The following is a 57,671-nucleotide window of genomic DNA, read 5'->3' as shown; positions in this document are numbered from 1 at the left end:
ATTAGAGCCTAGTAGGTATTTAAAAATGATATTTGCCCAACAACTAGTAGTTCAAATTGACGCAAGCTAGAGGCCAGTGGATTAGTCCCCAATTAATTGGTTATCTATTTTAAACAAGTGCATAAATGACAGAGCCAAGCAGCAAAATTGCAAAGTTTAACCATATGATTTTTACTTTAAGTAAGTGAATGAGTGAATATTGGCCTTAAAAAACTACCAAAGCACAATCTTAAATATATCCACCACTGTTGCGACTAAAAGCCACTTTATATCACTCGCAATATAGCCAGTTGCAACATTAGAAAAGGGTAAAAAATTGAGAAAATATTGCAAGGAACGCGGCTTAGGGTTTAGGGTTTAAAATTAAAAGTTTCAATTTTGTAATATTCTCCTCAGACAAAAATCATGAGCCGCCCTAACGAATGACTCCCCCACTGCGACTCAATCTTGATAGTTATTTTGCGTTATTTTTTGAATACTCATTATTAGCCCTTGAAATATATAACTTTAAACAGCCGCGAATAATGCCTGACTAATAGGTAATGCGAACAGGAATAAACCAACATTAATGATGTCAATTCACACTCCCCATCCAACAGAAAATAAGAACTTAAAGCAGCCGTTTTCAAATCATTAAGAATTCTAAATCATGTCGATGTTTTATAAAAAAGAGGTACCAATAGCTCAAATTTTAATTTGCACAGGCTAATTTTTACTTTGGTAGTTTCATTCTTTTTCTCACTTGCTGGGCGTGCCACGCAGCAGGAACAATAACCAGAATTGCAATCATGGCGAGTATCCATTGATAGTTAAAATTTAATAGGGCTAGGTTAACTATCTCGGCAGCTTGTTGATTGTTGATATTATCGGCATAGGCAATAGGTCCTATGGCCCCATCTACTGCAACGGAGAAACCACCACTGACGGCACTTTGCCAACCAAAGGCAGAGAGCGAGGCATAAGCTTTGTAGGCAATAGCAGACGCGCCAAAACCTATGATGCCTATGGCCACAGTGCCAAGACTAAACAAACCAAAGCTAACGGCACCAACACTGATAATACCAACAGACACAATACCCACGCTGATAGGGGCAATGGCGACTCCGCCCCAAGCAAACAATAAACCATGAGCTTGACTTCCGCCTGCGATCCAAGCATGAGCGGGTTTATCCCCTACTTCGGCCATACCAAACTGAAAGTGGCACAATGGCAGCCCAAACAAACTCAAGGCACTTTTGTATTCACCTTGTTTTGAGCCTGGTTTATCAACTTGAGCTAAAAAAGCCTGTGGATTAAATATTCGTTCTTGGGCTCTAAGTCTACGCATTGCTCCAAACATCTTAGTGACAAGTAGTAAATAACTGAGCACAAAAACTGATGCTAGTAGTAATGCGGCCAGCGCACAATACCCAGCGTAGTGATGGTGACTTAAGGCAAGCTGTTTTAATGCCACTGTGCCTACAACATAAATCAGCGCAAACGACATAAATAACAACACGCTTTTGATGGCTAATTTACGCTCATTTTGCGTACGTGATTGATCGAGACTGGCCCTAAACCCCCAAAATGCACTAATAAGACCAGAACAAGCCGCCACTAGGGTCAGTACACTAGTTAATTTGAACAATGAACTGGTTTTAGCCGCGCCCAATCCCATTGCGGCCGCTTTTGCTGGAGCGGGAATACCACTAATGGCGGCAAGCACCGCAACAGTAAAAGAAACACCAGGTTTGCTTTTGCTTAGGGCGCTTTCCACCACGCCGGACATGGCTCTTTTGAGTAATTTGCGGCCTCGAGACAAACGCTGTTTTACCGTATCTTCAGATAAGTCTAAAGCAGCAGCGACTCGCTCCACAGACTGTTCTTCACGGTAAAATAATATAAGAGGTTCGCGGTAAGTATCTTCCATGCCATCCAATGCTTTCCATAACAGCGTCTGTTCTTGTTGCTGGATTGCTTGTTCGTCCAAAGCGGCGTTTTCAGCGTCAGCCACCTGAAGCTCTTCTACTTCTTCAGCACCTTTAATAGCTTGGTTGGCTTCTTTACGACGATGATGACTAGCCTTAAAGCGGAGTATGCCACAAAGCCATGACTTGAGTTTCTCCGGGTCGCGCAGTGTATCGAGTTTTTTCCATGCCTCGACAAAAGCCTCTTGGGCAATATCCTCGCTATATTTGATGTCACCAACAAATGAGTAAGCCAAGGAGCACAATAAACTCTGGTAGCGCGTAACGATGGCACAAAATGCTTCACGGTCGCCCCCCAGTGAATACATCACTAAGGTTTCGTCGTTGGTATTGGCTATCACGTTTCGCTTTTTAAAAATTCCCATGTCTCTCACTCTCTGGCTTTTTCTGTATGTGCCTTGGTAGCGATAAAAGGTGACAAACTTTTTTCAATTATTTGAATTTTTGACTGCTTAAAAAAACTTCAACTTTTTTGTCATCTTTTTGTCACCTTCTCAACACTGCAAGGTACTTAAGTCACAACACTGCCATGTGGCAGTTAAATCTCAGTACCTAGAATGCAACTTAAACCTAATTAATGTAGAGACTCAATGATGAAAACCTTAAACAAAACCGCTTTAAAATTCGCAAAAACAATCGCTTTAAGCTCGCTACTGGCGCTTTCAAGCAGTGTTTTTAGTGCGCCCTTACCAGCCTTAGTCGACGACTTTTGCAATGCAACAGACAACAACCTAAGCATAGCAAGACAATTTATGAGTGACGCTATTGCAGGCGGTAATACTAAAATGGAACCCCATGTCAGCGCGGGCATAATGCAAGTAAAAGGTGACATTGTGCCACCCCGCGGACAACCAGGCTGGGCTAGCTCCATACTACCTCTTAGCGCTGAAGGCATGCCAGAAGACGCGAGCCAATTCGACGGCATTAAGCTCGTCATAAAAATCCGTAGCGGTAACATGACTATTTCAGCCAACAGTACTGAGATTGATAACTTTGATTATCATGCAGCCCCTCTAACCGTGCCCACAGACGGTAAATTTCACGAAGTGAAAATCCCCTTTGAGTCGATGAAACGTGCTTGGTCACAACCAACGCCACTCAATGCTGCAACACTTAACAGCCTAAGTATTGTGGCTTTTAGTCTACAACCCGCGAGTTTTGATTTTGAAGTAGATGAAGTCAGTTTTTACTAATCGCAAGCGCCAATGTTAAAGGGCTATTTAAACAAAGCCCTTTCACTGAACTATTAAAAAATGAGATGAGGGGATGAACATGTCATCACAAACAAATAACAGGCTCGATTATCTTGATGCTGTGCGCGGCTACGCATTGATATTGGGGATTGTTTTCCACGCCAGCTTATCTTTTATGCCCATATTTATTGGTTGGGCCGTGATGGATATCTCCACCAGCGCAACCATTCCGGTGTTTGCCTTAATCAGCCACTCATTTCGCATGGAATTGTTTTTTCTCATTGCAGGCTTTTTTAGCCACATGACCTTTCACCAACAGGGTTTAAGCAGTTTTATTAAATCTCGCGTGGTAAAACTCGCCATTCCCTTTGTTTTAGGCTGGCTGATCCTTCGTCCTTTGTTGGTATCCGGCTGGATCATGGGAGCTGAAAGTATGCGTGGTGATGCCAATATTGGCGGCGCGCTGCTGCAAGGTTTTACCAGTTTAAGTGAATTTCCAGCTGGTTTTTTGGTTGGAACACATTTGTGGTTTTTGTATTACCTCATATTGATATCGGTAGGCATGTTATTACTGCGTAAGCTCATTGTTTTGTCTAAGCCAATAAAAAATGCCTTGGCACAAGTAGCCGATCACACTGTTGCTTACTTATGTAAATATCAGCTCGCTATTTTGCTGCTTGCCATCCCTAGCGCCGTTTGTTTGTGGTTTATGGACGGATGGGGGGTTGATACACCAGATAAATCATTACTGCCTAATCTTCCTGTTGCCTTGATATACGGCGGTTTTTTCCTATTTGGCTGGTTATTACATCGTCAGACTGATCTCATCGAGCACTTTGCGCGTTTAAGCTGGGGCAAGTTTGTACTGTGCATTATTGCCAGTATTTTTGCAGTCAAACTGTCCGCCTTCCAGATCCAACTTAGCCACCCTCACTACACACTCATCAAAGCGGGTTTTATGTTCAGTTATGCCGTCTTGATGTGGTCTCTTATTGCCCTCACCATCGGCATGTGCAAACGGATATTTATGCGCCCTAGCACTTTTATTCGCTATATAGCCGATTCAGCCTATTGGCTATACCTCATCCACCTACCCATAGTCATTTACTTGCAAATTGCCTTTGCTGAGTTACCGCTCCATTGGTCGATTAAACTAGTGAGTATTTGTGCACTTACTCTTATGTTATCAATAGCGTTTTACGATGCCTTTGTCCGTTCAACTTTTGTCGGGGCAATACTCAATGGCAAACGTAAACCCCGTTATTTGTTTAGGGCCCGCATTTTTAGAAAAAGTACTGCGGTTCAATCCGAAACTAAAGCAGCAGGGCAGTGATAAGATCTTATTGTATGAAAATTTCATTTGTTCCAGGCGATAACTGGATCGGCTCTAATGCTGCTATTTTTTTACCATTCAGGGTAATAACCTGGGTATCCAACTTATCGAAAATAAATTCTGCCGTGGTATTGGCCGGAATGTCTATTACAAAACGTTTTCCACCCGATTTTTGCACTAGATAGCTTGCGCTTATTTTTCCTGCCAAGGTAGGCACTTCAATCTCGCTGTGCTTTAAGTCAGCCATCTGCGGACGAATGGTAATATTAGTAAAGCCTGGGGTTTTCGGTTGTATGCCCCATAAGTAACGCCCAACGATATTGGCTGGTGCCGCTCCCCAGGCATGATTCCAATCGGAATTGGGTTTATATTTCATATCCCAGGCTTCCATGGTGATGGTGGAGCCGACTTTAATCATGTTGTACCAACTGCGATCATGAGTCGCCCGCATCAGGTCTAAGCCATACTGGCCTTCTCCTGCTTTATATAAACCTTCTAATAGATACTGCGCGCCATAGACGCTGCAAGCCATCCCCCGTGATTTGATAAATGCCACCACACTAGGAATATATTCCTCAGGTACCATGTCAAATGCCAAAGGCAGCATATTGGCGTGCAACGAAGCATGAGTCGAACCTTCGCCATCCAAATAAATGCCGCGAGTTTTATCGAATAGTTTTTGGTTAACGGTTTGTTTGACTTTATTGGCGAGCTGACGGAAGGTCTCAACATCCTCAGCTTTATCCAGAACCCTTGCAAGCTCTGCCATAATCACCATATTCTGGTAAAAAAAGCTGTTAACCACGGTATTGACTGGCACCATGTCATAGCCATCTCGTTCACCGGCTTCGGTGGCCAGTTGCCAACCCGTGTCTTTTTGGGCGGGCGGCCAGTCGACAATATCTTTTATCCGATTGGTTGGATCGTTAAATCCAAGCTTTTGCATAAAGGTGTCGGTTACCAAAGGAGATTGGGAGGTAATTAAGCCGTCCGCGCGGCTAAGTTCAAATAAGGTTTTATGTTTCAATTTATCATAGTAAGCAGCGATGAGCTCGGTATCACCAGTGTGATAATAATCCTGATAGATGATCATCGCGGTATGCAATAACCACTCTGTCGGCCAAGTTGGGTTTTGCATAAAGTGTTCAATGGTTTGTTTGGCCATGGCGTATTCAGCGTCAACCGCATAGTGGCTAAGTTGATTAATATAGGCATCTGCTTCGTAAGGAATACGTTCCCTGTCGCCGTCCACATAAACGCCAAAGGCCGATGTGGCTTTGATACTGTATTTACTGATATCCCAGACTGCGTTTAACACGGCATCGGAACTGCTAAATAGACTTTGCTCGTCGTCAAAGTAGTGGAACAACGCCCGTTGCGTCACGTCGTCTTCGTTAATGTTTTGTTGGGCATTTTCAATTTCCGCATAACGAAAAGGCATAATTGCTCCCGTTCGATCAGGTACAGGTATTGCCTGTGCTTTAAGGTGGCGCTTGTCGGTGGGTAATTGTATAAAATAGCGAGTTTGCATCGGGTTAACCGCTAGCTCTACTTGTTGATAACGTATGGTACCGCCGGGAGCATTGTCTATTCGTCCTTGATTCAGTTTTTCACCCAAATGGATGATGAGTGTTTCTGGTGACGTGGCACGATAGCTTAGCTCCAACGTACCAAATGCATCTTTACCAAAATCAATAAAATAGTAGCCTGCAGATAGTTGCTTAAATTGTTGAGGACGAATTTGCTCAATGTTGATGCTATTAGCGGTAGACAGGTAACCATCAAAGCTACCTGTTTTAAATGATTGCATCGCGGAATAATTGCTTGCTTGATTAAACTTATCCCAGATCCGTACTTTCCAAAAGTAGTTTGAGTCTTGGTTTAACGCACGCCCCCCATGTTCAATATTGATACTCGCTGAAGAAGTGACTTTTTGGCTATCCCAAACATCTCCAAAATTGTTGACTAGGTTCTGTTCACTTGTCGCAACTAATAGCTGATAGGCGCTTTGGCTAACAGCCTGCTGCGGCACTTGCCAACTGTACTCAGGAAGTGGATCAGCGATATTTACATTTTGGGTATCACGAATGTATTCAATGCTTAGCGCTGAGGGCCTGGATGACGCTTGACTGGCCTGGATGCCACAAAAAAACAACATTGCGACAAAGAGTAATGTACAGCGGTTTTTCATTATTAACTCTTCTTATTAGCTTGTGACTTATTTACCAGCTTGGTAACTGAATCTACCAACTTGCCATTTTGAGCAGTAGCCAAGTAAGGCTTGGTTGTAAAGAAGGTAACAACAAAGCAATATCAGTAAAAGTTAAAAATAACGCCTCGGTTATTTTAGAGACCGAGTAGTTAGTAAATGAGGGTTTACGCACAAAAAAACGATACAAGGAGGCTATTGTTTGCTTGTAACGTAAACTATCTCACTATATTGAGCGGCAACTTTTCACCTTACAACTAGCCCATTGCGATAACTGAGCGCTTTTTGCCATTCAGCTCTGAGAATAGTTAGATAACAACATATTCATGCCATATACGATCAATAATTTCTGCAACTGTTGGTATATCATCAATATATTCAACCCCTTTACCTGCGTACATGGGAGCATCGCTAACTTGGCCAGTCATGCCTTTGATTGGTAGACTATAGCTATATCTAGCTGCTTCTCTGCCATTGGCAAAGTGTCCAATAATGTCATTTACTCCTGGACTATTTTCTAATCTGGGGCAGCCTGCAGACTCCCAATTTTCAAAAGTATTGTTTCTTAACACCCGGTGTGGGGCATTTGACCACCCTCGATTAAAACACACAGTAAAAACGGTATCTTCACTTTTCGCCTTAACAAGTGATGCCTTATAGTCTGCATGGGCAGCGCTTTCTTGTGAGGCGACAAACCGAGTTCCCATCACGACTGCCGCAGCACCCATTTCAATATAATTAAACATATCTTCACCTGTTGCTATGCCGCCAGATGCAACGACAGGTAAATCACCTGCTACGCTAAGCACACGTTTAAGTGATTCTGCTAATGGACGTGAGGCTTGGACATGTCCACCAGCTTCAACGCCTTGGCACACTAGATAATCCGCTCCTGCATCGATGGCCGCGCGAGCACTGGCTTCGTTAGTAACTTGAATACCCATAATAACGGCAGCTGCACGCACTTTAGCGATCATCTCAGGGCTTGGTAGCCCCCAAGAAAACTGCACAATTTTGATACCTGCTTGTAATGCACTATCTAATGATTTAGGAGTAAATTGCAGCACAAAATTAGCGAAAAACGCACCGTCAGTCGCCTTATTAATCGAGGTTACTTGGCTAACAGCGTCTTCTGGACTAGTCCATGTTAAGGGCAATGCGGCTAAAGCCCCTTTTTCAGCGACAGCGATCGTTAGTTCAGGAGTTACGGTACTACCTGTTGGAGCTTGAATAATAGGATATTTGATGTTCATCATTTTCATGAATTTAATACTTCTCATTGGTAATGGCATGAGGTTTTTACCTACCCTATTTGGTCTAGATATTTGACTAAATGCTGATGGGGCATGCATGGTGATAGCCGCACCGGCCGTTACTAATAGGCCATTACATAGAAATCGTCGTCTAGTTTGTAGCTCGTTATCAATCATTTAAAAATCTCCTTAAATCTAAGATAAATTATTTAACTATTTGGTGTTTTGTGCTCCAAGGCAGTGTATTTTTCGACCTCGAATTTTTCATAAAGCTTAATAAATTGCTTCTATCCGAACTTGAAGAAAGTCTGATGATTTGCTGAATTTTGCTTTTAATATTCGGGCCGCATGACATGCATAAATTGGTGAGGTGCATAGATCTTTAAAGGATGTAAAGGAAAACAAAAGCCATCAGCGTTAGGTTGACTATTTAAGCTGATTGATGGATTGAGCCAACTTAATCAATTGACCCAATCCTAGTTGTCAAATAAATGGAATGACCTTACCCACTTAGAGTTTGTACTTATGATATGTAGTTTCGAATTCGTGGATTAAGACTTTTTCTTCAAAATACAAGCCAATAAAAATACACACTGTCATGCCGCCCGCTACACATTAAATGACTGATAGTTGATGTGGGTTTAATCATCATAATCGATATTATAACAACTTAACGGCTACCTCTTTCCCTGCAGTGTGTTCCACAACTGACTGACTAATTGGCCAGCCAAATGTGAGCGCGGTTATAAACTCTTGATCACGCTTTTTGAAACTTGAGTCGGGAGAATAACAAGCCTGCAATTCCAAACGACAACAAAATAAACATACCAGGTTCGGGGACGCTCCTTTGAACAACACTGAATCCAGTTTGCCTGAAATCTGCTAAACCTACTCGATTATCAAAATTTGCAAGCCCCGCAATACCCAAAATATTATCTGAATTAAATGTTAACTTTAGCGTGCTATCTGTAACAGCTGGAGGCAGGTTATTGATGCCAAAGCTAACAAAGTCAAAACTAATAAGTTCACCGGCAAAAACCGTAAACACGTTCAAACCAGGACTTCCTATGTACTCACCGATACCAAAACCTGAGGAGTTGCTAAGGACCCGAACACTGGTTGCAGATCCGGTAGCGTTGTCAAGTAGCCCTAATATTTCGCCAGTTACTATTCCGCCACCATTATTAACTGAGTTAGTAAATGAGAAGTCAAAAATAAGCGACGCTTGTGCCGTTCCGCCCCACAGGGTCAACATTAAAGCAGCAATTATATTTTTCATTTTTTTGTTCATTTTTTTCCAAACCTTATATAGATAATCCATCACTAATATTGATAAAACGCTGTATGTTTACGTGTAAAAGTTTGCCGACATCACCTCCAACAACAAGCCTAGGTTATGATGAATCTCGCACCGGAACTTGACCAAAGCATGAGCATTTCATGAATTTTGAGGATTACGGCACTAAAGAGCAGTTATCGAATTTAAAAAGGGTAATAAGAATTCTGCTGAAGCGTTAGCAACAGTATCTAAAGATTAAGCTTCATTTCAGTTTAACTAGCCCTTTCGCTTTTTGTATGCTCTACAGATAACTGACTGATTGGCCGGCCAATTGTGAGCGCGCTGATTAACTCACTATCAAGCTGATTGAAACTTGAGTCGGGAAGGGAGCCAAGTCCATCGAGTATCTTAGTAAAAAAACTACGCCCTGCGGCAATCGATACAATGTCAAAAATATCCTCATCACAGAGCTGGTATTCGTTTTTCAGCAAGGTGACATCGGCCTGTGTGATAGCAGAGGCATCTTTTGCAACTGCAGCTGAAAATTTGAAAATTGCCATTTCTGCGGCGGTAAGGTCACCTGATATCTCACCACGGGTAAGCGCTAAAAGGGCTTGTTTACCTATGATTTTCGCTAAGAGATTGCCATGTGCCATAGAGCATGATGAATGCTTAAGTGCATAGGCTGCCGCAAACGTCACCAATTCATAGCGACGACCATCTACGGGGCGTTTAAGTTCAGCCACCAGTCTTCCCCACCGTTCCATCAATGCTGGTCTATAACAAAATAACTTTGCATAATTGGGGACATAACCCCAATGATTTTCTTCTCGTTGGTACATGGCCAAGACATCTTCTTTTGCATCAGAAGCCTTTACGGTATCGATAAATGACATTGTATAACCTCCTATTAAACAGTCATTGAGCGCGGTTGCAGCCACTTTGGTAAGAATTCATAAGGATTAACACCATCAGCATTTTTAGGAGCGATACCTGCTTCACGAAGTAACTTTTCAGCGCTACCGTCAACCACCGCATCAAAGAGATCTGTGCAACCGCCTATATGTTTACCGCCAATATAGATTTGTGGGATGGTGACAGCACCAGTGTGATGGGCGAGTACTTCTCGAATTTTTCTACCTTGATCGTTTTTCTGAAATGCGACTGAATCTATATCAATGCTCTTAAATGGAATATCTAAGCGATTGAAGAGTTTGCGTGCAGACCAACAAAATTCACACCATTCAAGAGCAAACAGCACCACAGAATGGTTCGCAACGGTTGCTTCAACAAATTTACGTGCCTCTTCATCAATAGCAACAGGCGCTGCTTTGACGGCTGGTTTACTTGGTGTGCTTGAAACATCAAAGCGACAAGAAGCGGTCGAACGAGATAGCGCCAATTCCTCTTCATTCATATCTGTACTAATGTCATCGAACAGCGGGGTAGATAAGTAGCGTTCGCCTGTATCAGGAAGCATACAAACAATGTTTGTTCCAGGAGCCGAACGTTTAGCGATGATGAGCGCGCCAGCCAGAGTTGCACCGGCACTGGTGCCAACAAAGATCCCTTCTTTTTGAGCCAGTTGCCTTGCTAAATTCATCGCTTCGCTGCCAGAGACGGCGGCTATTTCATCGATCAATTGCTCAGACTGAGCTCGCTCTATTAAGCTTGATATAAAATCAGGTGCCCAACCTTGCATCAGATGCGGACGAAAGTTTGGATGACTCGCTGAAATATTACCGCTAGGATCTCGAGCTTGAGCAATTCCGCTAGCCAACATCTGCGAATTATCAGGTTCTACAGCAACGATCTTGGTTGTCTTATCCGCTTGTTTTAACCTTCGAGAAATCCCTAATAACGTGCCACCGGTGCCGAAGCCGGATACAAAGTAGTCTATTTTCTCTCCTGCAAAATCAGCCAAAATTTCAGCGGCTGTGGTGCGTGTATGGACATCAGGATTAGCGTCGTTGTCAAACTGTCGGCAAAGGAAGTAGCCATGTAATTCTGCAAGTTCAATGGCTTTTTTGAGCATACCGGAGCCTTTTTCAGAGGCTGGCGTTAATACCACCCTGGCGCCTAAAAAACGCATAAGCTTGCGTCGTTCAACACTACTACTTTCGCTCATTGTAATGACCAAGGGGTAGCCTTTTTGCGCACAAACCATGGCCAAACCAATACCAGTATTACCGCTCGTGGATTCAATTACGGTTTGTCCTGGACGCAATGTACCTGTTTGTTCTGCCTTCTCTATGATAGCAAGCGCCATTCTGTCTTTAACCGAGCCCATCGGATTAAATGATTCGACTTTGCAATATACATTGACGCCTTCAGGTGCCAGTTTCTGAAGTTTTATAATTGGTGTATTGCCAATGGTATCTAACACCGTTTCGTAACGAGCCATCTTGCTCTCCTTGATTAGTTGGCCAGATAACTGGCTAAGTGATTAGTAATATCACGAGCGTCGTCTTCGACCCCCATGATGTAACTGGACTTACGACGCCGCATTAGCGGCAGGCCCATAAAGTAAAGTCCGGGTTCTGGCGCAACACCTCCGTCGTGTTTCACTTGGCCCTTATGATCAAACACTGGCAACTCTAGCCAAGGGAGATCCGGTCGGTAACCGGTTGCCCAGATCACAGTATTAATTGCATTGCGCGCAAAACAAAGTGTTGTTGCTGGTGAATCACTGATTCGAGTATCAGCGAATGTCTCGGCTGGCGGTGCCTTACCTTGTAGCTTGGCATCGATATAGTCATCAATGCTGCCCAACAAACGCCGCATCTTGAGGTCAGCCAACATGCAGACATTTTTCAAAGAACCCGAAAACTGCGCAACCCCATTATTAATACCCATCAGTCGCCCGGTTAGCTGCACGTCAATATCGGTTAAGCTATTAAGGTCGAGTATTGCTTTGTGTGCATTACCCACTAGTTGTGGTGAAGGGATGTTACGACCACGGGCGATATCGTCAATCTCATTGTAGCGTTGATCATAAATACCCGTGAGCGAGAGCCATTCAGTGATATCTCGACCACGGTAATTTCGTGGCATGCGCACATGCTCACCCACGGCAAGGGTGACGTCTCGTCCAGCTCGTTTGAGTTCGTCAGCAAATTGTAACCCAGTGGCGGATGCTCCAACCACTAGTACTCTACCCTCTTGAATCTGCGCTGGAGAACGATATTCCAAAGGAGTAAGTTGTGTAACGGATGCAGGAAACTCTCTTGAAATAGCAGGTACTTTGGGTCGAGCACAAGCGCCAGATGCCACTATTACTGCTCGCGCTTGCCAATCTCCTTTAGTGGAAGAGATAGAATACAACTCGCCATCCTTACGTACCTTAGTGACTTTAGTATTAGTCAACAAAGGTGTCTGTGAATGCTGTGCAAAACCTTCAAGAAACGCGACCAATTCTGCGGCCTTCATGAAGCCATGGGGGTCGCTTCCCTTATAAGCAAACTCCGGTAAGCGCGTCTGCTGATTTGTGGTCAATAGCCGAAGAGAGTCCCATTTTCGGTCCCGCCAAGCTTGCGCTACGTCACCCCGTTCCATCACGAGGTGACGCAAACCTTGCTTACTCAGTAGGTGGCTCACCGCTAACCCAGAATGACCAGCACCTATAACACAAACGTCTAGTATGCTGGAATGTTGAGCTGCGATGTTTTCGACTTGGTTCACGAGTTAACTAGAACGTGTACGTTAGTTGGGTTGGTGATTGTATCGAACACGGCTGAACGCTTTTGTGATTGAGCGACTAACGCTGCAATCTCATCTTCTGAGGCATCAGCATCAATGGTGTATTTCACCGTGATACTGCTGAATCCGTTGCGAATATCAGAATCGACTCCCAGAATACCTTGTAAATTTATCGGCGCTTCGATAGCGGCGGTTACTGAGTGAAGTTGGATTTTTCTGTGTTCAGCGACGGTAGCAATACCCGCGGTTAGACAACCGGCAAGACCAACCAATACCATTTCTGTAGGTGTTGAACCGATGTCTTCAGACGCGAAGATTTCAGGATGATCGGTGTCATATGAAAAGACTTGACGGTGACTTTGCTCTTGGCCAAGACCAAAAAATTTTTGCACACTAGTCTGAGTATGTGTCCCTTTTTTCCAGGTGCTCTGTGCACGCCAAACAAACTGTGCTGCTTCTGGTGCCGCCGTAAAAGCTTCGCGTGCTCCAAGTAATGCTTCTACATTTACGCCGTTGGTAAAATCGACCGTTACGTTATTCATGATGTTTTCCTATTCATATTGAGGATGACGACAGAATTGTCGCTGTTCGATGTACATCATTGCGGAATGACTGATAAATGTCGTGACGAATGGTTGACGATTTCATGACGATTATTTGACTATTTATAAATATCAATTAAATCAATACATTAAGCTGCTTTTTATTTTTAATAAGGAGGTTTATTGATAAAAAGGTAACTAATGCCAGCAGCATTTTTTAGTTGATTTGGCTTAATCATCGCTGCAAATCAACAACTAACATAGTCTGATTGCATTAACTCTCGCCAATGAGAGAACCACTAATATTCATGAAATAATCAAGCTTTTATCAAGTCTCAATGCTCATTTCCGCTTAATCTGCCCTCTGGTTTGACCTTGTCCAGACTTCAAACTAGAGCCACAAACGGCGCCATTACAAAAGATTGAGATGTAAGCCGTTATGATTAACGAGCAAAGAGTGAGAGCTATCAAAATGAATCCAGACCAAATTAAATTAGTACAAGAGAGTTTTAAAAAAGTTGTTCCTATTGCCTCAGAAGCCGCGGAATTGTTTTATGGAAGATTATTTACCATAAGCCCTGACCTAAAGCCTCTTTTCACGGGAGACATCAAAGTGCAAGGCACTAAATTAATGAAGATGTTGAGTGTTGTTGTGAGTGGTCTGTCTAACCTTGATACACTCTTACCAACGGTAAAAGCATTAGGCAAACGCCATGTTGACTATGGCGTGACTGCAGATATGTACGGCGCAGTTGGCGAGTCACTTTTATGGACGCTAGAACAAGGATTAAGTGAGGCATTTACACCTGATGTTAAAGAAGCGTGGACAGCTGCATACCTCACCCTGCAAACAGTGATGTGTGATGCGGCCTATTCAGAATCCATTTAACGAGATTGTTTTTAACTAGAACGAGCCCAATTTCGTTCAAAGATAGAGCATAATTTTTAAAGTCTGTATGAAATGATCGCGTTTTCTTCAAGTTTCAATATTTATTTAGTCCTAAGCTTAGCTTCTGAAACGTTCACAGCCCGTATCTTTTTTGGATATCTTGCTGAAGCAAGTCGAAATTTACACAATAGAGAACACTAATTATGTACACCACTGAAGAGTTTGCCGAACAGGTAATAACTGATGTAAGCGCCACCCTTTCTGGCGTAATGACCAGCATAGGTAATAAGTTGGGGCTCTATAAGGCAATGGCGTTTGCCGGGCCGTTAACGTCCACTGAACTGTCACAAAAACTAGGATTAGCAGAGCGTTATGTTCGAGAATGGTTAAACAATCAGGTCGCTGGAAAATACCTGACATACGATAAAAACAATCAATCTTATGAGTTGCCTGATGCTCATGTACCCGTATTAGTTGACCAGGAGAGTCCTGTATTTCTTCTGCCCGCACTCGAGGTTGCGGCTTCACTTTGGCACGATGAGGAAATGCTGATAAAAGTGTTCCAGACTGGAAAAGGTATCACATGGGGAGCGCATAACCACAAATTATTTTGTGGCAGTGAAGCGCTTTTTAGACCCGGATATAAATCGTTTTTAGTTAATGACTGGATAGCCGCTATGGACGGAGTAAGCAAACAGTTAGAGCAAGGAGCATTGGTCGCAGATATTGGTTGTGGTCATGGTGCGTCAACCATAGTGATGGCAAACGCGTTTCCTAAGTCAAAATTTTATGGCTTTGATAACCACGCTGAATCGATAAAGACGGCTTTAGTTAGAATCGCTAGTGAGCCCGCAAAATCCAATACTGTATTTGAAATTATTGATGCGAAATCTTACCCAACAATAGGGTTTGACTTGATTTGTTTCATGGACTGCTTACACGATATGGGGGATCCTGTGGGTGCGGCCAAACATGCACTTAAAGCGCTGAAACCCGGCGCCAGTTTATTGCTGGTTGAGCCCGCAGCCGGCAATAATGTGGAAGATAATATAAATCCTATCAGCAGGTTATATTATGCAGCGTCCACAGCTGTTTGCACGCCATGTTCGCTCTCACAAGATGTTGGTATTGCCCTTGGAGCTCAAGCCGGTCAATGGCAATTGTCAAAAGTTTTAGAAGAAGCCGGTTTCGTTGATATAACCAAAATCGCAGAAACGCCTTTCAATATCGTCATTCAAGCTAAACGCCCATGAGCCGAATAAAAGGAAGCAGCAAAATAAGTGCACGTTATAAACCGATATTTGCGTTGTATGGGACTGCCAGATGTGGACAACCTGCTCAAAATGTTGCTCATTCCAATTTCGTCAAAGGTGCTATCAGTTCTGCTGAAAATGTTGAGCTTAAGTGTTGATTTACTTAGATTTGTTATAGATTATGAGCTTTCAGAGCTAAGGTGATTTTGTCTCGCATTGCCCCTGGATTAAAAGGCAAGGCTCTGAAAAAGTAATCTGAGGTCAAATTCGGGTTTCTTTTTTTCGCTCTTGCGGCCCAACTTGCAGCCTCTTCTTTATATCCAGCGAGTGAGCTACCAATACATGCCATAACGTCCATCATCATCAGTGCACCGGGTTGTCGCGCGGCTTTATTGGTCCAAATACGGGCTGACTCGTAATCGCCAGCAGCAATGTATGACCAAGCTCGCACCCCATAAAAACCATATAAAAGCGGGTCGAGTGGACTGAGTTCAATTGCCGAAGAGGCATCTTGGTGGCCTGTACTAGCACTATCATCGTTCGACATAAGCGATGCTAATCCATGGGCATAATATGCTTGTGCAAAATTTGGATTAACGGCTAACGAACGCTCTAACCAAGACAAACTATCTTCAGGCGAGCCTATTAACCAATAACATCGTCCCATAGCAAAATTCGCAAATGCATCTAGGGGATCCAGTTCAATACTTCGCTCGGCACTTCTTTTGGCAGCAATTGCTGCCACAGCAATATCAATACCTGGATAGCGATTAAATGCATTCTGAAAATGGCAAAATGACAAACCAGCGTGTGCTCTGGCAAACGAAGGTTCTTTAACGATAGCGCTGCTAAACAAAGCCTCTGCTTTTTTGTTATCTAAAGCAGTAAATCGATATAGATGGGCCATGGCGAGATGATATGCAGACCAAGCATCAAGGTTTTCAGGGTCTTTTAGTTGTGCCCTTAAAGCTTCAGTAGATGAGATTTGCACTTCCAACATAGCGACTACTTGATTGACAATACTGGTTCTTAATTCGTGTATTTCATCTAGTTTACCTTGTAAACGTTCCATCCAAATCACATCGTTAGTTGCAATATTACTTAGCTCAACATTTAAAACTAATGTGTTGTTTGAACATTCCAAATAACCCATTAAACAGTATTTTGCACCAGTTTGAGAGACGATGTTTTCGTTCTTTGAGTCCGAACCAAATTGAAACGAGGTGGCTTGCGAAATGACTCTCATCCAGCGTAACCTTGATAACCCAAGAATAATGTCAATGACAAATCCACTTGGCAGTATTGCGTGTGATTCTAAAAATTGATTGCTGGTAAAAGGCAATACAATGATTGATGGCTTTGTATCTTGATTTTCGAGGGGGGGTATCTCTTGCTGATGCGGCAGCGGAGAATTAGATAGGGTTTCTAAAGCATTATCTGTGGAGACTTTAGCTATAAATCGAAATCCTCTTCCATGGATAGTTTTAATATATTTCTGATCATTACCATTATCTCCTAAGGCCTTACGTGCAACCTTTATTCTGCTGGAGACAACAGTGTCTGACATCGGCCGACCATTCCAAATTAAATCAATCAGTTGATCTTTACTTAGCACCACATCACGATTTTCAATCAAGGTCTTGAGCAATCTAAATACTTGCGGTTCAGTTGCAACGAGTTCCTGATTTTTGCGCAACTCTAAGGTGTTGGTATCAAGTAAATAGTCGTCAAATATATATTTCATTCATCAAACTCGGTTCAAAATCCACATCAATGTTTTAAATCAGATAAATTTAAACGTCGGTTTTATAGTACATAACCTGCTTAGACTATCTGCAATGAACGATAAATCCAACCACTAATGGAGGGCGTTCTTTTTTCACAATCGAGAGGTTGTTCAGGCTTAAAGCTCGTTTATAGAACGTTTGTAACGCCACCATTTTTTATAGCACTTTGCAAAAAGCCACTTCTTCAGTGTTATCGATATGCTGCATAAACTCATGATTGACCATAGCTGGCTGCTGCATTGGGCCCATGTGACCCAAACCGCTAAGCGAACGTAACTGACAATCCGGGTATTGTTTAGCCAATAGCTGACATATTCGCTTTGCAATGCTGACCGTATGACTACCGTAAAAGAGATTCAACGGTCCTGCGTATGGCACAGATGTGTTGGGGTTTTCCAACTCAAACAGCGCGTCATTAAAATCCTGACTAGCAACTTTGGCAAAACCCGCCAAGTGTTGTTGCGTTTTAGTTTCCATGTTCCGCCATTGCTGTGGTCCCATCCAAAAGCTAATAAAATGCGCCATCGCGTCAAGGGGGCTGGAATGACTAACCCGTTTGGCCAACAATTTAACTGCCTCAATATGCTCAATATCTGCATCTTGTCCGCTGTTGGCTAATACCGTTATCACCGTCGGTTCATAAATACTGACGCTGATAAATTTATCAGGTAGATTTTCAGCCAATCTTAGCGCCATCGCACCGCCAAAAGAATGGGCCACTAAGTGCATGGGCTCGGCGATGCTGTGCACCAGCTCAATGAGCGGAGCAATACGCTGGTTTAAACCCACCCCCACTGTTATTGGCGTTTGACCATAACCCGGCAAATTGGGGCAATACACCTTACGCTTGTCAGCGTTGCTTTGCGCTAAGGCCTGCCATTGAGCGCCACTGCTGGCGGTACCGTGTAAGGCCAGTATTGGCGCAAGTGTGTGTTGGTCATCAATTACGGGGGATTTCATGGCTTTCTATTCCTGTTAAAAAGGCTGCTGAATTAAGCGGCGCTGAGCTTGGTAGTAATGACTTGGTTGGAGCAACAGCTGTTCCAGACTCATTACTACGCGGAGCGCGATTAGCGAAAAAGTAGTAAAACAAAGGCGTTAATAACAAACCAAACAAGGTTACACCTATCATCCCGGAAAATACCGCAACCCCCATGGCCTGACGCATTTCCGCGCCAGCACCGCTGGAAAATACCATGGGTACTACACCCATAATAAAAGCGATAGAGGTCATTAATATCGGACGCAGTCTGAGCCGTGTGGCTGCTTGAATGGCTTGCAAACAAGAGTAACCCTGATCTTGCTGTTCTTTGGCAAATTCGATCATCAGTATGGCGTTTTTGGTCGCCAGCCCCACCAGCACAATTAAACCAATTTGAGTAAAAATATTGTTAGTGCCACCATGCAGCCACACCCCACTTAAAGCTGACAACAGGGTCATGGGAATAATTAAGATTATTGCTAATGGCAAACTCAGGCTTTCGTACTGAGCTGCTAACACTAAAAACACCAAAATGATAACGATGGGGTACAACAGCATTCCTGCGTTCCCTACCAATTTTTGTTGATAACTTAGCTCCGTCCACTCGTATGTCATGCCATTGGGTAAGGTCTCAGCCAAGATCCGTTCCAACGCAGCTTCGGCTTCACCGCTGCTATAACCCTCGGCTGGAGCGCCGTTTAATTCAGCAGTAGTAAATCCGTTATAGCGCATGACACGATCAGGTCCTGAGCTATGTGAGACCTGAATAAAGGCACCCAAAGGGATCATCTGTTGTTGCTGATTACGTACTTTCAATTGTTTGATGTGTTCTGGCGTTTGGCGAAACTGTTCATCTGCTTGCAAATTGACTTGATAGGTACGCCCAAAAAGATTGAAGTCATTGACATACACTGTGCCCATGTAAGCTTGCAAAGTTTGAAACAGTTCATCTAAAGAAATTCCCAGTTGCTTGGCTTTAACACGGTCAATGTCCACATCGATTTGCGGTACATTGACTTCATAGCCTGAAAACAAGCCTGCGAGCTCCGGCGCCTCTGCGGCTTTTTGCATGACCTCGCTGGTTACGCGAAATAATGCATCATATCCATAATTGGCGCGGTCTTGCAGTTGTAAACGGAACCCGCCAATGGAGCCCAAACCCTGTACTGGTGGCGGCGAAAATATCGCGATAAAGCCTTCATCAATAGCAGCAAATTTTTCGTTTAAAGCGGCAGCAATGGCACTGGCTGACAAGTTGGGATCTTGTCGTAAGTCAAAGTCATCTAGGGTGGTAAAAACAATGCCACTATTTGCGCTGGAAACAAAGCCATTAATGCTGACGCCCGGAAAGGCCACAGCATGTTTTACACCCGGTTGTTCCATCGCGATACGCGACATTTCGCGGCACACTTCTTCGGTACGTTCCAGTGAACTGCCATTGGGTAACTGGGTAAAACCAACCAAATATTGTTTGTCTTGAGCAGGTACATAATCGGTCGGCGTTACACTAAATTGCCAGCCTGTCAGGACTAACAGCGCCAAATAGACCACAGCAACAATACCGCCAAAACGAATGATTTTTTTAACTAATTGGCTATAACCTTCAGTCAGGCGCATAAAAAACTGATTAAAAGGCGCAAATATCCAGCGGCCAAATAGCGTGTCCATGCCGCGGGTTAAAGCATCTTTAGGGGCGTGATGATCTTTTAATAACAGTGCTGCCAGCGCCGGACTTAAGGTCAACGAATTCAGGGCTGAAATAAAGGTTGAAATGGTAATGGTTAAGGCAAATTGTTTGTAAAATTGCCCGGTCAGGCCACTCATAAATGCGGTGGGAATAAACACTGCCGCCAATACCAGCGTTGTCGCGACAATCGGCCCGGTAACTTCTTGCATGGCTTTGCGCGTCGCGGCAACCGGGCTTAAGCCAGTGGCGATATTACGTTCAACGTTTTCTACCACCACGATGGCATCATCTACTACTATACCAATCGCCAACACTAAGCCAAAAAGCGACAAGGCATTGAGTGAAAAACCCATCAGGTGCATAAAGACAAAAGTACCAATCAATGAAATTGGCACGGCTACCAGCGGGATAATAGAGGCGCGCCAAGTTTGTAAAAATAGTACAACCACAATGACGACTAACAGCAGGGCTTCGGCCAATGTTTTTAACACTGCATTGATAGACCCTTTAACAAAAATGGTGGTGTCGTAAACGATGTCGTAACTGAGGCCCTCTGGAAAATTCTTGGCGAGTTCAGCCATTTTAGCCCTGACGTCAGCTGAAATTTGCATGGCATTGGAGCCTGATGCCTGAAATAAAGGCATCGCTACGGCCGATTTATTATCCAGCATTGCGCGCTGAGCATAACTCGAAGCACCTAGCTCTACTCGAGCAATATCTTTCAAACGGACGAGCTGCCCCTGCTCACCTACGTGTACGATAATGTTTTCAAATTCAGTGATCGAACTCAGGCGACCTTGCAAATTGATCAACAATTGAAAGTCAGCCTGTCCACTGGGCTGCACACCTAAACTGCCTGCTGCCGCTTGTTGATTCTGTTCACGAATGGCGGCTATCACCTGACCTGGTGACAAACCTAATGCGGCTACTTTGTTGGGGTCAAGCCATACCCGCATGCTGAATTCGCCCGCGCCAGATAAGATGACCGAGCCAACACCTTCAATCCGTGTTAGTTCGTCTTTTACATTGAGAGCAGCATAGTTAGATAAATACAGCATGTCGTACTGATCATTTGGCGAAGTTAGATGCACCACCATCATTAGGGTAGGCGCTGATTTTTCAGTGACCACACCTAAACGTTGCACATCTAGAGGTAAACGTGGTTTAGCGCGATCGACCCGACTTTGAACTTCAGTTTGCGCTTGATTAACGTCGGTGCCCACCGCAAAGGTGATAGTAAGTGACATTTGCCCATCGGAAGTGGCCTGTGAATACATGTACAACATGTTATCCACACCGTTAATAGCCTGCTCAAGTGGTGCAGCTACCGTTTCCGCAATAATTTTAGGGTTGGCACCTGGATAGTAGGCACTCACCACCACAGTAGGCGGCACCACTTCGGGATACTCAGTTATTGGTAGTTGCCACAGCGCTAAACTGCCAGCCACCACAAAGAACAGTGAAATAACCGCTGAAAAAATCGGGCGATGAATAAAGTATTGCGAAAACATAACAGACTCCTAGCCCCGATTGGGCTGGCGGTTGATTTGCGCTGTGAGCGCAACACTACTTTGCTCAACACGTTTTTGCTCATGGCGGATTAAGCTGAGCGTTTCAATGCTTGCCATATCGACTATTTTTGGAGAAATGTGCATGTTGGCGCGCACGCGTTGCAAACCATTAACGACAATTTGCTCATTGGCGTTTAAACCTTGTTTGACAATACGTAATCCATTGATTTGTTCACCCAACTTTACGGCGCGATATTCAAGCACATCGTTGTTGGCAACCAGCACAAACTTGTTATTCAAATCGGTGCCTATCGCTTTTTCGTCAATTAATATGCCCTGATAAGCGTCACTGCCGTGCAATTTAATATGAGCGTATAGACCAGGAATTAGAATATGTTCGCTATTATCAAAACTGGCGCGCAAGCGAATGGTACCAGTCGTTTTATTTACCCGATTATCGACAAAATCTATGTGCCCTAAAAAGGTAGGTTGTTCAGCGTTAGCTAGAGAGAGGTAAACCGGATGAGTCTGTCCATAAGAATCACTCGCCCATTGGTTGGCGCCGACTTGCTGGCTATATTTGAGGTAACTTTGCTCATCGACCTCAAAATACGCATACATTTTATCTAAGGACACCAAATGGGTCAGTTGACTTTCTCCGGCTATGACATAGTTGCCTGCAGTAATTAAGGCATAGGACACCCGTCCGCTAATGGGTGCGGTGATGCTGGTATATGACAGGTCTAATTGAGCTTTATGTAAGGCCGCAGTGGCTGACCTAACCATTGCTCCGGCTTGTTCCTGAGCAGCCTTACGATTATCGAGCAACTCCGCCGAAATGGCTTGTTTGCTAGACAACTGTTCCGCTCTTTGAAAGTTGTTGCGTGCTAAACGTGCAGCGGTTTGTGCACTGCGCAACTCAGCACGTAAACGAGCGACTTCGGCATTAAAGGGCGCAGGATCAAGCTGGATCAACAACTCACCCTGTTCAACAAAAGTCCCTTCTTTAAAATGCACTTGCTGAATATAACCAGACACTCTTGGCATCAGCACCACGGTATCGGCCGCTTGTAATCGCCCAGTAAATTCATCCCATTCACTAATGCGCTCACTGACTACTGCAGCGACTTCAACCGTCGGCGCCTCTGATGCTTTAGCGCCTTGTGCTGAGGAGATACTATCATTACTGCTTTCTTGCTTCGTACAAGCCAAGAGCGCAAAAGCAGCACAACTGACTATAACGAAATCTCTAATATTGATAGACATGTGACTGCCCCTTAATTGACGATAAGGCGTTTAAGGAGCATGCGACTTTTTTACCAGCCTTGTTGCGCAATCTTCTGCTCACCAGTCCCAGTAATCCCAGACCAAAGATAATTGAAGATGAAGGCTCTGGCACATCGACAGCGCGAAATGCAATTTCGCCAATAGAACAAATATCGTAACTTCCCTTTAATGCTCGGCAACCTGAAATATCTAGGCGCACGTATTGTACATTTGCGGTTTCAAAGCCGAACACTTCAGGCAAGTAGCGGTAGTCTGCGTAAGGTAAGTTTTCGTCAAAATAATTATCTGTTGGTAACAAACCATCAGCCAAGCTGAAAAAGTTATCACCATCAATCGACCCCAAAAGATTAAAGGTCGCAATGCCAGCAGACTCCTCATTCCACAATGCTAAAGCATTCATCCCTACTATTCGCCCTAGGTCATATGTAACGCTGGTAGCAGTGTGAGCACTAAACCATTCATTGTTGTTGTAATCGCTGGTGTGAAAAGGGTTAGAGGCGATATAACTATCAAAATCCGTAATATTATCTTGATAGTTACTGTATAAACCCGCTTGGTTATAAGTGTTGGTGATATCATTGTCTACATCCACATAGCCTGGTCCGGCGTTGATAGTGGCACCAATTGCGCTGATAATTGGGCCTGCATAAACTGGAGTTGCAGTAACCACCGTTAAAAATATCGTTATACAAGTTGGTATAAATTTGTTGCTGTACATAGTGTTTTTACCTTATTCCATAGTATCGGGTTGCTGTGTTATCAGTCCGCCATAAGCTCTATTAGTTTTTCTTGCTGTTTGATGTTTAAGGTTTGTTGCACAATCTTGTTCAACTTATCTAGCCTTTTGTTCAACACTGCAATTTGTATCCGAAATTCCATGATTGACATTTCTGTCGACATTGTTTCGGTCAACTCCTCTGCCGGCCATTTATAGGTATTAGGATGTTGTAAATTAAAAGCATGATGAGAATTCATGTAAAACTCCTTAAAAGTAATATTTTTACCAATAATATGGTTATTAATAAGTAGTGATAGCTAGGGTTTATCGTTAATTTATCTAGCACAAAGCAACTTTTCTCTTGTGTTAAATTGCAAACAAAGCGTAATCAAATGACCCTGCACAAGCTTGAAGGAAGCGTGATCATTTGCTGATTTTTTTTATAATTTGAGCCTACTAAAGTGCTGTCTTTATTATCTCGAACACATTGCTCGGCTTTGCTCATTTCGCTACATCCTCGCTAAGCAACTTGCTGCCTAGTATCACTGGGGCGTTGCCAGGTATAAGGCTTAAAAGCGTCGTCAAGTTCAACGCTAAGTGAATTACTGACATAGTTAGTAAACGTTTTAACGCAAATGCCCATCACCAACTCCAAGAACTGCGCTTTACTAAAGCCTGCATTAAAGAAGTGCTTGATCAACTCGCTAGACACCCTTCCCTTGCCTTGAATCAGTTGGCGCACGGTATTGGCCAACACGTTAAAGCTTTCAATTTCGGTGGGTTGTTGGTCACGCATGTCTTTAATGATTTTGTTAGAGATATCCAGATTTTGAGAAAATGCCGTGTGGCCAGCGACACAATAAACACACTCGTTTGTGGTGCTGGTGGCAAGTAAAATAATCTGCTGCTCTTGGGCACTAAAAGACGAGGCGTTAAACGCACTATTTAAGGCAACTAAGCCTTGAAGCGCGCATTCTGACTCCGCTACAAGGGCAAAAATATTCGGAATAAATCCAACATTATCTTGAATATTGGACAATATAGAGGCAGCGACATCTGATGCTGTTTCTGGCGTGTGATAATCAAAGTTAGTCATTTTCATCTCTTCTAAACAGTTTTTAGATTGAGTAATGATTATGAATGGCAAGACTGCTCGACTATGCTTCATTAAATGAAGCATCTAACTTCATTTTATGAAGAATCAAACTTTATAAAATGAAGTTAAGATAGAATTAGGCTTTCAGTTAAGGAAAAAACAATGGAATTTGGACAATTTTGCCCTATAGCCAAAAGTGCCGAAATTATTGGTGAAAAATGGACAATGCTGATTATTCGCGAATTGTTAATGGGCAGTACGCGCTTTAGTGAATTGCAACGAGGACTCAGTTTAATTTCACCTGCACTACTGACTAAACGTCTACAAATGCTGGCTGACTATGGGTTACTGGTGAAAAAGAAAATTGTGGGGCAAAAAGGTTATGAGTATTTTCCAACAAACTCAGCCAAAGAATTGCTGCCAATATTTATCGACATAGGTAATTGGGGTATGCGCTGGACCCGCCAATATCTGACCAGTAATGATTTTGATCCAGACTTTTTAATGCTTTATTTAAAACGTAGTATCCAGACCGAAAACCTACCGGGTAATGAGACCATCGTTAAATTTAACTTTACCGACATTGAGCAGCAGCCTAACTGGTGGATCATTGTTAATGGTCAAGTGGTTGATTTGTGTACTATTGATCCAGGGCGCGAAGTTGATGTGTATTTTACTTGCACCGTAAAATGCTTGTCAGATGTGTGGATGGGAGAAAGCACTTACCCAAAAGAGATCAATAATGGTTCGCTAAAAATTGTTGGTCGCAGTGAACTGACTAAAAACATTTCAAGTTGGTTACATAATTGTATGTTTGCAAAGCAAAAATCAACACTTTAATCGGCAAACTCATACGTGCTATTAACTCCTAAATCTAAACACTCACATTCACATTCATTTTCCCATAAGCACAAAAAAAACGACAGAAATCGGTTTATAGTTTTCTTATAAAGATTGGTACCACAAGATTGCAGGTGCATATCTTGAACAACACGCAGGGTTGATCCGAAGGACGAAAAACAAGGACGTTTTGAGTAATGGGGAAAACTAAAATCTTTAGATGCTCCGCATCTTATTGTTTTTTAGCTCAGCATGAATGGTGGGATTGGGTGCTGATCATCAGGTGTGAGGTCCGTTTCTTTAGGAACGGAGTTCCGTCGGATTGAGCAAGCAGACAGGGATGTCTGGTTTGGGTGCCGATCATCATGGATGATGAGATGGACACCTCAAGTTGAATCGGCGTCACAATGCGCCATTATTGAAGTGTTAACTCTCAATAAGCTTACAAGAGGTGCCCAAGATGAACGTTACCCTAATCGGAATTGATTTAGCAAAAAGTATTTTTCAGGTCTGCGGTGTGAACCAAGCTGGAAAATCGGTCTTTAATCGCACAGTTAAACGCAAAGACTTACTGGCTTTTTTGATGAATTACCCAGATGCGACCATTGCTATGGAAGCCTGCTCCGGTTCAAATTACTGGGGCCGAGCCTTAGAGCACAGAGGCTTCAAGGTTTTACTTATCCCGCCAATTCATGTGAAGCCTTTTGTCAAAGGCAACAAGAATGATCGCAACGATGCCTTTGCCATTACTGAGGCCGCCAGACGTCCTAATATGCACTTTGTTAGACCTCGCACCGTTGAGCAAACCGACATGATGATGGTGCACAAACTCCGAAAACGCAGGGTGGATGCTCGAACCGCGTTGATGAATCAACTTCGCGGTCTGTTAAACGAATATGGCATTGTATTACGGGCCGGTAAAAGTCCCTTAAAAAATGCGTTAGATGACTTACAAGAAGATGCAGAAAATGGCCTTACCTGGTCAGCTAGGGAGCTTATTCGGGATATTCAGCAAGAGTGGAAATTACTGGATGACGTCATCGACAGTTTAGATAAACAGATTAAAACTCAGGCTCAAGCGAACCCCAATGCTAAACGGTTGATGACCATTCGTGGCGTGGCAGAAAAAACTGCCACAACAGTCATTGCCTTTGCAGGTGATGGTAAGGCTTACAAAAATGGCCGACACTTCTCAGCTAACTTAAGGTTGGTGCCAAAAGAGCATTCCAGTGGCGGTAAGCAGCAGCTCGGCGGTATCACTAAACGCGGTAATCCCTATTTACGCAATATGCTTATTCAAGGTGCTTGGAGTGTATTACGTAATGCGGATAAAAATAATGACAGACTCTCTTGCTGGGCTAGAAAAATAGTTGAACGTCGAGGTAAACATAAAGCAGTAGTCGCCATTGCCAACAAACTAGCCCGTATTATCTGGTCTGTGCTGTACCACCAGCGGGATTATCAAGCGGTTTAAAAACAAAAGAGTTCACACCACCAAGCAAGTAATTGAAATGAATTAACAGGTTAAACCGGCCTCTGCAAACGCTGATGAGCACACAGGAGTATGACTCCGTAGGGACGATAAGCAGCAGAGGTGCGGTTCTCATTTGGGCCAGAGGGATAGAATATCCCTCAAAATTAAAGGCCGGATATACGTAGGCAGCTTAATCCGTTAATACATGACAAATAAAATGCAAAAGAGGGTGGATATTTTTGAGGTGTACATATAAGTGTTAACTTCGAATTCTAAACATCCACATTCACTTTTTCACAGACACAAAAAAACCGACACAAGTCGGTTTAATGTTTGCTATAAAGATTGGTACCAGAGGCCGGACTCGAACCGGCACACTATCACTAGCGGCGGATTTTGAATCCGCTGCGTCTACCAATTTCGCCACTCTGGCATTGTTTATTAACTTTTCAGTTATAACGATGCAATCTTTACAAGCGTGCTCTTTTGGAAGAGTCGTTTACATCCCTGATTATCATTACAGATTACTCTGTTACGGGCTACCACTTCCTGTTGATAAGCCATTTGCCTGAGAGCTACAAAATAGCCAAAGATCACAAGCCAATCTACCAATTTATTCGTCACGTCCTGTGACTCACCTGCTTCGCAGGCCAGCTTGCAGCTGTTCAAATTTGTTCCCGACAAATTTGTCGCCAATGGCATTGTTTATTAACTTTTCAGTTGTTAACTATGCAATCTTTACAGGCATTGGTTTCTTAAATTGGCTAAGCGCTTTTTCAAGAGGAGCGCATTATAGCGAGGCGTACTGAGCTTGCAAGTATTTTGTTGCAAACTCAGTACGATACGCTTGTTTTTTGAGCGTCTTAAATACCTTTATTAGCCGCGATGCAGGCTTGGGTGATCTCATCCCATTGACCTGCCGCTACCCACTCAGGTTTCGATACCCAAGTACCACCGACTGCAAAGACATTAGGCAAAGCTAAATACGCGTCTTTGTTAGCAGGACTAATGCCACCAGTGGGGCAAAAGTTAATGTGTTTGAACAAAGACGAAATCGCTTTTAAAAATGCGATTCCACCGGATAGTTCAGCCGGGAAAAGCTTCATTTCAGTCACGCCATGTTCCATCACTTCGGCAATATCACGCATGTTTTGCACGCCTGGAATAAAAGGTACGCCAGATGATTTAAGGGCAAGCAACAATGAATCCGTTACTGTTGGAGTAACGATATAATCGGCACCCGCTTTGATGGCACTATCCAAAATAGTGGTGTTGTAAATCGTACCCGCACCGACCAACATTTTTGGAAAAGCACGTTTAATTTCAGTCACGGCTTGCAAAGAAGCATCGCTACGCAATACCACTTCGACGCTGTGCAAACCGGCTTTTTCCATCGCAGCTGCGATGTTAACACCATCTTCAACTGAATTGGTTTGGATAATAGGTAGTAGGGTTTGAGTACCCATTAATGATGATATTGACTGCATGTCATTCCTCTTAAAATATGCTGTCGGCATTACTTGTCAAACTGACGAATAATGTTGTTTAAGGTTTCTTTGGCGTCACCAAAAACCATGCGGCAGTTTGGTTTGAAAAACAGTGGGTTATCTACACCAGCAAAACCTGATGCCATGCCACGTTTTAATACAAAGACGTTTTTAGCTAAATCGGCGTTAATCACCGGCATACCGTAAATGGGGCTGCCTTTCATTTCACGCGCTGCAGGGTTAACCACATCGTTGGCTCCGATCACTATGGCCACGTCAAAGTTTTCGATGCGTTTATTGATCTCATCCATTTCAAATAACTGCTCGTAAGATACATCCGCTTCGGCCAACAATACGTTCATGTGACCGGGCATGCGTCCAGCAACGGGGTGAATGGCATAGGCCACTTCGGCGCCGTTGTTTTCAAGTAATAGTTGTAACTCTTTCATGGCGTGTTGGGCTTGTGCCACGGCCATACCATAACCGGGGATCACCACCACCGACTGAGCCGCTTCGAGTACGTAATAAGCATCATCAGCTGACAGGGCTTTAACTTCCCCTTCAATCACCATTTTTTCGTTACTGACTGACTGGAAGCCACTAAACAATACGTTGACCAATGAGCGGTTCATGGCTTTACACATGATTTGGGTAAGGATAATACCGCTGGCCCCTACTAACGAACCGGCCACTATCAACAAGTTGTTATGCAGTGCAAAACCGGCAGCACACGCAGCTAAGCCTGAATAGCTGTTTAGAAGCGAAATAACCACTGGCATGTCGGCACCACCGATGGGGATGACCAACATCACGCCAAACAATAGCGACAATGCGATAGCCAGATAGAGGTATTGGTTTTGCTCGGGAAACAGCACGAACATCACTCCGCTGGCGATAACAGCCAACACGACCAACAAGTTAACAATTGCTTGGCCCTTAAACATGATCGGGCGGCCGACTATGCGTTCGCTCAGTTTACCCCAGGCGACTAAACTACCTGAAAAAGTCACACCTCCAATCAACAAGGCTAGGTAGGTTACCACTAGGATAAACAGCGACATATTGGCTGGAGATGCCACAGTAGACCAAGCTACAAACAAGCTGGCTAAACCACCGATACCGTTCAGCAATGATACCATTTCTGGCATGGCGGTCATGGCGATCATTCTGGCGGCATAGATGCCCACCAGCGAACCGGCTATCATGGCAATAATGATCCACTGATAACTGACGATGTTTAAATCTAACAAGGTCACCACGATGGCCAATAACATTGCCAAAGACGATAAGGCATTACCCTTACGAGCAGTAGATGGATGGCCTAGCAACTTTAATCCAAAGATAAAAAGTGCTGCCGCGATAACATAAACAAAATTAATTAATAAGGCGTTATTCGCCGATAACTCTAACATACGGCCCCCTTATTGTTTTTTCTTGAACATGGCAAGCATGCGATCGGTAACCAGATAGCCGCCAACCACGTTGATCGTGGCTAAAAACACCGCAAAAGCACCTAAGTACATAGCGTAGTCACCTAGGGTTTCATCACCAGCCAGCACTAAAGCACCGACCACGGTAATGCCCGAAATCGCGTTAGCCCCCGACATTAAAGGAGTATGCAAAGTTGCCGGTACTTTTTGAATCAGCTCAAAGCCAACAAAAATCGACAACATTAAAATAAAGAGTAAATAAATCGCGTCCATCTTAGGCCTCCTGTGATGCAGTGTTGGTTTGCGCGTTGATTTGCAAAGTAGGTTCAGGCTTAATCAGCACGCCATTTTGTTGATAAAAATCGCTGATCATTTTATTCACCACACTACCTTGATGGCTGATTACACAGCCCGATAACACTTCATCCGACACATCTAAAACAAACTCATTGTTGTCTTTGTGCCAAAATTCGCTGATTAAACTGAAGAGGTTGCTGGCATACATTTGGCTGGCATGTAAGGCTACACCGTTGGCCCAAAAGCCTGTGCCAATCACGCTCACTCCATTTATCTCAACGGTTTGGCCAACCACTGAACCTTCAACATTACCGCCATTTTCGGCAGCCATATCCACGATCACACTACCGGCACGCATGCTGGCAATAGTGGCTTGGTCTATTAACTTTGGTGGTTTACGGCCAAAGAGTTGCGCGGTGGTGATTACAATATCTGAGTCCGCGATGCATTTAGCTTGTTCACGTTGCTGAATTTGCATTTGCTCCGGCGTTAGAGCTTGGGCGTAACCTTGCCCCGTTTCGCCAGTTTGACCCAAATCAATATCTAAAAACTTAGCGCCTAAGGAGCGAACTTGCTCTGCCACTACAGTACGAGTATCAAACGCCGTGACACTGGCACCTAAACGTTTAGCGGTAGCAATAGCCTGTAAACCTGCCACGCCTGCACCAATAATAAAGACCTTGGCAGGTTTAAGTGTACCGGCTGGTGTCATCATCATAGGGAATACCGCATCTAGGGTATTCGCTGCCTGCAATACCATCACGTAACCCGCTAAACTGGCTTGTGAGCTTAATGCATCCATTTTTTGACAACGACTGATACGCGGGATCATTTCCATACTAATACTAGAAATATTCCCACTGACTAGTTGTTGTATATAGGCCGATTCATTAAAGGGATCGAGGTAACTGACCAACAAAGAACCACTACTTAAATGCCTTAGATCTTTGGTTGGCAACTTATGCAAAGCTAAAATGATATTGGCTTGTTTGAGTAAACTTTGACGATCTACTGCCACTTCTGCGCCAGCTTCCACGTACTCAGCATCACTAATATGTAGATGTAGACCAAGGCCTTTTTCAATAACTACCTTTGCACCTAACAAGGTGTAAGCTTTTACATTAACTGGCAATAACGCACAGCGTTTTTCACCCGGTTTTATTTCCACCGGAAATCCAATAATAGGCATAATTTCCCCTAAACAATGATCCAAAGCGTCTTAACGACTATGCACTCATAGGCTGCAAACGGAAAATTCACAGTATTTATACAGGCTATAGAAGCCCGTAAAAAATATGAACTCGTCGTTTACTACCTAAATTAACTACTGCTTTGAAACTGAATATTGGTGCAAGGTGGGATCCACTGCTTATAGTTACCTTTACCAACTGAAGACTTAAAACTCAGTGAATAGGGTATAATTTTTAAACCACTACCCCAGCGCTCAGCTTCGATATTTTTGCCGGGGTGATGGCTTTTCTGCGTATTTATTGATGTATACCCCCTTCATCTTTGAAACTGCACGTTTGTTGGCTGCACTGATTCGCCTCAATCACTTAGAGAACTAAGCTCATGGGTCTCATTCTTTTGCCGCCGCCGTGCAACTCCAATGATAAGGGGTTAATTGGCGATTTATTAAAATCACTTTTGAACTTATAAAAATTTGTTTTAGCTTTGTAAATACTTACTTAGCCAGATGTTCAAATGCCAATATTTGTTGATCAATAAGCGCTTTAAAATTCTCATTTGGAATAATTGCTCCAGGGAACTGGATGACTAAACCTGCTGCACTGGCTGCCAGTTCAATGGCTTGCCCAATGTCGTAACCCGCTAATCGTGCCCCCAAATATACGCCATTAAATGAGTCACCAGCCGAGGTGGTATCTACTACCTTAGCGACTGGTTTAACAGCTTGGGTTAACTCAAAGTCACCAGCGCGACAAAACACGCTGTTTCCGCCATTTTTAATCACTAACTCTTTGATATTAAAAGGCTCGCAAAAAGCGACAATATCTTTTAACTCGTTTAATCCGTACAACACGGAAAAGTCTTCGATACCTGGCAATACCATAGAACTGGCGGTAAAGGCCAAGGCAAACTGTTGTCTGGCATCTTCCGCACTTTCCCATAAACGAGCACGATAATTAGGGTCAAAAGCGATAGTGACGCCAGCTTTTTGTACTTCGTTTAAAAACTGCCAAAACAAGGCACGATCTTCCCGTGCAAGTATAGCCAGTGAAATCCCTGAAAAGAAAAACACATCCGCTTTACACACTTGATTACGCACCTCTTCGTCAAGCAACTTCATGGCTTGACGAGCGGCTGAGTTTTCACGCCAGTATAAAAATGAGCGTTCACCCTGTGCATCGGTTTGTACTAGGTAAATTCCAGGATTATGCGACGTTGAATAACGCACTAAATCGCAGTTCAGACCTTCAGCTTTACAATTATCAACCAGCTGTTGGCTAAGAACATCCTGGCCTAAGGCCGTCATAAAACTCACTTGTTGCTGGGCAAACGCACGCTTTTGATAAACCGCAGTATTAAATACATCCCCCGCAAAAGAGCGATGCATAGTATTTGCTTCTGACTGGCGTAATTCGAGCATACACTCACCAAATAACACAACTTTTTGCATGATAAACCCTGGATAAAATGAACTTAAAAAGTCCGATAAATTTTTAATTAATTTTGTTCAGCTAAACGCTTATTTGTTGCTTTTTAAAGGCTCTATTTTAGGGATAAGCACCCACACGGCGAGCATTGCTATAACGGCTAATGAGGCGCCGATCACAAACGCCGGAGTATAGTTACCATCCGCGGTTAAAATAGGTACTAAAGCGGTTAAACCTAAAGCGCCTAATTTAGCGGCCATGCCAGAGAAACCAGACAGGGTACCTACGGCTTTTTTACCAAATAAGTCACTGGGCAGAGTTTGCACATTACCGATGGCGGTTTGGAAACCAAATAAAATAACTGCCATGATCATTACCGCAGTAGTCGGCCCACCAGGGTTTGCCATAGCTAACAACGCGGGTAACATAATCAAACAACCAAGAGTAATAGTTAACTTACGTGTTTTGTCTACATTCCAACCCGCTTTGATGCGGTTTTGCGCCAACAAACCACCAAACCACGCACCAAACATGGCTCCCACGTAAGGCACCCAGCCGTAGATACCAATGGCTTTAACATCCATGGCATAAACTTCGTTAAGATAAATTGGGATCCAGAAAACAAACAACCACCAGATGGGATCTATCGCCGCTGAAGCTAAAATCACCCCCCAACTTTGTTTACGCGACAGCAACTCAGCCGTTGAAGGGTTATATTCCTCTTCATCAGCGTTATTATTTGTATCAATAGCATCAGCACTTCTTTGGCCACTTAATATGTATTCACGCTCTTCTTCCGTGATCCAAGGATGAGACTTAGGCGGCGCTTTAACCAAGATAAGCCAAGGAATAAGCCACAATAAACCCACTAAACCAATTACTACAAACACCATTTTCCAGCTAAAAAATACCGTCAAATAAGCAATCAACGGAATCGCAATGATACCGCCAATCGCGGCACCCGAATTAAAGATACCTTGAGCTAAAGCGCGCTCTTTGCTGGGAAACCAATCTGCGTTGCTTTTAGCAGCACCAGGCCAGTTACCTGCTTCAGCAACACCTAAAACTGCTCGAAAAATACTAAAACTCAACATGCCTTGGGCAAACGCATGAGCTGCGGTAGCTAAAGACCAAACACCAATGGATAGAACAAAACCTAAACGTGTACCAATCCAGTCGAATATCTTGCCAAAAATAGCCTGACCAAAGGCATAGGATAAAATGAACACAATAGAGATATTGGCGTAGATTTGTTTACGTTCTAAGTCCGATTCGTTTGGAAATAATTCTTCGACAATATCAGGCCAAAGCACACTCAAAGCTGAACGATCGATGTAGTTAATAACGGTTGCGAGGGCAACCAAGGCCACTATCCACCAACGAAGATTTTTCATTTTCATTTTTATTACTCTTGTTTGCTTAACATCATTGTTAAGCCAAAAACGTTTTACTCACGTAATGGCAACAAACCTTATTGGGTCTTGTTGCCACTCATCGTCACGGTTGCACCACTTAAAGGAAAAAGTTGCTTGATAACAGGCTCAGGGCTGTTTTCAAATACGTTATTGGTGATAGTGGTAGTCGGCTCACCAACGGTATGCTCAAGAACCACCACTGCAGAATTAACAAACTGGTTTGCCTCAACTTTATTCACCTGAGTACCATGTAATAGCAAGCTAGCCTTGGCTTTGTTACGCTTGCCCATACTGCTGTCTGTGACTGTATTATGGCTAAAATCGACATGAGGGCCAAAAGTACTTTCATCGGTACCACCTCGGTAAACGTTGGCAATCGCCCCTTCGACCTTGCTAAATTCATTATTTCTGATGATCACGTATTCGGCGTTATAAATCCCCAGATCATCTTGCTCTTTATTCAAACGTAAGATATCACCAGTAATATTGGCAAAACGGCTATTAGTAATACTGATCAAATCAGCAAAACTGCGATAGCCTGCATCAAATACATGAAAAGAATGATTAATATTTTGATTAACAACCTGTAGTTGATCCAATTCCAAGGTGAAGTTTTGCAGCGTAGGTAGTTTGGTATTACGGATCAGTACATTGCCGGCAGAGTCAGGTGCGTCTTTACCATCAATAATCAAACCCTGCAGTTTTAAACTGCCACCGTCCTGTAACTCAAACATCAACGAACGGGTATTGTATAACGTGACTTGTCCTGGGTTGGTGGCTTGTAAACTTAATACCGTACTAACACTAAGCACCTTATCAAGAATATAAGTGCCATCAGCCAAGATAAGCTGATCACCACGCTGCGCCTTAGCAATAGCTTCAACCAATTGCTCGGAACTACTAACCGCTACTTTGCGACCCGCACTAAAATCCACGGTTAAACTGTTTTTAACATACCAAGTTGGGCCTACTTGAGCTTTGGTAATAGGTTGTAACGAGCGAGATGCACCTAATGCGGCGAGAGCTTTATCAGCGGGATACCATAAACCATTGTCAGCTTGTTCAAGCTTGGTATCGGTCAGTGTAAAACCAGAGCTAATCTCTTTAGCAGTGGCTTGTGAACTCACATTGTTACTAAAGGCGATACCACTGACATCATCTAATAGCTGAATGGGAGCATGATTATCTCGATTAATAACCAAATTAGCTTTGAACTGGCTATCTACCGGTGTCGCAGTACGCTCTTTATCACTACCCGCAGCTAAATTGATGTAGCTAAGGTCAAGCAAGGTATTGTTTTCGATCAGCGCATTTTTAACTTGATGATAACGATTAATAGTAGAGTTGGGCACACCATTCATTACCACAAAACCAGCACCAAAACGTGTACCAGTCAAACCTGACAGATAGTTATTGCGGATGGTTTGCTCACCATTAATCACTCGGATACCACCAGTGTGATCCACACCATTACCAAAAAATACGTTATTTTCTACTAAATTGCCGTTGCCATGGCGTAAGGTAAGCGTGCCACGAGATTCAAAAAATACGTTGTTACGAAAGGTATTACTGCCTGATTTATTCGAGATAATTTCTACTTCACCATTACAGCGATCAAAGTAGTTGTTTTCAACCACAGTAAAAGAATCACTAAGTGAATAATGGCTAGTACCAATGCGTAGGGTTTCACCACCATTTGAGCCAAGAATAGGACGAGGACCAAAATAGTTGTGATCAATTTGATGATGATTCTGTTGACTAGCTTCGCTGTTTAGACGCACCGCCATAGTCACACCGGAAGTACTTTTTCCCTCAATATGATTGTGGTCAAAACGATTATGGCGACCATACATTGCTACCCAATATTCGGACAAAAACTTATCAGGATTATTAAAATGATCGATAACAACTTCCGTCACTCGGCTATGATTGGCCACGTTTGTTGAATTTTGCTGAAAGGAAACCACTTCGCCAGTAGGGCTATATCCATTTTTAAATACTAAACCTGATACAACAAGATATTCACCGGCTAAACGCAAATTGGATTTGCCAGACAGGATAACTTGACCCTTATTTTTCGCAGTTAATTCTATAGGTTTATCGGCTGTGCCTTTTGCGGCAAACAATATTTCAAAATCCTGCCACACACCGTTGGCCAATACGATTTTATCACCGGGCTGCAAACGTTTAGCCGCTCGATTATATTCATCTGGTGTTTTTACTAAGTACTGTTTAGCTAAGGCCAGATTGCTTATAAGCAACGACACTACTAGCAAAAAAACCCAAACTACCTTTTTATACATTTGATTTAAAAACATTTTTTAAAACCTGCTGAAGACAGACAAAGGGATTAGTGACTGAGCTCTTAATAATCCCCATAATGACTGCTACTTACATTTACTGTGATTAAAATTTCGCTTAGCTGATCCCCATTAACTTTATAGTTAATAACATTGAGATTCTCGCTTGGCATTTGTGAAGACATGAATATGTAACCAATTTAATGCAATTATGTCAACCATTTATTAACATAAGCTATTACCAATAACAAATATTTTGGTATTACCAATAACTCCGTGTATTATAAATGTAAATAAAATGTTTATTGGCGGAATTTATATTAATTGGTTTTGCCAATTTGCACCAAGATTAGATATGATTAGCACTAATATTGGCACTCAAAAACTATGTATAAAGGTAATAAATAAAAATGAAAAACAAACGTATGTTTTGGAACATAGTGGAAAAAATTGAGACCCTCATTGACTCTGGCGCTTATCCACCAGGCAGCCGTTTACCTCCCGAGCGGGAGTTAGCCGAAACTTACTTGGTCAGCCGCCCTACTATTCGTGAAGCCATTATCGCTTTAGAAGTACGCCAACGGGTTGAAGTCAAAACCAGTTCAGGTGTTTATGTGCTGGAAATGAAGGGAGCTAAACAAGACAGCAGACCTTGTAGTGCATTTGAATTGACGCAAGCACGTGCCTTGGTTGAAGGCGAAGCTGCAGCCCTTGCCGCGGTTACTATTACCGAAGCTGAACTGGCAAAACTAAAACTAACCCTTGAAGCTATGCAAAAAGGTATCAATGCTGATCAAGCAGATCGCGAATTTCATATCATCATCTCCAATGCCACTCGTAATAACGCTGTGGTATTGGCCGTTGAGAATTTATGGAAATTACGGGATACCCGCGACGAAATTAAAAATGCTTATAAAAATGTATGCAGTCAAAGTGACAGTGACAGGTTAGATGAGCATACGCGTATTTATAATGCCCTAAAAAACAAAGACTCACAGGCAGCACGCAGTGCCATGCATCACCACTTCAACCGTTTAATTAATGCCTTGTTTGCCGTCAGTGAAGCTAAAGCCTTAGAAGAAGTGAAGCGTAAATCCAATGAAACTCGCGGCCTGTATTCACTTAACCATTTGGTAAACTAGACTGCGCTTTTATCGCTAGAAAATAAAAAGGGGCACTTTTCAGTGCCCCTACCGCAGGGTACGCGGGTTTTGGAAAACCTTAGGTTGAATTATCCGTTAACCTTAAAAGACGGCCTTACGAAAACAGCAAGCCACCGTTAATATCAATATTGTTACCCGTCATATAAGACGACTCATCCGAAGCCAAAAAGCCAACCAATTTAGCCACTTCTGCCGATTGACCTTCGCGTTTTAATGCTGTGGCACCAGCCACGTTTGCGCGGACCGTATCGTTGGTAAAGGTATCGTGAAAACCAGTGCTAATCATGCCAGGACATACACCGTTAACCCGAATGTTGGGGCCAAGCTCTTTAGCCAAACCACGAGTAAAAGTCATAATCGCCCCTTTAGATGTTGCATAAGCCACTGCGCCGCCACCGCCGCCATCACGACCTGCTTGTGAGGCCAAGGTCACAATGGTACTGCCCGCGGCCATATGTGGAATACAGGCCTTACTCATCATGAATAAAGACGTTAAATTCAAATCCATCACTTTATGCCAGTGTTCTAACGACATATCAGTAATTTTTATGCGCTCAATTAAGCCACCAGAAACATGTACTAAAGTATCTATTTGACCAAAGGTGTCTAAGGTCGCTTTTACACAAGCTTCAACACCTTCTTGCTTGGTTAAATCAGCTTGTAAGGCCATGGCCTTTACACCCATGGCTTCCATTTCTGCTACGGCACTTAAGGCGCTAGTAGAACTTGAGTGGTAAGTGATAACCACATTGGCGCCTCTACGGGCTAATTCCAAAGCACAAGCACGCCCGATATCACGTCCACCACCGGCGACAATCGCCACTTTTTTTGCCATTGACATTTATTCTCTCCGTAAAAGATAACTAAGGTTCTTAAATGACAAACTAATCTTTTAACAGCAAAGCCAAAAAGTGGAATGTCATGGTCAAAATAATGATTGGTGCTTGCCAATCAGGTAAAACTAACCAATAACCACTACACTTGTCAACCAATAATTCACATTTGGCCTTACCAAGATAGTGCTTATTACAATTAATTTACAACCAAACCAGCTAACCAATATCAAAGGTGTACTAAAATACATGGCAACTGGGTGGCCCGGGGACATGCAATAATTCATACAAACAAGGGCTTACTAGTCATAAGCTCATGAACGATCTCTACGCGCAGCAAACTGCTTAAATTCACTCATTATATTTTGCTTAAATGCTGATAAACTTGGCAAAAATATTCAAGAACAATGTCATGCAAACAACAATACAAAATTTTCAAAGAGCAGGTTTTTTCCGCCGTCTCGCGGCAATGGTCTATGATCTTCTGGTGGCCGTCGCTGTCGCTATGGTTGCGGCAATAGTCATGACAGTGGTTTTCACTCTACTGTATGAAAATGGTGTTTTAGATAAAGGTGGTTTAGAACATGTCAGTGATGTGATGCAACAATCTTTGTTATACCAAGTATCTATGCAGTTGTGGGTAGGCTTATGGGTGGCAGGCTTTTTTTTGTGGTTTTGGCGTAACGGCGGACAAACAATCGGTATGCGTGCTTGGCGATTGCGGATCTTTAGCACCACAACACAACCTTTTGGTTATGGCCGTGCTTTGTTACGTTTAATCTGCTCTTTGGGTGGCTTAGGTACACTACTAGTACTATTTGATATTAAACATAAACAGTCATTGCAAGACCGTTTAGCTGGTACTGAAGTGGTATATCTCACTAAAGAAGCCAATCATCATGTTGCCTGGAAGGATATTCAAGACTAATGCCGCTCAGTAGTGCTGAGCATCGGTACTGAGCTCAGCAACTAACTTCGCCGCTGTAATAGAAATATGGCAAAAAATGCAAACACCAGACTAGGCAACACAGCACCCAGAAAAGGCGGCAACTGATACACGCCACTTAAAGCGCCAAACACTTCGTTGCTAACAAAAAAACCAAAACCGGTTAATACCCCCAAGATTACCCTGGCGCCCATGGTTACACTGCGTAAGGGGCCAAAAATAAACGACAATGCCATTAACAACATAATGCCTACGGTCAGAGGTTGTAAAAGCTTACGCCACAAAGCCAGTTCGTACCGATCAGCGTCCTGACTGTTGTTTTCTAAATATTGAATATACTGATACAAACCTGTAATGGATAAGGCTTCAGGTTTAACTTTCACCACACTCAGCTTATCGGGTGTCAAAGTGGAGCTCCAACTATCTTTAGCCTTATGGACAACCGTGATTTGTTCGGGGCTATATTGGGTTTCTTCAACCTGATTTAACATCCAGGCCTCACCATCAAAAACACCTTGTTTGGCGTTGACTATTTGTTGCAGAGTCAACTTATCGTTAAAACGATAAACGGTGATATCTCGCAACGTATTTTTATCGATAACCTCACCAATGCTAACAAAATTTTCACCATCTTTGGCCCACACCAATCGTTCGGATGAAAACAAGCTACCGCCCGAAATGGCTTGTGTACGGATTTCTTTGGCCTTGGTTTCGGTAACAGGAGCAACCCATTCCCCTATCATCATCACAAAAACCACCATCAACAAGGCAGATTTCATTGCAGATACAATAATGTTCCAACGGCTTTGTCCTGAGGCTTGCATGACCACCAGTTCACTGTTGCTGGCCAGCATGCCCATGCCAACTAAACCACCTATTAAGGTTGCCATGGGGAAAAACTGCTCTAATTCACGAGGTAAACTGAGAAAAATATATACACCGGCAGCCGTCATGTCGTAACTGCCACGACCTACATATTTCATTTGTTCGATAAATTTAATCAATGCACTTAAGCCGACGAGTACCCCTAAGCTCATTGCGGTAGTAGAAAATAAAGTGCGTGCTATATACCAGTCAATTATCTTAAACACGGGCTCGCCCTCTCGCATTTGCTTTCAAGCTTGCCCGCAAACGCGCACCTAAGGGGCGCCCCTTAAGTAACAAGGCTGTGCCTATACTCAACAAAATACCATGTACCCACCACAAACCCACTTGTGGTGGAATATGCCCGTCTTCCAAAGCTTTACGCCCCGCCATCAACATTAAAAAATAACCAAGATACAATAACAATGCGGGAAACATTTTACCAAAACGCCCCTGCCGCGGATTAGCCGCACTTAAGGGCACGGCAATCAACACTAAAAAAGGTAAAGACAACGGTAAAGCAATGCGCCAGTGCAACTCAGCCAATGCATCAATGCCTTCTTCTTGCAGCAAACTAAGAGTGGGAATAGCCGTTAATTTACGTCTTTGTTGCTCAACTTCTTGTTCAGCAATCTGAATTTGATATTCAGCAAACTCAATGACCCGATAGTCCTGCTGACCTAGGGTGCCTTCGTATTGCAAACCGTCTTTAAGCACGAGTTTTTCGGCGCCATTGGCTTCTGCTTTTACCCCGCCGTTTTGCGCATAGACCACCCTGATATCTTGAGAATCCGAGTCTTTAGTGCGTTGAGCTAAAAAAATCTTACGAAGAGGGCTTTCACCGATATCAATGTCATGAACAAAGATCACAGCTTGTTGATTGGCGGTTTGTTGAAAACGACCAGGAATTAAAGACGTTAAGCCACTTTGCGCACCGGCTTTTTCTTCCAATTGGTATTCACTTTCGACGGCTAAGGGCGCCAACCACAGGGTTAAAACTCCCGTTAACAAGGCCATGACTAAGGCCACCACTAACATTACCCGCGTGATATACCACTCGCTGATCCCACAGGCACGCATCACACTCATTTCGCTGTCGACGTATAATCGCCCATGCGCCAGCATAATGCCCAAAAACAAACTCAAAGGTAAAATAAGCGATGCCAGAACCGGCATGCTTAACGCAAGAAAGCCCAAAACCAAACCGGCCGGAATCTCACCGTTAGAGGCTTCAGCCAATACACGAATAAACTTTTGCGTGATAAAAATAGCCATCAACAGCAAAAAAACGGCAACTTGAGATTTGACAGTTTCTGTCACTAAATATCGAAATATCAGCACGTCTGTTCCAAAGGAAAAGTGGTATTTTAGTGGCGCTACGGGAAATTTTAAGTAAACTTAGCGTTTTCTCAAGTTTAATTTGTGTAGCGTGCGTTTTTAATGCACTTAGCCGCTCGAATCTTTAAAGATTATGTCTGGCCAAAATTGATCTTGCAATCTTATCACAGCAATACCCTATTCTGCTCGTAAGCAAAACAATTTCTTGGGCTTAATCTGGTGTCATTGTTTATAAAAAGCCTTTAGGTAGTGGAGAAAGCGTGTGGAATTTAGCGTAAAAAGCGGTAGTCCGGAAAAACAGCGTAGTGCATGCATTGTTGTCGGGGTATTTGAGCCACGACGCCTTACTTCAGTGGCTGAACAACTCGATATTATCAGCGAAGGTTATATCAGCAACTTGCTTAGGCGTGGTGATTTAGAAGGCCAAGCGGGCCAAATGTTATTACTGCACCACGTACCCAACGTACTAAGCGAGCGGGTATTGTTAGTCGGTTGTGGCAAAGAGCGAGAATTAGACGAGCGCCAATACAAACAAATTATTGCTAAAACCATTAAAACCTTAAATGAAACCGGCGCCATGGAAGCTGTTAGCTTTTTAACCGAGTTACATGTTAAAGGTCGTGATACTTACTGGAAAATTCGTCAGGCCGTTGAAGCTACTCAAGACGCGCTTTATACTTTTTTACAGCTAAAGACCAAAAAAGGCGAATTACGTCGTCCAATTCGTAAAATCGTGTTTAACGTGCCTACTCGTCGTGAATTGCCGATTGGTGAACGTGCATTGGCCCATGGTTTAGCGGTAGCTGTTGGCATGAAAACCACCAAAGATGTGGCGAATATGCCTCCTAACATTTGTAATCCTGCTTATTTACTCGAACAAGCCCAGGGCTTGGCGGCAACGTATACTAATTTGCATGTCAGTTCAGTTAATGAAAAACAAATGCAGGAGCTAGGTATGAATTCATATCTGGCCGTAGGTCGTGGTTCAGCCAACGAATCCATTATGACCATTATGGAACATAAAGGTGGCCCTGCTGACCAAGCACCAATAGTGCTGGTTGGTAAAGGTTTGACCTTCGACTCAGGTGGTATTTCAATTAAGCCAGGCGAAGCCATGGACGAGATGAAATACGACATGGGAGGAGCTGCAGGTGTATTAGGGACTATGCACACCATCAGCGAGCTCAACTTGCCCATTAATATCGTGGGTATATTGGCGGGTTGTGAAAACATGCCTGATGCCAATGCTTATCGCCCAGGTGATATTCTGACCACTATGTCAGGCCAGACCGTTGAGGTATTAAATACTGACGCAGAAGGTCGCTTGGTATTATGCGATGCGCTTACCTATGTCGAACGTTTTGATCCTGAGTTAGTCGTTGATGTAGCAACCTTAACCGGTGCTTGCGTTATCGCCTTAGGTAAACACGCTTCCGCAGTAATGAGTAGTCACAACCCTCTTGCTCACGAGTTAATAAATGCCTCTGAGCAAAGCGGTGACAAAGCGTGGCGCCTACCTTTATGGGATGAGTATCAAGAGCAAATCGAGAGTCCTTTTGCTGATATGAGTAACCTTGGTGGTCGCCCAGCAGGTGCCATCACTGCAGCATGTTTTTTATCGCGCTTTACACGTAAGTACAATTGGGCGCATATGGATATTGCTGGAACAGCCTGGGTTAGTGGCAAAAACAAAGGGGCTACTGGCCGCCCAGTACCTTTGTTATCACAGTTTTTGATGACTCGTGCCGGCTTAGTCACAGAAGATTAAGTCGCCATATCAGTAACCCAGGAATGTAATCAACATCATGGCTCAAGTGTCGTTTTACTTGTTGGACGAAACATCAGCAAATACCCCTGAACCCGCCCAGCTTAGTCTGGCGTGTTTAGTGGCAGCGCGCTGTTTTAGGCAAAAACAAAAGTGCATTGTATTGTGCCAAGACAAACAGCAAGCAGAGCAGTTTGACGAATTGCTGTGGCAATTACCGGTTAATAGTTTTGTGCCACATAATCTGGCAGGTGAAGGCCCAGTGGGTGGCGCTCCGGTAGAAATTCACTGGCAAACGCCTGCGCAAATGTCCCGTGCTGTATTGATTAATCTGGCCGAGTTAATGCCTGAATGTCATTTAGGCTTCAAACAAATTTTTGACTTTGTGCCAGCCGAGGAAAACCTCAAGCTTCAGGCACGAGAAAGATACAAACATTACCGTGCAGCAGGTCATCAACTTGATACCTTGGCTGCCTCAAGCATCGAAGAGAATTAAACCCATGGAAAAAACCTATAGCCCACAAAACATTGAGCAACAGTGTTACCAGCAGTGGGAAGCAAGCGGCTATTTCAAAGCCAGCGGTCAAGGCGAGCCTTATTGTATTTTGTTACCTCCCCCCAATGTGACAGGTAGTCTGCACATGGGCCATGGTTTTCAACAAACCATCATGGATGCGCTCACCCGTTACCACCGCATGAAAGGTGACAATACTCTATGGCAATGTGGTACCGATCACGCGGGTATCGCCACGCAAATGGTGGTCGAACGTCAGCTTAATGCTAAAGGTTTAACTCGCCATGATTTAGGCCGCGAGACCTTTGTGGAAAAAATCTGGGACTGGAAAGCCGAATCAGGTGGCACCATTACCCAACAGATGCGCCGTTTGGGTACATCACCCGATTGGGATCGTGAGGTTTTCACGATGGACGATGACCTATCTGAAGCGGTAAATGAAGTTTTTGTGCGTTTGCACGAAGAAGGACTTATTTACCGTGGCAAACGTTTAGTCAATTGGGATCCGGTATTGCTCACCGCCGTATCTGACCTCGAAGTACTCAACGAGGAAGAAGATGGCTTTATGTGGCACATCCGTTACCCCTTAGCAGATGGTTCGGGATCTTTGGTGGTTGCCACTACTCGCCCCGAGACCATGTTAGGGGATACTGCCGTTGCCGTGCATCCCGATGACCCGCGTTATCAAACCTTGATCGGTAAATCAATCAAACTGCCTCTGACTGGCCGTTTAATTCCAATCATCAGCGACGACTATGTGGATCCCAAATTTGGTACCGGCTGTGTAAAAATCACCCCGGCCCACGATTTTAACGATTATGAAATGGGTAAACGTCATAGTTTAGAAGTGATCAACATCTTAACTGACGATGCCAAGATCAATAATCTGGCGCCAGAGCAGTATCAAGGTTTAGATCGTTTTGTGGCACGTAAACAAATCGTTGCTGATTTAGAGACTGCTGGGGTATTAGTCAAAATTGAACCTCACAAACTTAAAGTACCGCGGGGCGACCGTTCTGCTGCCGTGATCGAACCTTATCTAACTGACCAATGGTATGTAGCGGTTGAAGAATTAGCTAAACCCGCTATCGACGCAGTGAAAAGCGGCGAAATAAAGTTTGTGCCAGAAAACTGGGATAAAACCTATTACCAATGGATGAACAACATTCAAGATTGGTGTATCTCGCGCCAATTGTGGTGGGGACATCGCATTCCAGCTTGGTACGACTCCAATGGTCAAGTATTTGTCGGACGCACAGAAGCCGAAGTACGTGCCAAACATAATATTGCTGCCGATGTGGCTTTACGTCAGGACGAAGATGTATTGGATACCTGGTTTTCATCGGCTTTGTGGCCTTTTGCAACCATGGGTTGGCCAAAACAAACGCCAGAGTTAAACACCTTTGTACCCAGCGCCGTATTAGTTACTGGTTTTGATATCATTTTCTTCTGGGTAGCTAGAATGATCATGATGACCAAAAAATTCACTGGCAAAATCCCTTTCAAAGAAATTTATATTACCGGCCTTATCCGTGATGAAAATGGCGATAAAATGTCTAAATCAAAAGGTAATGTTATCGATCCTATTGATTTGATAGACGGTATTAGCCTAGAAGCTTTAGTCGCTAAACGCACCTCGGGCATGATGCAGCCTAAGCTTGCAGAAAAAATCACAAAACTAACACAAGCAAGTTATCCTGAAGGCTTTGCTGCCTATGGCACAGATGCCTTGCGTTTTACCTTCGCTGCTATGGCATCCACCAGCCGTGATATCAATTTCGACGTAAAACGAGTTGAGGGTTATCGCAACTTCTGTAACAAGTTATGGAATGCTTCACGTTTTGTATTGATGAATGCCGAAGATCAAGACAACGGGCTACATGCAGCACAAAGTGGCGATGAACTCGAACTCAGCTTAGCTGACCGCTGGATCTGGGCGCGTTTACAACTGACCCTAAAAGAATTCGAAACAGCCTTAGTTGATTATCGTTTTGATATCGCTGCGCAAGTCGTTTACGAGTTCACTTGGAATCAGTTCTGTGACTGGTATTTAGAATTGACTAAACCGATTTTAAATTCTGAACACAGCACTACAGCGCAAAAGCGTGGTACACGTCATACCTTGGTTAATGTACTGGAAAACCTACTACGAATTTTGCATCCCTTTATGCCGTTTATCACCGAAGAGATTTGGCAACGAGTGGCACCTTTGTGCAAGGTACTAAGCACGGAACAACAGCACAGCATCATGATGCAGACTTTCCCTCAGCAAGATGCCAACTTGTTAGACAGACAAGTACTTGATGACATCGAATGGATGAAGAGTTTTGTACTGGGCATCCGTAATATCCGTGGCGAAATGGACATCGCACCGAGTAAACCGCTGAGTGTCTTGTTGCGCAACGCCAGTCCCAAAGATTGGCAAAGACTGCAAACAACTAAAGCTTTCCTTGGCTCCATTGCTAGGCTCGACGGTATCACGTTACTGGAACCGGACGAAAGTGCGCCAGCCTCAGCCACCGCTTTAGTGGGTGAAATGGAGATCCTGATCCCCATGGCTGGTTTGATTAATAAAGAAGCTGAGTTGGCACGTATTGCTAGGGCTTTAGATAAGTTGCAAAAAGACTTTGATCGCACTCAAGGCAAACTGGCTAACGAAAAGTTTGTGAGTAATGCGCCAGCCGATGTCATTGAAAAAGAACAAGCCAAGTTAGCCGATTTTTCGATGCAAATAGGTAAACTGCAAGAACAAAAGGTCACTATTGAGGCCCTGTAGTAGGGGCGATATATAACGCCTTTTTATTGGTAAATAACTAGAATCGTGCATTAACTATGTGTTGAGCACGATTTTTTTAGTACACTTATTCAACACTTTTTATACTCTGGGCCCTAATGCTGCAACTAATGCCACTTACGCCGCGTTGGATCTTTTTCACATTATTCCTGCTTTTGCCAACAGTGCTTAGCGCACAAACGGCAAAACAAAAACACCTCACTCTTGTTTTTGCTTCTAACATGCCAGAAATTGGTCCGGCGAATAAGGGCAGCTATCCCAAACTTGCTAGTTTATTGGAAAAATCCAGACAAGAAGATGAACAAAATCTATTTGTCTTTGGTGGCTCAAGTTTAGGCCCAAGTTCATTGTCGAGCTTAGATCGCGGTTCTCATATTATCGATATTCTTAATACCCTTGAACCCGATTTGATGTCCGTCGGTAAAAGTGAATTCAGTTATTTTGAAGATGAACTCAGTTTACGATCATACGAAGCCGCCTTTCCTTTTGTGAGCTCTAACATTTATGACCCGCTGACAAAAAGTAATATGGAAGGCATTAATACCAATATCATTATTGATAAAGGTGGTTTAAGTGTGGGTTTTATTTCCATCTTGGACGAGAGTGTTGTTCAGGAATATTTATTAGAGCGGATCTCGATATTGGAGCCCCAAGCTCTACTCAACCAACAGATTAAACAATTAGAGCAGCAAGGGGCAGACTTAATTGTCATGCTCTACTCTCAAGAAAAAGATTATTATCAGGCTCTACTTGATACCAAGAAAATTGATTTTGCTCTGCGAATATTGCCAACAGCCCATGATGAGCATAGTGAAAAACCTGCGGTATTAGCCAAACGTTATATCTTGTCAGATATAAAAACCACCTTAGTCTTAAAACTGTCGTGGCCACAAAATTCTCCAAAAGAGCTTAGTATTGACGAGCTAAATTTAGATCTGAATACTTACCCAGACCATACGGCCACGGCAATATTGATTGATGAATACACAAGACGACTCAACCGTTTGTTAAGCCAGCCCATCGGCACCTTAAGTCAGCCAATGAACAGCCAAAAAACCTTGATCAGAACGGCAGAAAACGCCTTTGGTAATTTTATTGCTGATGCCTTAAAAGAAGCGGCTCACGCTGAAATCGCCATGGTTAATAGCGGATCTGTGCGTGGTGACAAAAACTATCAGGCCAATAGTATCCTGACTCGGGGCGATATCATTCGTGAACTACCTTATAGAACACATTTGTCAGTGGTATCAATCAGAGGTGCACAGCTGTGGGCGGCACTTGAACACGGGGTTAGCCAAGTCGAAGACATCAAAGGAAGGTTTTTACAAGTATCAGGGATGAGCTTCAGCTACTCACTTGAACAGCCCGTGGGCAAACGAGTGCAGAATGTACAAATTAATGGCAAAGCCCTTAAACTCAACCAACAATATAAACTTGCAACCTCCGACTATATCGTGAAAGGTGGAGATGGTTTTACTGCGTTTAATGATGTACAAAATCTAGAAGTGTTAAGCCAAAATACGCCTTTGGTTTCAGATATTGTGATACGTGCCATCCAAAAACAACAAACTATTACCCCTAAGTTAACGTCAAGAATTGTGAGAATGGAACAATGACGGCGACTAGCCAAAAAGGTATGCAGGCGAGAAGAGTCTCTTTAATCAGGGTTTTTAGTCTGACAGGTAGCACTATTCTGGCCTTATTTCTGCTGCTGTGCTGGTTAACCTATAGCAGTTTGCTTGATTTTAAAGCCATGTTTAATGATGTGGCCGAACATTCATTACCCGATATAGTGATCTCTAGCCAACTTTACGGTCAATCATCACGTTTATTAGAAGCCACCGAGCAATTATCTAAATCCACCTCTGAAGCCGCTAAACGTGTTGCTGAACAAAATATTGCAGAATATTTAGACTATCTGAAAAATATCTCGAAAAAGCGTTTTCACAATGAGTTTCTTGATTTACAACTGGATATCATCAGCTTAGAAATCAGTGAATTTACGACTTTAATAAAACAGAAATTGCTGATAAACCAGCAACTTAAAGATAAAGAAAATGCCATTCATAAGTTACATGCCGTCGCATTGGCATTAGAGCCTCAACTCCAAGAAAACGCCCAGCTGGGTGCTGATTATCAATGGTCTTTGCAATTATCCAGAACCATTACCAGTGTTAATCGAAGCTTAAATATGAACCGACTACAGGAAGTCAGGCAGTTGTTCAGGCAATTTAATAACGACATAGAAGTGCTCAAAAAATACGCTGAACGAGGAGAGCATCAAGATCAAAAACTCAGATTAACCAATAATCTAGCCCAACTTATTTTGCAGGATGAAGGTTTGCTGCCTTTAAAAATAATGCAATTACGTATAGATGGACGAGTGATTGGTCGAGAGAATTTTGTACATAATCTAATCCAAGATTTTGCTCGTTTACTGGAATACTCGGCGAAAGAAACCGAGCAAAAAGTCACCGATCAGTTGAGCAAAACCGTACAACGCACTAACAAAGAAATTACCTTGATTGGTTTAGTGTTAACAGTCGGTATTGTATCGCTGGTTCTGATGATATTGTTTATCCAAAAACACGTCATTATCCGCCTACAGTCTTTGAATAACTTGGTCAAAAGTAAAATCAAAGGTGATGACATCACTGCAAGGATCAAAGGCAATGATGAGATAACCGATCTCGCCAATACGTTTAATTTATTCACTCAAACCATAGAAGAACAACAAATCAAATTAGAGCACATGTCGCTTTCCGACGGCTTAACCGGCATCGCTAATCGCCGCGCACTCGACATACGTTTATTACACGATATTGAATTGTCTATTCGTAAAAAATCCCACGTGGCGATTTTATTAATGGATATTGATTGTTTTAAACTTTACAACGACAACTACGGCCACGCCGCGGGTGATGAATGTTTAAAAATAATCGCCACTTGCATTAAACATGCGCTGAAACGATCATCAGATTTTGTGGCGCGTTACGGGGGCGAAGAGTTTGTTTGCATACTGCCGGATACAAACTTAGCCGGCGCGAAAGACATTGCAAACAACATTATGCACAGTATAAGTGAGGCCAAGGTCAAACATGAGTACAGTACAGTAACTCCGTTTATTACTATCAGCATGGGTATTGCTGTATCTGGCCCTGACTTAGTCCTTCTACCCGATAAATTACTCAGCAGAGCTGATAAGGCGCTTTATGTCGCCAAAGACCATGGTAAAAATCAATTTTGCAGTGATGACACAACCCAATAATACGGTGGATAACAACAGACATAAAAAAACCGCCAAAAGCGGTTTTTTATTATGATTGATTTCAGTTGGTTTTTACCATTAATTCAGGAAACTCATCGTCAAACCAGTCTTTCAGCATGTTTTTTTCATAACGTAGTGACTCACTGGAGAAAAAACGATTCGCTCTATCCATAAAGGCCATGTCTTTTAACTCAACATCACCTTCCTGAATCAACTCACCTGTGGTATTCACTAACTTATAAGTGAAACTGATACGTGGAATATCCATATTCTTAATCACCCGTACATCGCTAGCACCATGACCAAAACCAACAAAGGACGCAGGCCAAACTTGACCCGCAAGATCCAAGTTAGTAACGTTTAATGATAGCTTTTGATCGTCGGGCAATTTTGCCGCTAATTTTTGCAAATATTCCAGCAACTGCTCAAAGGTATGTTCACGAAATTTAACCCGAGATTCCATCGTCGGTCTGACGTCACGATATTTCTCTGGGTTTTCCCAGTTGATTTCGACTTGTGCCTGACTCAATACTTGAGTTGTACACAGTAATAACGAACTGGTCATAAGAGGTACTAATAACTTTTTCATGTCTTGCTCCTCACTCGTTTTCAAACGAAATACAGCATAAACAAATAAGACTGAACCTTAACTGAATTATGTCTGTTTGTCTTCTATCTAACACGGTTAACACTATAGACCAACCGAGTAAACTTAAAATTCCCTGCTTTCAATATCTTAAAAATTGGCCAGCCAAAGCTGGCCACAAATCACATCAGAGTCAATGATGTGAAAAACCTTACATCCTTTTAACTAGGGTAAATTAATCGACATAGCGTTTAATTTAAAATTCTGATCTTATAACCGCTCACTGAAGTGTCGTCTTTTTCAATGCTAATGATGTGATTTTTGCCCTGTTCAAATTCAACTTGCTCACTGCGGTCAAGCAACAACTGTGTGCCATTGCTTGTTACCAATGCCAATATTTCATAGGTATCATCAGGTAAGGTTATAGACTTACTTTTTGCAAAATTCAGAGCTGAAATAACATATTTTGCATTATCTAAGGTTTCACCCGCACGGACAAAATACAGCTCCAGCGAACTAAATTCAGCCAGCAAATTCACCACCTCAACTTGAAACTGGAAACTCTGTGGCAAGGTGCTTTCGTTAAACGCAAGTGATTTGAGTTCATTATTGGCATTCTGGTACAAGATAATCGCTTTGCTGGTACCTTGATTTAAAGTCACAAAGTTATTATTAAAACTGATGCTCGCATCGCTGACTAACTCTGCCGACAAACGATAATTACCAAAATTCATGTCGGTAAAATCGCTCAGTGTTTTAGCTGCGACGTCTAAGGTACTACTGTTATTACCACTGCCATCTAAAGTGACATGCAGTGATGCACCACTGGGCAAGCTATTGTAAATACGGTATTGCGCAGACTCGTTAACATCCGAGTAGGTAGTTACAGTAGAAGAATTAGCGACGACGTCGACTTCGATGTTGCCACTATTCGCTCCTGCCGTAGCACGCAGCAGCAATACGTATTCAGTAGTAAAACTAAATGCAATAGGTGCACTTTGAAATACCGGTTCTGTTTGGCCTGGCAAAGTCAGGTAAACGACATAACTACCTAGTTTGAAATTGTCAGCGCTGGTTGCCCCCCAATAATTAACTTCGCTGAAGTCCTGATAAGCCAGTGTGTTTAGTTTATGCGCTTCACTAAAAGTATCTCCTTCATCGGCCAGATACAGATCATAGCGGCTATCACCTTCAATTACTGAGCTGCTAAACAGTCGAAATTCCGCGCTTAACTCTTCTCGCACAAACTTGTGTTCAGCCACGTTTTGTGCGGAGCCACTGCCACTTAAGATCATCAGTGACTTTTCACCTTTTTTTAAGGTGCTTTGCATTTCCTCAATTAATATTTCTTTGTTATCCGTATCTTGACGATAAAATTTCAGCGCCATTTCACCACTTTCTACCGTTAACAAACTGGTAGCATCACCATAAACTGCAGAGCCCAGTGCTTGACCATCAACCTCTCGTAAGTAAGTTAAGGCGCTTGTGGCTGAGCCGTTATAAAATTGCAAATAAGCTTCGCTGTAAGTTGATTCTTCTTCCTTGTCTTTAGAGCTGCCACAAGCCAGCAAAGCCAAACTGAAAGTAATATATGCCAAGGTTTTTAAAAAAAGTTTTATCATGAAAAATGGTAGATCCTGTTGCTGTTGTTTTATATTTCCCAAAGACCAAATAAAGCATAGACGCGAACCCACGCTCAGAATTTAGGGGTGTTGAGGTTTAGTTGCACAGGCTGTACTAGTCTAGGTAAATATTTAATTTACCTAGACTAGAGCCTGCATTAGATAGAAATATTTAGTAAGGGCCTGCTGGTTTTAGCTCGTCATTCCACAGGCTATGCCATACCTGATTACCATGAATATAAAAGACATGTTCGCCGTGAATAACACTGCGATCATCACCGCCATAGACATAATAATCACTTGAATTGGGCACCTGAACCTGCGAGTTTTGTATCAGCATTGACTGTGCACTGTTGGTATCGACTTGCAACAACAGCAAACTTGATTGGTTCCACCAAGTGCCAAACTCATCTTCATTTTGTCCCCATTGCTCTACCGGCATAGCCAATTGATAAGCTCCGTTGATGTTTAGTGCAGATAAGGCGCGGTAGTCATATTCAACTGGGGTATAGGCCTGTGCCATCACTATGTTATTGATTTCGATGGGATTGGCAGGATCATTCACATCAAACAAACTGATCTTCATACCCTCTTGGGTAACTGGCTCATCAGCAACAGCACCTCTATCAGGAATATTACGTGCATTAACGTGCTGGCCTACTCCCAAGAGATAATTGTTATCCATAGGAAATAAATAACTTGAGAATCCAGGTATCTCCAGTGCGCCTGCGACTATGGGTGTATAAGGATCGGATAAGTCAATGACATACAGGGGATCAATACGCTCAAAAGTCACGATATAGGCTTTATCCCCCATAAAACGTACCGCATAAATTTCTTCACCGGGTTTGCCTATGGCTTCTGGTTGGTCTTTGTTAGGTAAACTCGCCACAACCTGTAGTTCATTACCATTTTGGGTTAATACAGACAAATGATGCACCGGACTTTGAGCGCTATAATCTGTGGTCACGACCCGTAAAAACCCGTTTTGTTCACTTAACTTAAGCTCACGCTGACTTTGCCATCCAACAACGCCATTAAGCAAACCGGATGCCTGATAACTTGGTACTGCACCTTGCAAACCAATTTTATGTAAGGCGGTTTGTTCATTAACGGCAGCCCCCAAATACAGGCTATCAGCCGACATGTACATCATATCTGCCATAGCACTTACACAACTGGCGACGATCTCAGTAGGTACTAACAGATTGATTTTAATCACCGACAACAATTGAGCGTAACCATCTTTATCACTGGCTTGAGCTGGGATCACACAATCTTCCGCAGAAAATAATGCTTTAGCCTGACCATCAACATACACTTTAGGCATCAGCTCATCATCTGAGGTTGCCACTATCTTGCGATAATTCGCCAAAAATTCAGCGTCGGTACTGGCATTAAGATTCAAACCTTCAACGTGAGCAGTAAAACTAGACACCAAATATAGGGCATCACCAATCCTACGACTGGATAACAGAGAGCCATCAAATTGCATGTTGTTTAACAATACTGGGCTGCTTACTTCGCGAGTGTTATACAAATCCACCGTAAATTTATTCTCAAACGTATCCCACGATCCCGCCATCAACGTATCAAAGGTATAGCGATAACCTTCTGAACTAAGTACCGCAAGTCGGTCATCATTGAGATAAATACCATCAATATTGGCGTTTTCTTGCGACAAGGGCAGCTCTGCCACCTGAGTTAATGAGTAGTCGGTATTACGCTGCAAGACCCTGACATGAGCAGGATAATTCGCCTCGTTTCGCCACTCGGCAAAAGCGGCCAGATACAGAGTATCGCCGTTGTACTCAAGTCTGTCGGCTTCATCGACACCAGACTCCTGAGTATTAGTGGTCGAAAAATTATCTTTTAAGGTTTCCGCTGGCGCCGATGGATAAGCGGTTTGATAGGCATACTGAGCAATAGAAGAATAAATGCCGTTTTTGATGTAACGACTTGCCTTTGCTTGATTCACTTGGGCTAAAGCACCGGAGAAGGCAGTAGCGGGATTTATTTGTGGCACAGCCGTTGGTACTGGAGTTTGTCCAAGATCATCCTCTGAACTATCTCCCGAGCAGGCAGTTAAGCCCGCAATGCACACAGCACTTAATATATAGTTTGCTAATTTCACATATTTCATGGGTAACCCTTCCTCATTAAATCAATGTTGCCAAAGCCTGAACAAAGTCTAGTAACATTTTGCGCTGAATATCGATCCAAATTGCCACCATTTGTTAATATTTGTAATCCTTGAATGAGCTCAACAAAAAATCTGCTAGCATACTGTCATGGTATTTTGAGTCTCAAACTGTGAAATGTATTTGCGCTACCTATTTAAACTAATTCCTGCGATTTTTGTGCTGCTTATCTCTGTTAGGCAGGCAAGCGCGTGTGAGCAAGATGAACAATGCCTGGCGACCAATCAATGGAAATTTGGCATTGCTTTGGGGTTGGGGGCTACGTCAAACCCGCTGGTGGGCGGCGATAATATCCCTTTGGTTATCCTGCCAGATATCGCGTGGTATGGAGAAGCAGCCTACTTTGATAACGGTGAATTGGGTTATCAATGGTTAGAAAAAAAGTCTTTTTCTTTTGTGACTTATCTCAGCTTGGATACAGAAAGAGCATTTTTTAACTTTTGGCATCCTGCCAATATTCTATTACCGATAAATCGCCTCAGTAGTATTGCCGACGCACAAGCACCATCAAAGGCTCCTGACTTCAGCGGACCAGAGCAATTATCAGTTTCCATCGATAATGTCAGTCGCAGAAACTGGGCTGTGATGGGAGGAGTTCGCTGGTATTATCGGCCTAACAGTGCCGAATGGCAGTTGTCACTGGAAAAAGATCTGAGTGCTACGCATAATGGGACAAAACTGGATCTGAGTTATCAACATTTTTGGCAGTGGCAGACCTTTCGTTTTAGCACACAAGTAAAAATGATTTGGAAAAGCAGCGCATTAGTGAATTATTATTATGGCGTGGATGAGCAGGATAAGGTTGAACCGTCCTTCTTTTATCAAGCCAGTTCAGGTTGGCAACCCTTGATTGCTCTGTCCTTACAAAAAAAGATGCAGAATAATTGGTTGTGGTTAAATCGAATCAGCCTGCAAAAATTACATTCCGGCATGACTAACAGTCCATTAGTAGAAGAAGGGAACATATACAGTGTATTTAGCGGTTTTGCCTATCAATTTTAACGGAATTTAAATTGAGACTTGCGCTATTGTTTTTCTGTGCTGTTTCTTTATTGGATCAATCAGCAATAGCCCAAGCTCCTCAATGGCAGGTACAGCCGACTATTTGTATCAGTGAACAAGCCGGCCAAAGCTGTGAATTTACAGTGGAGATCACATTATTGAATTTGCCCAGCGCACAATATTGTTTAGTCTTGACTGATAAATTCATACGCTGTGCAAACTTGGCAGAGTTTCCTTTAAAAATTCCTATCAGTATTAGTAAAACCAGTCAGTTATTGCTGCTCAATGAGGCGCAACAAACGCTATTAAGCACCACCCTTTTAGTTAAATCACGGCAGGCGAGCACACAACGGCGACGACTGCGTAATCCCTGGAGTTTATTTTAATGGCACATGTACTCTTGGTCGAAGATGATGAGCGGCTTAGTCAATTAATCATCAGTTATTTACACACTCAGGGCTTCACGGTTACTCGTTTAGCAAGTGGCGAAAAGTTATTGGCAACAGTCAAACAAAGCCCACCTGATATTGTGGTATTAGATGTGATGTTGCCCGGCGACAATGGTTTTACTCTGTGTCGTGCACTGCGTCCTATTTACTCTGGCCCCTTGTTGTTTATGACAGCCAAAGGTGATGATTTTGATCAGGTTATGGGCCTAGAAATTGGTGCCGATGACTACATCATCAAACCAGTAGAACCTCGTGTTTTGTTAGCCCGTATTAACGCCCTATTGCGCCGGGTAAAACACAAAACTGCCTCACAAGCTAATACTCAAAAATTGGTATTTGGCCAACTGGTGATAGACCGCAATGCTCGTAGTGCAGTATTAAAAGGCCGGGATGTACAACTGACCAGTCACGAGTTTGATATGTTATGGAAACTGGCAGAAAACGCTTCAACACTGGTTGAGCGCAGTGTGTTGTACGATGAATTAATCGGCCGTGAATACGATGGTTTAGACCGCTCAGCAGATGTCAGGGTCTCGCGTTTACGCAAAAAATTAGATGACAATCCCCTGCACCCCTATCGCATCAAAACCATCTGGGGCAAGGGTTTCTTTTTTGTTGCCGATGCCTGGAACGACTAATCAGTGGCCAAGTTGTTCATTAGTCTTTACGCCTTTATCACACTGGCCTTAGTAGGCTTAAGTGCCGGTTTAGAGTCGTTGTTTTTTGAGCCTGAGAGCCATTCTCAAAGTGCAGTGGTACGTCAGTTGCTCAGCTCGGCCAAGCAACACAACAGTGATCTGGAGTTATTGCTGCAAGATGCCAACATCCCTTATCGCCTGCTAAACTTACATGACATCGCGTGGCCAGCATCTAGCCTGCAACAATTACAAAATGCTGAAACTATTAACTTGTTTGATCCACAGCTTGGAGAGCAACTTTATCTACTGAGTGAGGGTGAGCAACTGCTTGAGGTTTCGCTGGGTGACAACCAACCCGCCCAATCTGCCTTTATTCTGTATCGCAGTGCATTTTTTATCTTATTAGGCGCGTTGATTGCCTTATGGATTTGGCCATTGTGGCGTGACCTAGAAGCACTGAAAAAAAGCGTTGCGACTGTGATGCCAGACGGCAATATTAGTGAAAATCATATAACTAAGTCTTCACTAGTGGCGCCAATCGCCACGTCACTCAATAACATGCGTAGCCAGATTGCCAACTTAATCCAAACCCAGCGTGAATTATCCGGTGCCGTTGCCCACGAATTTCGTACCCCTTTGGCTCGTTTAAAGTTTGCCTTGGGCATGCAAGAGCCTAATCAAAATGAATTTGTCCAAAACATGCAACAAGACGTGCTCGAACTGGAAAAATTAGTGCAAGAAATGTTGGATTTTTCTGCGGCAGAAGCCCATATGCCAGCCTTGCACTTTTCAGAATTACCCATTAGTGAGTTGTGCCAGAGTATCAAACTTAAATTAAAAGATAGTCACTTAAGTCGTGTGCAATTAGACATTCAACAAAGCACAGCCTTTTTGTTAGGCGATGGACATTTTGTCGAACGAGCCATTGAAAACCTATTATTAAACGCCAGTCGTTACGCAAAAACCCACATTTTGATTAGCATTGAAACCTCAGTTAATTTTATTGATGTTCATGTTGAAGATGATGGTATTGGTATCAAAGCAGAGTGGCGCGACAAAATATTTCAACCTTTTTTCCGGCCTGACGAAGGACGTGATCGTTTGCAAGGAGGGGCAGGTTTAGGCCTATCGATAGTAAGACGGGT

Annotated in this window: 45 protein-coding genes and 1 tRNA gene (1 of these 46 only partly in view); 17 read left to right on the top strand and 29 right to left on the bottom strand. The window is 43.2% G+C overall.

Annotated features, from left to right (window positions below; translation table 11 throughout):
- Window positions 1-712: 712 nt before the first annotated feature.
- A complete protein-coding gene (locus AX660_RS00490; RefSeq protein ID WP_068370887.1) occupies window positions 713-2,332 on the bottom strand; it encodes an RNA polymerase sigma factor in 1,620 nt (539 codons plus the stop codon).
- A 225-nt stretch (window positions 2,333-2,557) separates the two neighbouring features.
- Here AX660_RS00490 and AX660_RS00485 point away from each other — a divergent pair, with 225 nt between their 5' ends.
- On the top strand, window positions 2,558-3,160 hold the full coding sequence (locus AX660_RS00485; protein ID WP_201027376.1) for a CIA30 family protein: 603 nt from the start codon (window positions 2,558-2,560) through the stop codon (window positions 3,158-3,160).
- A gap of 79 nt (window positions 3,161-3,239) precedes the next feature.
- Complete coding sequence (locus AX660_RS00480) at window positions 3,240-4,493, top strand: acyltransferase family protein (RefSeq protein WP_068370884.1); 1,254 nt, start codon at window positions 3,240-3,242, stop codon at window positions 4,491-4,493.
- A gap of 7 nt (window positions 4,494-4,500) precedes the next feature.
- On the opposite strand, the gene AX660_RS00475 is transcribed toward AX660_RS00480, so the two are convergent.
- The 7 genes from AX660_RS00475 to AX660_RS00445 form a co-directional block, all read right to left on the bottom strand.
- Window positions 4,501-6,684 carry a family 78 glycoside hydrolase catalytic domain gene (locus AX660_RS00475; RefSeq protein WP_068370882.1) on the bottom strand — a complete coding sequence of 728 codons (2,184 nt, stop codon included), beginning with the start codon at window positions 6,682-6,684 and terminating at the stop codon, window positions 4,501-4,503.
- A 326-nt stretch (window positions 6,685-7,010) separates the two neighbouring features.
- Complete coding sequence (locus tag AX660_RS00470; RefSeq protein WP_068370879.1) at window positions 7,011-8,132, bottom strand: NAD(P)H-dependent flavin oxidoreductase; 1,122 nt, start codon at window positions 8,130-8,132, stop codon at window positions 7,011-7,013.
- Window positions 8,133-8,712: 580 nt separating this feature from the next.
- A complete protein-coding gene (locus tag AX660_RS00465; RefSeq protein ID WP_068370877.1) occupies window positions 8,713-9,246 on the bottom strand; it encodes a PEP-CTERM sorting domain-containing protein in 534 nt (177 codons plus the stop codon).
- Window positions 9,247-9,506: 260 nt separating this feature from the next.
- Window positions 9,507-10,130, bottom strand: a complete 624-nt coding sequence (locus AX660_RS00460; RefSeq protein WP_068370876.1) for a hypothetical protein — start codon at window positions 10,128-10,130, stop codon at window positions 9,507-9,509.
- A gap of 14 nt (window positions 10,131-10,144) precedes the next feature.
- The gene (gene cysK, locus AX660_RS00455; protein WP_068370875.1) at window positions 10,145-11,638 is read right to left on the bottom strand and encodes a cysteine synthase A; all 1,494 of its coding nucleotides are present in this window, start codon (window positions 11,636-11,638) and stop codon (window positions 10,145-10,147) included.
- Window positions 11,639-11,652: 14 nt separating this feature from the next.
- Window positions 11,653-12,915, bottom strand: coding sequence for a flavin-containing monooxygenase (locus AX660_RS00450; protein WP_201027375.1), 1,263 nt, complete (start codon window positions 12,913-12,915; stop codon window positions 11,653-11,655).
- Window positions 12,912-13,475, bottom strand: a complete 564-nt coding sequence (locus AX660_RS00445) for an OsmC family protein (RefSeq protein ID WP_068370873.1) — start codon at window positions 13,473-13,475, stop codon at window positions 12,912-12,914. The genes AX660_RS00450 and AX660_RS00445 overlap by 4 nt, the downstream gene beginning before the upstream one ends.
- A 439-nt stretch (window positions 13,476-13,914) precedes the next feature.
- Here AX660_RS00445 and AX660_RS00440 point away from each other — a divergent pair, with 439 nt between their 5' ends.
- Together AX660_RS00440 and AX660_RS00435 are read left to right on the top strand one after the other, a co-directional pair.
- The gene (locus AX660_RS00440) at window positions 13,915-14,364 is read left to right on the top strand and encodes a globin family protein (RefSeq protein ID WP_235594623.1); all 450 of its coding nucleotides are present in this window, start codon (window positions 13,915-13,917) and stop codon (window positions 14,362-14,364) included.
- Between the two features lie 203 nt (window positions 14,365-14,567).
- On the top strand, window positions 14,568-15,617 hold the full coding sequence (locus tag AX660_RS00435; RefSeq protein WP_068370868.1) for a class I SAM-dependent methyltransferase: 1,050 nt from the start codon (window positions 14,568-14,570) through the stop codon (window positions 15,615-15,617).
- Between the two features lie 172 nt (window positions 15,618-15,789).
- Here AX660_RS00435 and AX660_RS00430 read toward each other — a convergent pair whose 3' ends face one another.
- From AX660_RS00430 to AX660_RS00400, 7 genes are all read right to left on the bottom strand, one after another.
- Window positions 15,790-17,361, bottom strand: coding sequence for a winged helix-turn-helix domain-containing tetratricopeptide repeat protein (locus AX660_RS00430; protein WP_068370865.1), 1,572 nt, complete (start codon window positions 17,359-17,361; stop codon window positions 15,790-15,792).
- Between the two features lie 199 nt (window positions 17,362-17,560).
- A complete protein-coding gene (locus tag AX660_RS00425; RefSeq protein WP_068370862.1) occupies window positions 17,561-18,364 on the bottom strand; it encodes an alpha/beta fold hydrolase in 804 nt (267 codons plus the stop codon).
- On the bottom strand, window positions 18,345-21,584 hold the full coding sequence (locus tag AX660_RS00420) for an efflux RND transporter permease subunit (RefSeq protein ID WP_082768670.1): 3,240 nt from the start codon (window positions 21,582-21,584) through the stop codon (window positions 18,345-18,347). The genes AX660_RS00425 and AX660_RS00420 overlap by 20 nt, the downstream gene beginning before the upstream one ends.
- 9 nt (window positions 21,585-21,593) lie before the next feature.
- Window positions 21,594-22,850 carry an efflux RND transporter periplasmic adaptor subunit gene (locus tag AX660_RS00415; protein WP_068370859.1) on the bottom strand — a complete coding sequence of 419 codons (1,257 nt, stop codon included), beginning with the start codon at window positions 22,848-22,850 and terminating at the stop codon, window positions 21,594-21,596.
- On the bottom strand, window positions 22,834-23,589 hold the full coding sequence (locus AX660_RS00410) for a PEP-CTERM sorting domain-containing protein (RefSeq protein WP_068370855.1): 756 nt from the start codon (window positions 23,587-23,589) through the stop codon (window positions 22,834-22,836). The genes AX660_RS00415 and AX660_RS00410 overlap by 17 nt, the downstream gene beginning before the upstream one ends.
- Before the next feature lie 41 nt (window positions 23,590-23,630).
- Window positions 23,631-23,846, bottom strand: a complete 216-nt coding sequence (locus AX660_RS00405) for a hypothetical protein (RefSeq protein WP_068370851.1) — start codon at window positions 23,844-23,846, stop codon at window positions 23,631-23,633.
- Window positions 23,847-24,109: 263 nt separating this feature from the next.
- Window positions 24,110-24,685 (bottom strand): carboxymuconolactone decarboxylase family protein, encoded by a 576-nt coding sequence (locus AX660_RS00400; protein ID WP_068370848.1) that lies wholly within the window; start codon window positions 24,683-24,685, stop codon window positions 24,110-24,112.
- 162 nt (window positions 24,686-24,847) lie between these two features.
- On the opposite strand from AX660_RS00400, the gene AX660_RS00395 reads away from it, so the two are divergent.
- A complete protein-coding gene (locus AX660_RS00395; RefSeq protein ID WP_068370844.1) occupies window positions 24,848-25,525 on the top strand; it encodes a winged helix-turn-helix transcriptional regulator in 678 nt (225 codons plus the stop codon).
- A gap of 460 nt (window positions 25,526-25,985) precedes the next feature.
- Window positions 25,986-26,999 (top strand): IS110 family RNA-guided transposase, encoded by a 1,014-nt coding sequence (locus AX660_RS00390; protein ID WP_068370841.1) that lies wholly within the window; start codon window positions 25,986-25,988, stop codon window positions 26,997-26,999.
- 346 nt (window positions 27,000-27,345) lie between these two features.
- Here AX660_RS00390 and AX660_RS00385 read toward each other — a convergent pair.
- From AX660_RS00385 to AX660_RS00345, 8 genes are all read right to left on the bottom strand, one after another.
- A tRNA-Leu gene (locus AX660_RS00385) sits at window positions 27,346-27,432 on the bottom strand.
- Between the two features lie 430 nt (window positions 27,433-27,862).
- A complete protein-coding gene (gene eda, locus AX660_RS00375; protein ID WP_068370835.1) occupies window positions 27,863-28,486 on the bottom strand; it encodes a bifunctional 4-hydroxy-2-oxoglutarate aldolase/2-dehydro-3-deoxy-phosphogluconate aldolase in 624 nt (207 codons plus the stop codon).
- 29 nt (window positions 28,487-28,515) lie between these two features.
- A complete protein-coding gene (locus tag AX660_RS00370; RefSeq protein WP_068370832.1) occupies window positions 28,516-29,898 on the bottom strand; it encodes an NAD(P)(+) transhydrogenase (Re/Si-specific) subunit beta in 1,383 nt (460 codons plus the stop codon).
- A gap of 9 nt (window positions 29,899-29,907) precedes the next feature.
- A complete protein-coding gene (locus tag AX660_RS00365) occupies window positions 29,908-30,189 on the bottom strand; it encodes an NAD(P) transhydrogenase subunit alpha (RefSeq protein ID WP_068370829.1) in 282 nt (93 codons plus the stop codon).
- A 1-nt stretch (window position 30,190) separates the two neighbouring features.
- Entirely contained in the window at window positions 30,191-31,402 is a 1,212-nt protein-coding gene (locus AX660_RS00360; RefSeq protein WP_082768668.1) for an NAD(P) transhydrogenase subunit alpha, read from the bottom strand.
- Between the two features lie 495 nt (window positions 31,403-31,897).
- A complete protein-coding gene (locus tag AX660_RS00355) occupies window positions 31,898-32,851 on the bottom strand; it encodes a sugar kinase (protein ID WP_068370826.1) in 954 nt (317 codons plus the stop codon).
- 69 nt (window positions 32,852-32,920) lie between these two features.
- Window positions 32,921-34,228, bottom strand: a complete 1,308-nt coding sequence (locus tag AX660_RS00350) for an MFS transporter (protein ID WP_068370823.1) — start codon at window positions 34,226-34,228, stop codon at window positions 32,921-32,923.
- 71 nt (window positions 34,229-34,299) lie between these two features.
- Window positions 34,300-36,561 carry a polysaccharide lyase 6 family protein gene (locus tag AX660_RS00345; RefSeq protein WP_068370820.1) on the bottom strand — a complete coding sequence of 754 codons (2,262 nt, stop codon included), beginning with the start codon at window positions 36,559-36,561 and terminating at the stop codon, window positions 34,300-34,302.
- 392 nt (window positions 36,562-36,953) lie between these two features.
- On the opposite strand from AX660_RS00345, the gene AX660_RS00340 reads away from it, so the two are divergent.
- Window positions 36,954-37,685: a FadR/GntR family transcriptional regulator gene (locus AX660_RS00340; RefSeq protein ID WP_068370817.1), complete on the top strand. Its 732-nt coding sequence runs from the start codon at window positions 36,954-36,956 to the stop codon at window positions 37,683-37,685.
- 115 nt (window positions 37,686-37,800) lie between these two features.
- Here AX660_RS00340 and AX660_RS00335 read toward each other — a convergent pair whose 3' ends face one another.
- Window positions 37,801-38,547: an SDR family NAD(P)-dependent oxidoreductase gene (locus tag AX660_RS00335; protein ID WP_068370814.1), complete on the bottom strand. Its 747-nt coding sequence runs from the start codon at window positions 38,545-38,547 to the stop codon at window positions 37,801-37,803.
- Window positions 38,548-38,951: 404 nt separating this feature from the next.
- On the opposite strand from AX660_RS00335, the gene AX660_RS00330 reads away from it, so the two are divergent.
- Complete coding sequence (locus tag AX660_RS00330; protein ID WP_082768667.1) at window positions 38,952-39,467, top strand: RDD family protein; 516 nt, start codon at window positions 38,952-38,954, stop codon at window positions 39,465-39,467.
- 41 nt (window positions 39,468-39,508) lie between these two features.
- On the opposite strand, the gene lptG is transcribed toward AX660_RS00330, so the two are convergent.
- Together lptG and lptF are read right to left on the bottom strand one after the other, a co-directional pair.
- Window positions 39,509-40,576: an LPS export ABC transporter permease LptG gene (lptG, locus tag AX660_RS00325; RefSeq protein WP_068370810.1), complete on the bottom strand. Its 1,068-nt coding sequence runs from the start codon at window positions 40,574-40,576 to the stop codon at window positions 39,509-39,511.
- Window positions 40,569-41,690, bottom strand: coding sequence for an LPS export ABC transporter permease LptF (gene lptF / locus AX660_RS00320; protein WP_068370807.1), 1,122 nt, complete (start codon window positions 41,688-41,690; stop codon window positions 40,569-40,571). Before lptF ends, lptG begins: the two co-directional genes overlap by 8 nt.
- Window positions 41,691-41,949: 259 nt before the next feature.
- Between lptF and pepA the strand changes: the two genes are divergently transcribed.
- The 5 genes from pepA (at window position 41,950) to AX660_RS00295 (ending at window position 50,028) form a co-directional block, all read left to right on the top strand.
- On the top strand, window positions 41,950-43,455 hold the full coding sequence (gene pepA, locus AX660_RS00315; protein ID WP_068370804.1) for a leucyl aminopeptidase: 1,506 nt from the start codon (window positions 41,950-41,952) through the stop codon (window positions 43,453-43,455).
- A 37-nt stretch (window positions 43,456-43,492) separates the two neighbouring features.
- Entirely contained in the window at window positions 43,493-43,948 is a 456-nt protein-coding gene (locus tag AX660_RS00310) for a DNA polymerase III subunit chi (RefSeq protein ID WP_068370801.1), read from the top strand.
- A gap of 4 nt (window positions 43,949-43,952) precedes the next feature.
- Window positions 43,953-46,742 (top strand): valine--tRNA ligase, encoded by a 2,790-nt coding sequence (locus AX660_RS00305; RefSeq protein ID WP_068370798.1) that lies wholly within the window; start codon window positions 43,953-43,955, stop codon window positions 46,740-46,742.
- 239 nt (window positions 46,743-46,981) lie between these two features.
- Window positions 46,982-48,376 (top strand): bifunctional metallophosphatase/5'-nucleotidase, encoded by a 1,395-nt coding sequence (locus AX660_RS00300; RefSeq protein ID WP_201027373.1) that lies wholly within the window; start codon window positions 46,982-46,984, stop codon window positions 48,374-48,376.
- The gene (locus AX660_RS00295; RefSeq protein ID WP_068370795.1) at window positions 48,373-50,028 is read left to right on the top strand and encodes a GGDEF domain-containing protein; all 1,656 of its coding nucleotides are present in this window, start codon (window positions 48,373-48,375) and stop codon (window positions 50,026-50,028) included. Before AX660_RS00300 ends, AX660_RS00295 begins: the two co-directional genes overlap by 4 nt.
- Before the next feature lie 61 nt (window positions 50,029-50,089).
- On the opposite strand, the gene AX660_RS00290 is transcribed toward AX660_RS00295, so the two are convergent.
- The 3 genes from AX660_RS00290 to AX660_RS00280 form a co-directional block, all read right to left on the bottom strand.
- A complete protein-coding gene (locus tag AX660_RS00290; protein ID WP_068370792.1) occupies window positions 50,090-50,617 on the bottom strand; it encodes a DUF3016 domain-containing protein in 528 nt (175 codons plus the stop codon).
- A gap of 248 nt (window positions 50,618-50,865) precedes the next feature.
- Window positions 50,866-52,236, bottom strand: a complete 1,371-nt coding sequence (locus AX660_RS00285) for a hypothetical protein (RefSeq protein ID WP_068370789.1) — start codon at window positions 52,234-52,236, stop codon at window positions 50,866-50,868.
- A 172-nt stretch (window positions 52,237-52,408) separates the two neighbouring features.
- On the bottom strand, window positions 52,409-54,379 hold the full coding sequence (locus AX660_RS00280; RefSeq protein WP_068370787.1) for a beta-propeller domain-containing protein: 1,971 nt from the start codon (window positions 54,377-54,379) through the stop codon (window positions 52,409-52,411).
- 181 nt (window positions 54,380-54,560) lie between these two features.
- Here AX660_RS00280 and AX660_RS00275 point away from each other — a divergent pair, with 181 nt between their 5' ends.
- The 4 genes in view from AX660_RS00275 to AX660_RS00260 are tightly spaced (at most 11 nt apart) and all read left to right on the top strand, a layout consistent with a single transcriptional unit that may run on beyond the window.
- On the top strand, window positions 54,561-55,439 hold the full coding sequence (locus tag AX660_RS00275) for a MipA/OmpV family protein (RefSeq protein WP_157884291.1): 879 nt from the start codon (window positions 54,561-54,563) through the stop codon (window positions 55,437-55,439).
- Between the two features lie 11 nt (window positions 55,440-55,450).
- Entirely contained in the window at window positions 55,451-55,825 is a 375-nt protein-coding gene (locus AX660_RS00270; protein WP_068370784.1) for a DUF3019 domain-containing protein, read from the top strand.
- On the top strand, window positions 55,825-56,526 hold the full coding sequence (locus tag AX660_RS00265) for a response regulator (protein WP_068370781.1): 702 nt from the start codon (window positions 55,825-55,827) through the stop codon (window positions 56,524-56,526). Before AX660_RS00270 ends, AX660_RS00265 begins: the two co-directional genes overlap by 1 nt.
- 3 nt (window positions 56,527-56,529) lie before the next feature.
- A protein-coding gene (locus tag AX660_RS00260; protein ID WP_068370778.1) for an ATP-binding protein crosses the window boundary here: on the top strand, window positions 56,530-57,671 show its 5' portion. It continues 88 nt past the right edge of the window; only the first 1,142 of its 1,230 coding nucleotides appear in the window; it begins with the start codon at window positions 56,530-56,532; the stop codon falls past the right edge of the window.

The organism is Paraglaciecola hydrolytica, from assembly GCF_001565895.1.
Lineage (GTDB): Bacteria > Pseudomonadota > Gammaproteobacteria > Enterobacterales > Alteromonadaceae > Paraglaciecola > Paraglaciecola hydrolytica.
The sequence above is the reverse complement of the archived record's forward strand: the minus strand, read 5'-3'. Positions and strand labels throughout refer to the sequence as shown.

Bases quoted from the DNA above. Each gene is read 5' to 3' on its own strand.
- AX660_RS00490 (WP_068370887.1), bottom strand. From the start codon at position 2,332: ATGGGAATTTTTAAAAAGCGAAACGTGATAGCCAATACCAACGACGAA.
- AX660_RS00485 (WP_201027376.1), top strand. From the start codon at position 2,558: ATGATGAAAACCTTAAACAAAACCGCTTTAAAATTCGCAAAAACAATC.
- AX660_RS00480 (WP_068370884.1), top strand. From the start codon at position 3,240: ATGTCATCACAAACAAATAACAGGCTCGATTATCTTGATGCTGTGCGC.
- AX660_RS00475 (WP_068370882.1), bottom strand. From the start codon at position 6,684: ATGAAAAACCGCTGTACATTACTCTTTGTCGCAATGTTGTTTTTTTGT.
- AX660_RS00470 (WP_068370879.1), bottom strand. From the start codon at position 8,132: ATGATTGATAACGAGCTACAAACTAGACGACGATTTCTATGTAATGGC.
- AX660_RS00465 (WP_068370877.1), bottom strand. From the start codon at position 9,246: ATGAACAAAAAAATGAAAAATATAATTGCTGCTTTAATGTTGACCCTG.
- AX660_RS00460 (WP_068370876.1), bottom strand. From the start codon at position 10,130: ATGTCATTTATCGATACCGTAAAGGCTTCTGATGCAAAAGAAGATGTC.
- cysK (WP_068370875.1), bottom strand. From the start codon at position 11,638: ATGGCTCGTTACGAAACGGTGTTAGATACCATTGGCAATACACCAATT.
- AX660_RS00445 (WP_068370873.1), bottom strand. From the start codon at position 13,475: ATGAATAACGTAACGGTCGATTTTACCAACGGCGTAAATGTAGAAGCA.
- AX660_RS00440 (WP_235594623.1), top strand. From the start codon at position 13,915: ATGATTAACGAGCAAAGAGTGAGAGCTATCAAAATGAATCCAGACCAA.
- AX660_RS00435 (WP_068370868.1), top strand. From the start codon at position 14,568: ATGTACACCACTGAAGAGTTTGCCGAACAGGTAATAACTGATGTAAGC.
- AX660_RS00430 (WP_068370865.1), bottom strand. From the start codon at position 17,361: ATGAAATATATATTTGACGACTATTTACTTGATACCAACACCTTAGAG.
- AX660_RS00425 (WP_068370862.1), bottom strand. From the start codon at position 18,364: ATGAAATCCCCCGTAATTGATGACCAACACACACTTGCGCCAATACTG.
- AX660_RS00420 (WP_082768670.1), bottom strand. From the start codon at position 21,584: ATGTTTTCGCAATACTTTATTCATCGCCCGATTTTTTCAGCGGTTATT.
- AX660_RS00415 (WP_068370859.1), bottom strand. From the start codon at position 22,850: ATGTCTATCAATATTAGAGATTTCGTTATAGTCAGTTGTGCTGCTTTT.
- AX660_RS00410 (WP_068370855.1), bottom strand. From the start codon at position 23,589: ATGTACAGCAACAAATTTATACCAACTTGTATAACGATATTTTTAACG.
- AX660_RS00405 (WP_068370851.1), bottom strand. From the start codon at position 23,846: ATGAATTCTCATCATGCTTTTAATTTACAACATCCTAATACCTATAAA.
- AX660_RS00400 (WP_068370848.1), bottom strand. From the start codon at position 24,685: ATGACTAACTTTGATTATCACACGCCAGAAACAGCATCAGATGTCGCT.
- AX660_RS00395 (WP_068370844.1), top strand. From the start codon at position 24,848: ATGGAATTTGGACAATTTTGCCCTATAGCCAAAAGTGCCGAAATTATT.
- AX660_RS00390 (WP_068370841.1), top strand. From the start codon at position 25,986: ATGAACGTTACCCTAATCGGAATTGATTTAGCAAAAAGTATTTTTCAG.
- eda (WP_068370835.1), bottom strand. From the start codon at position 28,486: ATGCAGTCAATATCATCATTAATGGGTACTCAAACCCTACTACCTATT.
- AX660_RS00370 (WP_068370832.1), bottom strand. From the start codon at position 29,898: ATGTTAGAGTTATCGGCGAATAACGCCTTATTAATTAATTTTGTTTAT.
- AX660_RS00365 (WP_068370829.1), bottom strand. From the start codon at position 30,189: ATGGACGCGATTTATTTACTCTTTATTTTAATGTTGTCGATTTTTGTT.
- AX660_RS00360 (WP_082768668.1), bottom strand. From the start codon at position 31,402: ATGCCTATTATTGGATTTCCGGTGGAAATAAAACCGGGTGAAAAACGC.
- AX660_RS00355 (WP_068370826.1), bottom strand. From the start codon at position 32,851: ATGCAAAAAGTTGTGTTATTTGGTGAGTGTATGCTCGAATTACGCCAG.
- AX660_RS00350 (WP_068370823.1), bottom strand. From the start codon at position 34,228: ATGAAAATGAAAAATCTTCGTTGGTGGATAGTGGCCTTGGTTGCCCTC.
- AX660_RS00345 (WP_068370820.1), bottom strand. From the start codon at position 36,561: ATGTTTTTAAATCAAATGTATAAAAAGGTAGTTTGGGTTTTTTTGCTA.
- AX660_RS00340 (WP_068370817.1), top strand. From the start codon at position 36,954: ATGAAAAACAAACGTATGTTTTGGAACATAGTGGAAAAAATTGAGACC.
- AX660_RS00335 (WP_068370814.1), bottom strand. From the start codon at position 38,547: ATGTCAATGGCAAAAAAAGTGGCGATTGTCGCCGGTGGTGGACGTGAT.
- AX660_RS00330 (WP_082768667.1), top strand. From the start codon at position 38,952: ATGCAAACAACAATACAAAATTTTCAAAGAGCAGGTTTTTTCCGCCGT.
- AX660_RS00310 (WP_068370801.1), top strand. From the start codon at position 43,493: ATGGCTCAAGTGTCGTTTTACTTGTTGGACGAAACATCAGCAAATACC.
- AX660_RS00305 (WP_068370798.1), top strand. From the start codon at position 43,953: ATGGAAAAAACCTATAGCCCACAAAACATTGAGCAACAGTGTTACCAG.
- AX660_RS00300 (WP_201027373.1), top strand. From the start codon at position 46,982: ATGCCAGAAATTGGTCCGGCGAATAAGGGCAGCTATCCCAAACTTGCT.
- AX660_RS00295 (WP_068370795.1), top strand. From the start codon at position 48,373: ATGACGGCGACTAGCCAAAAAGGTATGCAGGCGAGAAGAGTCTCTTTA.
- AX660_RS00290 (WP_068370792.1), bottom strand. From the start codon at position 50,617: ATGAAAAAGTTATTAGTACCTCTTATGACCAGTTCGTTATTACTGTGT.
- AX660_RS00285 (WP_068370789.1), bottom strand. From the start codon at position 52,236: ATGATAAAACTTTTTTTAAAAACCTTGGCATATATTACTTTCAGTTTG.
- AX660_RS00280 (WP_068370787.1), bottom strand. From the start codon at position 54,379: ATGAAATATGTGAAATTAGCAAACTATATATTAAGTGCTGTGTGCATT.
- AX660_RS00265 (WP_068370781.1), top strand. From the start codon at position 55,825: ATGGCACATGTACTCTTGGTCGAAGATGATGAGCGGCTTAGTCAATTA.